The 57,671-nt window shown below is 41.2% G+C and carries 49 protein-coding genes, 3 tRNA genes, 1 other RNA gene, 1 pseudogene and 1 riboswitch (1 of these 55 running past the window's edge); of the genes and pseudogenes, 28 read left to right on the plus strand and 26 right to left on the minus strand.

What is annotated here, in order from left to right:
• Window position 1: 1 nt before the first annotated feature.
• A complete protein-coding gene (locus QYC40_RS10185) occupies window positions 2–715 on the plus strand; it encodes a HesA/MoeB/ThiF family protein (RefSeq protein WP_301990149.1) in 714 nt (237 codons plus the stop codon).
• 76 nt (window positions 716–791) lie between these two features.
• On the opposite strand, the gene QYC40_RS10190 is transcribed toward QYC40_RS10185, so the two are convergent.
• From QYC40_RS10190 to QYC40_RS10200, 3 genes are all read right to left on the minus strand, one after another.
• Entirely contained in the window at window positions 792–2,213 is a 1,422-nt protein-coding gene (locus QYC40_RS10190; protein ID WP_301990150.1) for an RtcB family protein, read from the minus strand.
• Window positions 2,214–2,273: 60 nt separating this feature from the next.
• On the minus strand, window positions 2,274–3,368 hold the full coding sequence (locus tag QYC40_RS10195; RefSeq protein ID WP_301990151.1) for a slipin family protein: 1,095 nt from the start codon (window positions 3,366–3,368) through the stop codon (window positions 2,274–2,276).
• A 354-nt stretch (window positions 3,369–3,722) separates the two neighbouring features.
• Window positions 3,723–3,784: transfer RNA gene (locus QYC40_RS10200), tRNA-Ser, on the minus strand.
• 435 nt (window positions 3,785–4,219) lie between these two features.
• Here QYC40_RS10200 and QYC40_RS10205 point away from each other — a divergent pair.
• From QYC40_RS10205 to QYC40_RS10215, 3 genes are all read left to right on the plus strand, one after another.
• Window positions 4,220–5,275, plus strand: a complete 1,056-nt coding sequence (locus QYC40_RS10205) for a YafY family protein (protein ID WP_301990153.1) — start codon at window positions 4,220–4,222, stop codon at window positions 5,273–5,275.
• A gap of 101 nt (window positions 5,276–5,376) precedes the next feature.
• The gene (locus QYC40_RS10210; protein ID WP_301990154.1) at window positions 5,377–6,063 is read left to right on the plus strand and encodes a TetR/AcrR family transcriptional regulator; all 687 of its coding nucleotides are present in this window, start codon (window positions 5,377–5,379) and stop codon (window positions 6,061–6,063) included.
• Between the two features lie 11 nt (window positions 6,064–6,074).
• Window positions 6,075–6,623 (plus strand): GNAT family N-acetyltransferase, encoded by a 549-nt coding sequence (locus QYC40_RS10215; RefSeq protein WP_301990155.1) that lies wholly within the window; start codon window positions 6,075–6,077, stop codon window positions 6,621–6,623.
• 275 nt (window positions 6,624–6,898) lie between these two features.
• Here QYC40_RS10215 and QYC40_RS10220 read toward each other — a convergent pair whose 3' ends face one another.
• Both QYC40_RS10220 and QYC40_RS10225 read right to left on the minus strand, forming a co-directional pair.
• Window positions 6,899–9,244, minus strand: a complete 2,346-nt coding sequence (locus QYC40_RS10220) for a M1 family metallopeptidase (RefSeq protein ID WP_301990156.1) — start codon at window positions 9,242–9,244, stop codon at window positions 6,899–6,901.
• A gap of 1 nt (window position 9,245) precedes the next feature.
• Window positions 9,246–9,821 (minus strand): HupE/UreJ family protein, encoded by a 576-nt coding sequence (locus QYC40_RS10225; RefSeq protein WP_301990157.1) that lies wholly within the window; start codon window positions 9,819–9,821, stop codon window positions 9,246–9,248.
• 120 nt (window positions 9,822–9,941) lie between these two features.
• On the opposite strand from QYC40_RS10225, the gene QYC40_RS10230 reads away from it, so the two are divergent.
• Entirely contained in the window at window positions 9,942–10,445 is a 504-nt protein-coding gene (locus QYC40_RS10230; protein WP_301990158.1) for a DUF6702 family protein, read from the plus strand.
• A 487-nt stretch (window positions 10,446–10,932) separates the two neighbouring features.
• On the opposite strand, the gene QYC40_RS10235 is transcribed toward QYC40_RS10230, so the two are convergent.
• A complete protein-coding gene (locus QYC40_RS10235; protein ID WP_301990159.1) occupies window positions 10,933–11,844 on the minus strand; it encodes an AraC family transcriptional regulator in 912 nt (303 codons plus the stop codon).
• Window positions 11,845–12,104: 260 nt separating this feature from the next.
• Entirely contained in the window at window positions 12,105–13,673 is a 1,569-nt protein-coding gene (gene pckA / locus QYC40_RS10240) for a phosphoenolpyruvate carboxykinase (ATP) (RefSeq protein WP_301990160.1), read from the minus strand.
• A gap of 205 nt (window positions 13,674–13,878) precedes the next feature.
• Here pckA and crcB point away from each other — a divergent pair, with 205 nt between their 5' ends.
• The 3 genes and pseudogenes from crcB (at window position 13,879) to QYC40_RS10255 (ending at window position 19,479) form a co-directional block, all read left to right on the plus strand.
• A complete protein-coding gene (gene crcB / locus QYC40_RS10245) occupies window positions 13,879–14,259 on the plus strand; it encodes a fluoride efflux transporter CrcB (protein WP_301990161.1) in 381 nt (126 codons plus the stop codon).
• A 504-nt stretch (window positions 14,260–14,763) separates the two neighbouring features.
• A pseudogene (locus tag QYC40_RS10250) lies at window positions 14,764–17,868 on the plus strand (SusC/RagA family TonB-linked outer membrane protein); the annotation flags it as partial.
• Between the two features lie 18 nt (window positions 17,869–17,886).
• Window positions 17,887–19,479, plus strand: coding sequence for a SusD/RagB family nutrient-binding outer membrane lipoprotein (locus QYC40_RS10255; RefSeq protein WP_301990162.1), 1,593 nt, complete (start codon window positions 17,887–17,889; stop codon window positions 19,477–19,479).
• Between the two features lie 73 nt (window positions 19,480–19,552).
• Here the strand turns inward: QYC40_RS10255 and QYC40_RS10260 are convergent, their stop codons facing one another.
• The 7 genes from QYC40_RS10260 to fucP form a co-directional block, all read right to left on the minus strand.
• A complete protein-coding gene (locus QYC40_RS10260; RefSeq protein WP_301990163.1) occupies window positions 19,553–20,341 on the minus strand; it encodes an SDR family oxidoreductase in 789 nt (262 codons plus the stop codon).
• A 4-nt stretch (window positions 20,342–20,345) separates the two neighbouring features.
• Entirely contained in the window at window positions 20,346–21,176 is an 831-nt protein-coding gene (locus QYC40_RS10265) for an amidohydrolase (RefSeq protein WP_301990164.1), read from the minus strand.
• A gap of 12 nt (window positions 21,177–21,188) precedes the next feature.
• Window positions 21,189–22,043, minus strand: a complete 855-nt coding sequence (locus tag QYC40_RS10270) for a fumarylacetoacetate hydrolase family protein (protein ID WP_301990165.1) — start codon at window positions 22,041–22,043, stop codon at window positions 21,189–21,191.
• Window positions 22,044–22,243: 200 nt separating this feature from the next.
• A complete protein-coding gene (locus tag QYC40_RS10275) occupies window positions 22,244–23,008 on the minus strand; it encodes an SDR family NAD(P)-dependent oxidoreductase (RefSeq protein ID WP_301990166.1) in 765 nt (254 codons plus the stop codon).
• Between the two features lie 55 nt (window positions 23,009–23,063).
• Complete coding sequence (locus QYC40_RS10280; RefSeq protein ID WP_301990167.1) at window positions 23,064–24,728, minus strand: UxaA family hydrolase; 1,665 nt, start codon at window positions 24,726–24,728, stop codon at window positions 23,064–23,066.
• A 5-nt stretch (window positions 24,729–24,733) separates the two neighbouring features.
• Window positions 24,734–25,066 (minus strand): L-rhamnose mutarotase, encoded by a 333-nt coding sequence (locus tag QYC40_RS10285; protein ID WP_301990168.1) that lies wholly within the window; start codon window positions 25,064–25,066, stop codon window positions 24,734–24,736.
• Between the two features lie 11 nt (window positions 25,067–25,077).
• Entirely contained in the window at window positions 25,078–26,328 is a 1,251-nt protein-coding gene (gene fucP / locus QYC40_RS10290; RefSeq protein WP_301990169.1) for an L-fucose:H+ symporter permease, read from the minus strand.
• A 134-nt stretch (window positions 26,329–26,462) separates the two neighbouring features.
• On the opposite strand from fucP, the gene QYC40_RS10295 reads away from it, so the two are divergent.
• Window positions 26,463–27,320: an AraC family transcriptional regulator gene (locus tag QYC40_RS10295; protein ID WP_301990170.1), complete on the plus strand. Its 858-nt coding sequence runs from the start codon at window positions 26,463–26,465 to the stop codon at window positions 27,318–27,320.
• 136 nt (window positions 27,321–27,456) lie between these two features.
• On the opposite strand, the gene guaB is transcribed toward QYC40_RS10295, so the two are convergent.
• Complete coding sequence (gene guaB / locus QYC40_RS10300) at window positions 27,457–28,932, minus strand: IMP dehydrogenase (RefSeq protein ID WP_301990171.1); 1,476 nt, start codon at window positions 28,930–28,932, stop codon at window positions 27,457–27,459.
• Between the two features lie 210 nt (window positions 28,933–29,142).
• On the opposite strand from guaB, the gene QYC40_RS10305 reads away from it, so the two are divergent.
• The 5 genes from QYC40_RS10305 (at window position 29,143) to QYC40_RS10325 (ending at window position 35,513) form a co-directional block, all read left to right on the plus strand.
• Complete coding sequence (locus QYC40_RS10305; protein WP_301990172.1) at window positions 29,143–29,610, plus strand: hypothetical protein; 468 nt, start codon at window positions 29,143–29,145, stop codon at window positions 29,608–29,610.
• A gap of 337 nt (window positions 29,611–29,947) precedes the next feature.
• Complete coding sequence (gene secDF / locus QYC40_RS10310) at window positions 29,948–32,959, plus strand: protein translocase subunit SecDF (protein WP_301990173.1); 3,012 nt, start codon at window positions 29,948–29,950, stop codon at window positions 32,957–32,959.
• Window positions 32,960–33,457: 498 nt separating this feature from the next.
• On the plus strand, window positions 33,458–34,084 hold the full coding sequence (locus QYC40_RS10315) for a peroxiredoxin (RefSeq protein ID WP_301990174.1): 627 nt from the start codon (window positions 33,458–33,460) through the stop codon (window positions 34,082–34,084).
• Window positions 34,084–35,082, plus strand: coding sequence for a type I glyceraldehyde-3-phosphate dehydrogenase (gene gap / locus QYC40_RS10320; RefSeq protein ID WP_301990175.1), 999 nt, complete (start codon window positions 34,084–34,086; stop codon window positions 35,080–35,082). Before QYC40_RS10315 ends, gap begins: the two co-directional genes overlap by 1 nt.
• A complete protein-coding gene (locus tag QYC40_RS10325; RefSeq protein ID WP_301990176.1) occupies window positions 35,079–35,513 on the plus strand; it encodes a GNAT family N-acetyltransferase in 435 nt (144 codons plus the stop codon). Before gap ends, QYC40_RS10325 begins: the two co-directional genes overlap by 4 nt.
• A 7-nt stretch (window positions 35,514–35,520) precedes the next feature.
• On the opposite strand, the gene QYC40_RS10330 is transcribed toward QYC40_RS10325, so the two are convergent.
• The 5 genes from QYC40_RS10330 to QYC40_RS10350 form a co-directional block, all read right to left on the minus strand.
• The gene (locus tag QYC40_RS10330) at window positions 35,521–36,294 is read right to left on the minus strand and encodes a TIGR02757 family protein (protein ID WP_301990177.1); all 774 of its coding nucleotides are present in this window, start codon (window positions 36,292–36,294) and stop codon (window positions 35,521–35,523) included.
• Window positions 36,295–36,336: 42 nt separating this feature from the next.
• Window positions 36,337–37,335 (minus strand): GTPase ObgE, encoded by a 999-nt coding sequence (gene obgE / locus QYC40_RS10335; protein ID WP_301990178.1) that lies wholly within the window; start codon window positions 37,333–37,335, stop codon window positions 36,337–36,339.
• Window positions 37,336–37,352: 17 nt separating this feature from the next.
• Window positions 37,353–37,922: an adenylate kinase gene (locus QYC40_RS10340; RefSeq protein ID WP_301990179.1), complete on the minus strand. Its 570-nt coding sequence runs from the start codon at window positions 37,920–37,922 to the stop codon at window positions 37,353–37,355.
• Between the two features lie 75 nt (window positions 37,923–37,997).
• A tRNA-Arg gene (locus tag QYC40_RS10345) sits at window positions 37,998–38,071 on the minus strand.
• A gap of 598 nt (window positions 38,072–38,669) precedes the next feature.
• A tRNA-Arg gene (locus QYC40_RS10350) sits at window positions 38,670–38,743 on the minus strand.
• 135 nt (window positions 38,744–38,878) lie between these two features.
• Here QYC40_RS10350 and QYC40_RS10355 point away from each other — a divergent pair.
• Window positions 38,879–39,706: an alpha/beta fold hydrolase gene (locus QYC40_RS10355; protein WP_301990180.1), complete on the plus strand. Its 828-nt coding sequence runs from the start codon at window positions 38,879–38,881 to the stop codon at window positions 39,704–39,706.
• Between the two features lie 185 nt (window positions 39,707–39,891).
• On the opposite strand, the gene QYC40_RS10360 is transcribed toward QYC40_RS10355, so the two are convergent.
• The gene (locus tag QYC40_RS10360; protein ID WP_301990181.1) at window positions 39,892–40,722 is read right to left on the minus strand and encodes a patatin-like phospholipase family protein; all 831 of its coding nucleotides are present in this window, start codon (window positions 40,720–40,722) and stop codon (window positions 39,892–39,894) included.
• Window positions 40,723–40,846: 124 nt separating this feature from the next.
• Here QYC40_RS10360 and QYC40_RS10365 point away from each other — a divergent pair, with 124 nt between their 5' ends.
• The 4 genes from QYC40_RS10365 to QYC40_RS10380 all read left to right on the plus strand — a co-directional run bounded on the left by QYC40_RS10365 (window position 40,847) and on the right by QYC40_RS10380 (window position 43,508).
• Window positions 40,847–41,452 (plus strand): TetR/AcrR family transcriptional regulator, encoded by a 606-nt coding sequence (locus QYC40_RS10365; protein ID WP_301990182.1) that lies wholly within the window; start codon window positions 40,847–40,849, stop codon window positions 41,450–41,452.
• A 35-nt stretch (window positions 41,453–41,487) separates the two neighbouring features.
• A complete protein-coding gene (locus tag QYC40_RS10370; RefSeq protein ID WP_260040661.1) occupies window positions 41,488–42,120 on the plus strand; it encodes a nitroreductase family protein in 633 nt (210 codons plus the stop codon).
• A 424-nt stretch (window positions 42,121–42,544) separates the two neighbouring features.
• Window positions 42,545–42,724, plus strand: coding sequence for a type II toxin-antitoxin system RelE/ParE family toxin (locus QYC40_RS10375; RefSeq protein ID WP_301990183.1), 180 nt, complete (start codon window positions 42,545–42,547; stop codon window positions 42,722–42,724).
• A 199-nt stretch (window positions 42,725–42,923) separates the two neighbouring features.
• Window positions 42,924–43,508 (plus strand): sugar O-acetyltransferase, encoded by a 585-nt coding sequence (locus QYC40_RS10380; RefSeq protein WP_301990184.1) that lies wholly within the window; start codon window positions 42,924–42,926, stop codon window positions 43,506–43,508.
• A 417-nt stretch (window positions 43,509–43,925) separates the two neighbouring features.
• On the opposite strand, the gene QYC40_RS10385 is transcribed toward QYC40_RS10380, so the two are convergent.
• Both QYC40_RS10385 and QYC40_RS10390 read right to left on the minus strand, forming a co-directional pair.
• Window positions 43,926–44,588 (minus strand): hypothetical protein, encoded by a 663-nt coding sequence (locus tag QYC40_RS10385; RefSeq protein WP_301990185.1) that lies wholly within the window; start codon window positions 44,586–44,588, stop codon window positions 43,926–43,928.
• A gap of 70 nt (window positions 44,589–44,658) precedes the next feature.
• Entirely contained in the window at window positions 44,659–45,267 is a 609-nt protein-coding gene (locus tag QYC40_RS10390; RefSeq protein ID WP_301990186.1) for a WbqC family protein, read from the minus strand.
• A gap of 72 nt (window positions 45,268–45,339) precedes the next feature.
• Between QYC40_RS10390 and QYC40_RS10395 the strand changes: the two genes are divergently transcribed.
• The 8 genes from QYC40_RS10395 to QYC40_RS10430 all read left to right on the plus strand — a co-directional run bounded on the left by QYC40_RS10395 (window position 45,340) and on the right by QYC40_RS10430 (window position 54,333).
• Window positions 45,340–46,206 (plus strand): lysophospholipid acyltransferase family protein, encoded by an 867-nt coding sequence (locus QYC40_RS10395; RefSeq protein WP_301990187.1) that lies wholly within the window; start codon window positions 45,340–45,342, stop codon window positions 46,204–46,206.
• Complete coding sequence (locus QYC40_RS10400; protein ID WP_301990188.1) at window positions 46,207–47,241, plus strand: glycosyltransferase family 2 protein; 1,035 nt, start codon at window positions 46,207–46,209, stop codon at window positions 47,239–47,241.
• Between the two features lie 120 nt (window positions 47,242–47,361).
• Window positions 47,362–49,380: an NAD-dependent DNA ligase LigA gene (gene ligA, locus QYC40_RS10405; RefSeq protein WP_301990189.1), complete on the plus strand. Its 2,019-nt coding sequence runs from the start codon at window positions 47,362–47,364 to the stop codon at window positions 49,378–49,380.
• A gap of 28 nt (window positions 49,381–49,408) precedes the next feature.
• Entirely contained in the window at window positions 49,409–50,287 is an 879-nt protein-coding gene (dapA, locus tag QYC40_RS10410) for a 4-hydroxy-tetrahydrodipicolinate synthase (RefSeq protein WP_301990190.1), read from the plus strand.
• 112 nt (window positions 50,288–50,399) lie between these two features.
• Window positions 50,400–50,834, plus strand: a complete 435-nt coding sequence (locus tag QYC40_RS10415) for a hypothetical protein (protein ID WP_301990191.1) — start codon at window positions 50,400–50,402, stop codon at window positions 50,832–50,834.
• Window positions 50,835–51,012: 178 nt separating this feature from the next.
• Window positions 51,013–51,126: riboswitch (SAM riboswitch) on the plus strand.
• Window positions 51,127–51,361: 235 nt separating this feature from the next.
• Complete coding sequence (locus QYC40_RS10420; RefSeq protein WP_301990192.1) at window positions 51,362–52,669, plus strand: O-acetylhomoserine aminocarboxypropyltransferase/cysteine synthase family protein; 1,308 nt, start codon at window positions 51,362–51,364, stop codon at window positions 52,667–52,669.
• Window positions 52,670–52,732: 63 nt separating this feature from the next.
• On the plus strand, window positions 52,733–53,914 hold the full coding sequence (locus tag QYC40_RS10425) for a homoserine dehydrogenase (RefSeq protein WP_301990193.1): 1,182 nt from the start codon (window positions 52,733–52,735) through the stop codon (window positions 53,912–53,914).
• Window positions 53,915–54,153: 239 nt separating this feature from the next.
• Complete coding sequence (locus tag QYC40_RS10430) at window positions 54,154–54,333, plus strand: LPXTG cell wall anchor domain-containing protein (protein ID WP_301990194.1); 180 nt, start codon at window positions 54,154–54,156, stop codon at window positions 54,331–54,333.
• A 58-nt stretch (window positions 54,334–54,391) separates the two neighbouring features.
• Here the strand turns inward: QYC40_RS10430 and QYC40_RS10435 are convergent, their stop codons facing one another.
• Both QYC40_RS10435 and rnpB read right to left on the minus strand, forming a co-directional pair.
• Complete coding sequence (locus tag QYC40_RS10435) at window positions 54,392–55,774, minus strand: sigma-54 dependent transcriptional regulator (protein WP_301990196.1); 1,383 nt, start codon at window positions 55,772–55,774, stop codon at window positions 54,392–54,394.
• A 45-nt stretch (window positions 55,775–55,819) separates the two neighbouring features.
• An RNA gene (gene rnpB / locus QYC40_RS10440) (RNase P RNA component class A) lies at window positions 55,820–56,193 on the minus strand.
• A 197-nt stretch (window positions 56,194–56,390) separates the two neighbouring features.
• Here rnpB and QYC40_RS10445 point away from each other — a divergent pair.
• Window positions 56,391–56,810, plus strand: coding sequence for a hypothetical protein (locus tag QYC40_RS10445; RefSeq protein WP_301990197.1), 420 nt, complete (start codon window positions 56,391–56,393; stop codon window positions 56,808–56,810).
• Window positions 56,811–56,898: 88 nt separating this feature from the next.
• Here QYC40_RS10445 and QYC40_RS10450 read toward each other — a convergent pair whose 3' ends face one another.
• Window positions 56,899–57,671, minus strand: the 3' portion of a protein-coding gene (locus tag QYC40_RS10450; RefSeq protein ID WP_301990198.1) for an aminoacetone oxidase family FAD-binding enzyme. The gene runs 424 nt beyond the window's last position; the window shows 773 of its 1,197 coding nt (coding positions 425–1,197); the start codon falls outside the window, past its right edge; its stop codon occupies window positions 56,899–56,901.

The following is a 57,671-nucleotide window of genomic DNA, read 5'->3' on the forward strand; positions in this document are numbered from 1 at the left end:
TATGAAAGAAAAGGACCATTTATTTGCCAGATACAGCCGACAGATCTTCATCGAGGAAGTCGGCATCGAAGGACAGCGTAAGATCATGGCTGCGAAGGTATTGGTCGTTGGCGCCGGAGGATTAGGTTCTCCGGTAATAAGTTATTTGGCCGCCGCAGGCGTCGGCCATTTAGGCATTGCCGACTTTGATCAAGTCGAATTACATAACCTAAACCGACAAACCATCCACAAAGAAAGTAGTGTCGGCGAGCTAAAAGTAGACTCCGCTGAACAGTTCGTCAAGGACTTAAATTCTACTATCAAATTGGAAAAGATTGCTATGAAAATCACGAAGGAAAACGTTGAGGAGATACTCAAGCCTTATGATATTATTATCGATGGTTCCGATAATTTCAGCACCCGCTATCTAATCAATGATACCTGCGTAGATCAACAGAAAACATTGATCTACGGAAGTATCTTTGCCTTTGAGGGACAAGTTGCTGTATTCAATTACAAGGGATCGAAAGACCTGCGCGCTATTTTTCCGGATGCTCCAGCACCCGACGAAGTCCCCAACTGTGATAAAAACGGCGTCCTCGGTCCACTCCCCGGCATAGTCGGCAGCATGATGGCCATGCTCGCCCTCAAAGTAATATGCGACCTGCCGGTCGAAACAAACCAATTAACCATTATCGACACCTGGGGCTGGAGATTCACGAACATTAGTTTCTAATAAAAACCGACAGATGAATCATCCAATAAAGAAAGGATAACCGAATCGGCTGTTCTGATGTCTAAAATCTAGCCCGCTAGTCTTCCCTCGACCCATCATCAGCCATTCTCACAATCTTTGGCGAAAAGGTCGCAACGATATCCACTAAGTCCTCTTGCGCTTCCATCACGGCATGGATATTTTTATAAGCCATAGGCGCTTCGTCCATTGATGCTCCGATCAATGTAATCCCTTGGTCGGATAACATCTTATCCAGTTCGGACTGCGACAAGGTCTTAATGGCCTGCGTACGGCTCATTAATCGTCCAGCACCGTGCGATGCAGAATTGATGGATTTCTCCTCTCCTTTTCCACGCACTAAGAACCCGGAGGTTGCCATGGAGCCTGGAATAATACCCATAACATCTTTTCCTGCTGGCGTAGCACCTTTACGGTGGACAATGACCTCTTCGCCATTTAACTGTTCCTTCCAGGCGAAGTTGTGGTGGTTCTCGACTTTTGCCAATCGCTCTGCAGCCAAGCTGTTCTTAACCTTCTCGTGGATAACTTCATGGCAAGCCGAAGCGTAATCTCCCGCAAGGTTCATCGCCAACCAGTACTCCAAACCTTCCTCAGAATTTAAATCCAAGTAAGCCAGATTCTGCGCCTCGTATGGAAGCTTGCAAATGTCTTTCGCAAGTTTCGTATAATGATTGGCAATCATGGCCCCGAGGCCGCGAGATCCAGAGTGCGTCAATAACGCAACATATGTTCCCTTCGCGATCCCTAATGCTTTATCATCTTCCGCAAACTCGAGCGTTCCGAATTCTACAAAGTGGTTACCACCACCCGATGAACCTAGTTGCGTCCAAGCCTTGTCCTTCAAATCCTTAATAAAAGGAATCTCTTCGAACAATTTATTATCTAAGACTGCATGATCCTGACGCTCATGTTTCAAGAAACCATTGCCCGCACCAAAGCGCGAATTCTTCATGATTACATCCTGAAAGAAGTCTTTCTGTGTTTCCAATGCGCTTGCAGGTAAATCGAAAATAGATAAAGCCATTCGGCATCCGATATCGACACCCACCCCATACGGAATAACTGCGTTGTTGGTCGCTAATACCCCACCGATAGGCAGCCCGTAGCCTTGATGTGCATCTGGCATTAGTGCGCCAGCCACCGTAACTGGCAACTTCATTGCCGTGTTCATCTGCTGCTTCGCTCCCAATTCAATGTTTTCAACGCCGTAAACCGCATACTCATCTCGCTCTTCTTTCAGGCGAACTAAACTCGATTCAATCTTTTCGGTGTTGATTAAAGATTCGGCCAAGGGTTTGAACACCTTGTCCTCTAAAAAGGATTCAGGATTCTCCAAAACCTCTTTAAACTTCTGCAACATTTCATCCTTCTTCAGCCCATGGCGTTTGCTATTGATTTTCAAAGCCGCCCCTAAAGCAAAGTTCTCTTTATATCCTAAAGCAATTAAATCATTGCCATTAATTCTTTTATTTTCCATTTCTCTTATTTCAATGGGTAAAGCCAGTTAGCTTTACCCAGCATTTTAAAAATACAACTTCTATTTTACGAACAATTGTTTTAACTGATCTACGATCTGTCCATTTCCAGATACCGATATCGCATTCACTTTCTCGGCAATCTTCTCTACGTATTCCATTTCTTTCAATTTGAACAACATCGCATTTTCTTCCAACAACTTCGCAGTATTCAACAAGCTACGTGTCGACGCAGTTTCCTCACGACGGGTGATGATATTGGCTTGTGCTTTTTTCTCGGCCATCAAAACCTCATTCATGATCTTACGGATTTCTCCAGGTAAGATGATGTCCTTCACACCGGCGCTCATCAAGGTTACCCCCAATTGTGCGACCTGCGCTTTCGTCGCCTCGATCACATATTCACTAATCGATCCTTTGTTTTCCATTAAGGCGTCGAGCGTCATGTTGCCAATGTACTCGCGTAATGCAAACTGCATCTCGGCATACAATAACTGATCGTAATTTTTGTTCTCCAATAGCGCCTTCATCACATCCATCACTTTGTATTGGATCGCAAAGTTGATTCTCACCTGCGCCTTATCTTTCGTTAAGATTTCCTGGCCGACTACATCCATGCTCGTTAATCGTAAATCTACTTTCGATACCTGAATAGTCGTCGTATTCTTCCAGAAAAAATAAGTGCCCGCTTTAACCTCCTTGACGAATGCCCCGTCCACAAATAATAAGCCTATTTCGGTAGGTTCAACCTTAAATTGTCGCACATAGTATGAAAATGGAACACGTTCATACAACTCACGGTTGATAGATTTTGGAATTTCTAAAGTCGAAGTATCATAGATATCGAATCGTAACGAATTCAAACCCTTCCAAAAAATATGACGACCGGCAGCTAAGACTCCTTTGAAGTTGTTGTTCACATACTGCAAAGCGATCTCATTATCTCCAACTTCCACGACTTCGACCAATTCGGTGAATGTAGGCAACTGTAATAAAACATCCAGATCATGAGTAACCTGAAACGGATTTGACATGTTGTAGATATCAGCGCGTTCGCCGAAGCCTACCCAATGTTTTCCTTCATTAAGTACTTGTACTACTGCTTTGTTCTTAACAACCAATCCTACTTCATTTTTGTTAATTGTTACTCTTTTCATCGTTTTATCATTTAATATTATACCATACATTTTATAAAGCTCTCCAGCCTTGTTCATTGCGATCTATCGGAAGAAAAGGGTCTTTTAGATGTCGCTGATTTCAAGAATTCCGATATTGCCTAAAACCCTTAGGTCAATTCAAAATGCGTTGCTTCAGTCCGATCGAAAAGATGCTTTGCTCGCAGGACAGCTCTCAATTGCTCACTTACGCTCTGAAGAGGTTAAGTTTGCCGAACAAGAAAGGAAAGCTTCAAGGATCTTTTTTTACAAGAAGATCATAACTGTTAAGAGAATCTTTTTGAAAAGTAGATTCAAACTTTGAAGGCTTTCGCCCAACTACCGTAGACACTTTCTTCAAGTGCGAGGGATTCGAACCCTCATTTTGCTGTTATTGCTCTAACCATCTGAGCTACTTCGACAAGCGAAGGCAAGCTTCGAACTTGCGACTCATAACGAGAGACATTGCTTTGACTTTTAACCAGTATATTATGTTCGACCGAACCAACACTTCCCTGCTATACAGAAACAGAAGATCAGATTAAAGAAATCTCCGCAGATGCCATATATCCGTTGGGATATATATCTTGAAAAGCTTTCTGCTTTTATTATTCAATGAACTATTTGTCGCTCCCGACATGACAAAGATGCACACAGCATTGCGCAGCCATTTTGCGCAATAAAAAAAGAAGCGAACATTTATTTAGAAAACATGATATACAACTGATAATCAGCCATAAAAAATAAAAACAAAACGGAACATTCTTCCTCAAAACTTATAAGTACGCAAATACATTGCGTAGAACTTTAAAATCCTTTATCTTTATTGAAAGCGTATTTTACCTCAAAACAGCATGTCAACAAACAAACTCGCCTTAATACGTTATAAAACGATTGATAATTGTCTACGCCAAAAGCATCGCAAATGGACGCTGGATGAACTTATAGAAAAGGTTTCCGAACAGCTTTATGAGTTGGAAGGAATTCATAATGGGGTCAGCAAACGTACGATTCAAGCCGACATACAATTGATGCGATCGAATAAGCTCGGTTACAACGCACCTATCATTGTGACCGACAGAAAGTATTACTCCTACGAAGATCCGAGCTACAGCATCAGCAACTCGCCTATTTCTGCTACAGATATGGAAAAGATGAAGGAAGTTGTGGAAGTCCTAAAACACCTGAACGGCTTCGCCTATTTTGAGGAGATGAGCGATATCATTGCACGTTTGGAAGATAATATGCTGGTCAGCTCCGGCGAACATAAGCAAGCCATACAGATGGAAAGCAACACTTTATTGAAAGGGCTCAATTGGATAAACATACTGCACAGGGCTATCCGCGAAGAGATACCTTTGCTGATTACCTATAAATCCTTCAAAACCGACACGCCATCTGATGCTGTTTATTTCCCTTACTTATTGAAGGAATATAGAAATCGCTGGTTCCTAATCTGTAGGCATAAGAAAAACAATGGCATACAGACCTTGGCTCTAGACCGTATCCATGACATCGCAGAGATGGCGAAGTCGCATTTTGAGCCCTATGAAGGCGTAGATTTTGAGCGCTACTATGCCGATACGATTGGTGTTACTAAATCGCTCAAAGACCGCGGGAACAAGGTGTTATTGCACGTTGAATCAAAGAATGCGCCTTATGTGGAGACTAAGCCTCTACATAATTCGCAACAGATATTGAATCGCTTCGATGATGGCAGCATCATTATCCGAATCGATGTTGTATTGAATTTTGAACTCGAAAGAGAGATATTGGGCTTCGGAGAATGTATGAAAGTGCTCGCTCCTCGTTACTTAGTAAATCGAATAAAAAGAAGAATAACGCAGAGTATGAATCAGTACAGCGATTCGCCATCCAAGGAGCAAAAAACAAAAGAAGAAAAACAATAGTATTATTAATAATGAGTAAATTAAGATTAAAATAATCGTGATTGGGAACCACAGGGCTTCGAAAATATTCGAGGCAGATTATTTTAGCATCACACATACCTATGCAAAAAAGTAAAATGGAGGAAAAACCAAAGAAAAAACCGAGAAAAGTGACGGCCGGACCGATCCGAGAGAAAGCCAGAACGATGGAGAAACTAATTGCGGCAGTAGGCAAAGTAATTAAGAAACACGGATATCCAGGACTTACCGTAGCTAATATCGCTAGTGAGAGTGGGCTGGACAGAAAACTGGTCTACACCTATTTTGGAAGCTTAGACAATTTGATCGAGCTGTATATTACCCGCCAAGACTACTGGAAATCTAAAGCAAACAAACAAATTGAGACACTGTTGCAAGCGGAAAACTTAAGTAAACTGGCGATGGTAAACTTATTACAAGGACAATTTGAACAGGTCCTAAATGACAAGATACTTCAACGGATCATCCATTGGGAACTGGGTGTGAAAAGCAAACCGCTCCGTAAGCTTGCGGATAGCCGCGAAGAAGTTGGCGAACTGTTATTGAACAAGTTTGAAGAAAGCTATCCCAATAAGGATATAGACCTGCGTGCGCTTCTGGCAATTCAGACCGCGGGACTATATTATCTTGCGCTCCACGCCAGCTCAAATGGCAGCACTTTTTGCGGTATCGACATCAATACCCCTGAAGGAAAAGAAAGAATCAATAGAACCATAGAAAACACATTAGATCTTTTAATAAGCACCTCCGGCAAACCGAAGGAAGACTAAAACAACAGCAGATGAAAAGAAGCATTCGCATAGACAACCATATTTCCTTGAAATTCCTAGTTAATAGCGACGTTAGAACGATTTTTAACTACATCAATACGCAACGCGATTATTTAGGCGAATGGTTACCCTTTGTACAGTTCACTCATGAAGTAAAGGATACGAAGGGTTTTGTCGACATGGCGATAGAACTTCGAAAAGCCAAGAAAGACTATGTCTATAAAATCTGCTATGACGATCGTATGATCGGACTTATCGGCACCAAAGAAACCGACTACCTGAACAAAAATACCGAGATCGGCTACTGGCTATCGGAGGATTATCAAGGGCAAGGTATTATGTCAACGGTCGTAGACAAACTTACATGCATCATTTTTGATGAGATGGGTATCGAACGGATACAGATCTGCTGCGCTGTTGGTAATGAGAAAAGTATTGCTATTCCAAAAAGATTAGGTTTTATCCAAGAAGGGATCAAGCGCAATGGCGAATGGGCCGGAAACCTGGTGTTTCGAGATCTGATTGTCTTCAGCAAACTCAAATCGGATAGCCATTCTTAAGTATAGAAATAGCAAACAGCACCTGACCTACCTGCAATATTAGACTCTCATAACCCCATACAAACCCATATCATACCCAATTCAGAAGGGGTTTGATACGGGTTTGTATTGGGTTTACATTGGGTTTGAAAGGGGATTGAGTTGTAGTAGTTAGTAGTTAGACCTATTGTTTTTGTCTTTGAACCAGGAAAAAAAGGATTTAAGGATTGGCAGGATCCTGTTAATCCTAACATCCTTCCTTTCCTGGTTCAGACAAAAACTCTAAATACTAAATACTATCTCCTCGCCTCCTTCATCGGGTTGGATTCTGTAGACTGCCCTCTTGCGCTTCTTCCGTTTTCTTTGAAGATTTCGAAGCGTGATGGCTGTGCTTGTCGCGGCCATGCGTTGTTTGCTTCATCGATATCTGCTGTTTCGCGGTATGGATCTAGGCGGATGCTAACAACGTCTTTCGCTTTGGCGAAGACTTTTGTTGCTTCCTGCTCATTATGTCGCCATATATAGGCAGAGATACGGTCAATTTCTTTGGTTCCGTCGGCGAAGTTCCATTCAATAATCAGGGGCATCACCAAACCGCCATTATTTTTAAAAGTTAATTCGTAGAAAGAGATCTTTCCATCAAAAATGTCTTTTTCTTTTTGGCTAAGGCCGCTGTAGAATTGCTGGTAATTGCTTTGATCTGCCGGACGCACGGCGAACCTGTCCCATTTGTTATAGAAATCTAATAGAGACGTATCCTTTTCAACCAAGAACGCCATATTATCTTCCATGTTGCGCTGCCTGCTGATGCTATTCAGATCTTTTTCGAAGGCTTCTTTCCTGCTTTTTTGCGCTTCTGCCGGATTTCCACCAGTCATCTTATATTGCGTTACATTCTCCAGGGAGATTTCAACCGGATCTGTGCCGAAGAACCAACCTCTCCAAAACCAGTCCAAATCTACCCCAGAGGCATCCTCCATCGTCCGGAAGAAATCCGCCGGTGTGGGATGTTTGAATGCCCAACGTTGGGAATACTGTTTAAATGCGAAATCGAATAAGTCGCGTCCCATCACGGTTTCGCGCAAGATATTTAATGCTGTTGCAGGTTTTGCGTATGCATTTGGTCCGAACTGAATGATGTTTTCCGAGTTGGTCATAATGGGCTCCAATTGATTTTTTGGAAGCTTCATATAGTCTGTAATTTTGTAGGCAGGACCACGGCGCGATGGAAAGTCTTTGTCCCATTCCTGTTCGGTTAGAAATTGTAGGAAAGTATTCAAGCCTTCATCCATCCAGGTCCATTGGCGCTCGTCGGAATTGACGATCATCGGGAAGAAGTTGTGCCCTACTTCATGGATGATCACACCGATCATCCCATATTTTACCGCTTCAGAATAAGTTCCATCCTCATCTGCGCGACCGTAATTAAAGCAGATCATCGGATATTCCATTCCATTTGCAGCCTCCACAGAAATGGCTACAGGATATGGATAAGGGATGGAATATTTTGAATAGGTTCTTAGCGTATGAGCAACCGCCTTGGTCGAATACTTTCTGTATAAAGGATATGCTTCCGGACCGTAATAGGACATCGCCATCGGTTGATTGCCTTCAATCCCATCTTTCACTTTCAAAGCATCCCAAACCAGCCTTCTCGAACTTACGAAGGCGAAGTCTCTTACATTTTTTGCTTCATATATCCAGGTTTTCTTTGCTGAGGATTTTTGTCCCATTGCTTTTTTGGCATCCTCGAGCGTCACGATTTCGATAGGTTCGTCTGATTGCTGCGCCCTCTTCCAACGGTCCATCTGTGTGGCATTCAACATCTGTGGGTAATTCTGACATACCCCCGTTGCTCCAACGACATGGTCTGCCGGAACGGTGATATGAACTTTATAGTCTCCGAATACCAAGGCAAACTCCCCTCTTCCGGTAAACTGCTTATTTTGCCAACCTTGAAAATCCGAGTACACGGCCATTCGAGGAAACCATTGCGCAATAGTGTACAGGTAGTTGCCATCCTTTTCGAAATACTCGTACCCACCACGTCCACCTTCTACCATACGATTGGAGATTTTGTAGTCCCAATCGATGTTCAGAACCATCTTTGCACCTGGTTTCAACGGAGCGGGAAGATCGATACGCATCATGGTATAATTGATAGTATATTTTAAAGGCTTGTTCGCTCCGTCGGCGACCTTACGGATGTTGACGCCGAAGCCTTTCTTTTCAGGAACCAAACCCTTCAGTCTTTCCAAGGACATGCGTTCATTTAGGCTGCTTTGATCAAAACTTTTGCTCTCTGCGTCATCGGCATGCTCATTTTCATCGAGTTGAATCCATAAGTAGTCCAATGGATCAGGAGAGTTGTTGGTATAAGTGATGGTCTCAGAACCCTTTAAGACCTGATTGACATCATCCACCTCACAATGGATTACATAATCAGCCTTTTGTTGCCAGTACATTGCTCCCGGTGCGCCCGAGGCGGTACGGAAGATATTTGGATCTGAGATCAGGGTACCGAGTTGTTCAAACTTATTTCCATGGTTAGACCCTGGATTGTTCAACGACTGTGCTACAGCCTGCTGGGAAAAGATAGCAGTTAAGCCGATTGCAAATGCAAAAACCTTGATTTTTTTCATATTATACTGGAATACGCTCTAAAGCCATAATTAGTGAAATACCGACAACTGCCGATGATAAGAAGAAACTCCAATCTCTATTCGTCACCCTAAAGATCTTCAACATCAATTCAGATAGGAGGATAACAAAGAAAACGATAATAAGTTGACCGAATTCTAAACCGATATTGAAGGACAGCAAGGGCCAAAAGATGTTTGCCTCTTTGCCTAACAGGGATTGCAAATAGTTTGAAAACCCCAATCCGTGGATAAAACCAAATGCTAAGGCCATGCTATATAACCACACTGGACTGCGCTGTTTTCGGCGTTTCGGTAGATTATAGATTGCCGTTATTAAGATAGTCACCGGAATCAGGAATTCAATCCATTCGGAATTGACATTTACTATCTTGAAGGCTGCCAGCGCCAGCGTCACGGAATGGCCGACGGTAAAAGCAGTCACCAACCACAAGATCTTCTTCCAATCTTTCAGCACATAGCTACAACAGAGCACCATGACAAAAAGTATATGGTCATATCCATTGAGGTCAAGAATATGTTGCCAACCGAGTTGGAAATAGATAGAAAATTCGCTCATGAATTAGGTTGTTGTTAATTCGTCAACACAAATTTAATATTATTTTAATTATCGCTGCAGGTCTTCGGGTTTTTCGATAATTTAGCATAAAATTGTTGCAATACTTTTAAAGCACGACCAATGATCAAGAAACCTTGGCTCCTACTTATCCTTTGCTTAATAACGATTAGTGTATTTGCCCATCCTTTTTACGTCAGTATCTCCACGGTAGACTACAGTTCGAAGAATAAACGTATTGAAATCTCCTGCCGCATCTTCTATGACGACCTGGAAGTAGCGTTGAAAAAGCAATTGAAACAGAAAATCGACGTTATTAACCCGAAAAATAAAGCTGAAGCCGACTCTGCTATATCAAAATATATACAAGCAAACTTCAACCTGATGGTCGATGGGAAAGCTAAAAAGTTAAAGTTTGTGGGCTACGAAGTAGAAGAGGATGTTGCTTGGTGCTATTTTGAAACGCCACAAAGCAATCCTATCCGCACTATTACGATTGTCAATCAACTTCTATATCAGGATTTTAAATCGCAATCCAATATTTTGCATGTCACGATCGATGGTAAACGGCAGAGTACAAAACTGGATCATCCGAAGAGGAGTGTTAAATTAGATTTTAGACAATAGACATAAGACATTAGAGCATGGAACTCTACTCATGCTTTCTGCTGTGTTAGATTTTAGACAATAGACTTTAGAACTTAGAATTCTATTAACGATGGCTACTACTGTCCCAATGCAATTCAAAATTGGCATAAAGGCAATATTATTTAAACCAATAAAAGACCGCCAAACATCTTAAATCTGATGTCTAGTGTCTAATATCTAAAAAAAGTGGCTTTTCTATTGAGGCTTAACACCTCGGGTGGGTTTGGTTTGGTTGGCTGCGACGAATCCCCAGTTTGTTACGTAGTATAAGTAGGGGTTGTTCATCATTTTTTCTTTTTTGTTACTTTTCTTTTTAATCATATTTTACCTTTCTTTTTATTGTTTGATCATAATATAACAAATTTTGAACCAATTTGCAAATCTATTTCTAAGATGGCGTTATACTGACAATCAAGCGAAGGGCTGACAGGGCGAGTATATTGAATAAATGCTTATGGAACTTCGTTTAGACCGCTTGGTCCACTTTGGCGTGCGCAATTTGCAGTTCTGCAGAGTGCTTGCTGATAAACTCTGATGGTGAGGTGTTAAGGATACTTTTGAATACGCGATTGAAATGTACCACGGTGTTAAATCCACATTGATAGGCTACTTCCGATATATTTTCGGTGGATTTGTTAATCAGCAATTGACAGGCTTTCTCGATTCTGATTTCGTTCAGGAAGGTAACATAAGTCTTCATCGTATGCTTTTTGAAATACTTGCAGAATGCTGAAGGCGTCATATGAATAAGCTTAGAAACCTCTTCGATACTGATTTCCTTGTCGTAATTAGCCAAAGAGAAACGAAGTACTTCATTGATCCGGATACCGACCTTATCATTGAATGTAGATTCTGGCAGTCCCGAATATAAGGAATGCATATCCTGCTCATGGCGAATCAGGAATTGGAAGATATCGAGGATTGAAATAATCTTCTTCATCCCCTCACCTTTTGCCAGTTCGATAAACTTGTCTTTGATTTCCAAACTGACATCTTGAGCGATCTTCTTACTGGAATCCATTTTCTTAAAGAAATCGCGCGCAGGATGCAGTTCTGATAAATCGAAAAAATGCCACAGCTTATCAAATGCGACGAATATATGGATGACATGGATATTTTCTTCCTCGGGGCCCTCTTTGATAAAGATATGCGGGTCATTCGCCTTCATGATGTAGATTTCATCATCGGAGAACGGCTGGATCAAGTTCCCGATCAGCATCGATCCACTACCTTTCAGTATGTAGGATATTTGAAACTCTTTATGTCGATGGTAATGATTATAGAAGTTGCTACGAAGATCCTCTTGCACGTAGAAGGACCCCACACCTGATGCAGGCGCAGTGAACTCAATAGGGTTCTTGGAATCGACGTTTCTCATAAATTCATCCTTATACTAGAAGGTGGTCGAATATATTAACAGCTGAAACATTAACTAATCTCATAATTTAGTTGTTCAAAAGTACCTATAATCAGGCGCAAATTTAAGTATACTTTATGGGTTAATTGCAATATTTGGATACTACATTCCTACCACAAAAAAGAATAACCTTTCCGAGAAAAGGTCATTCTTCATTAAAATTAGTTAAAAGTTAAAGAAATCATGGGTATTTGCTCGGATACTTCCCAGCATCTACCGGATTATTTTTGCTGGAATTGTTCGTAGTTTTTCTCGAACAATCCTTTAAGTTCCAGTGCTTGTTTTTCATATGCTGCAGCATCTTTCCATAATGCTACAGGATTAAGAATTTCCGCCGGTACGGCGTCACATGCTGTCGGCATATGCAATCCGAAAATCGGATGAGTGATATATTCTTGCTCCGATAATTTTCCAGCTAATGCTTCGCGAATTAAGGTTCTCGTATAACCTAATTTAATGCGATTTCCAACACCATACGGGCCAGCAACCCATCCTGTATTGACTAACCATACTTGGATGTCCGGATGTTTTTCTAATTTCTTACCCAATAGATCCGCGTACTTTGTTGGGTGCAATGGTAAGAATGCTTGTCCGAAGCAGGCTGAGAAGGTCGCTTGAGGAGTGGTTATACCAGCTTCTGTACCTGCAATTTTCGATGTATACCCGTTGATAAAGTAGTACATCGCTTGTTCAACAGTCAGTTTGGAAATTGGAGGCAATACACCAAACGCATCTGCCGCCAAAAAGAAGATATGCTTAGGTGCTGCTCCCTGACCATCAGGAACGATATTTTCGATAAACTCTAAAGGATAAGACACGCGAATATTTTCGGTGATACTCTTATCTTCATAATCAGGATTGCGAGTTCCTTTGTGGAATTTCACATTCTCTAAAAGGGAATTGAAACGAACCGCTTGATAAATCTCAGGTTCTGATTCTGCGTTTAATCCGATACATTTCGCGTAACAGCCTCCTTCGATATTGAACACTTTATCGTTCGTCCAAACATGCTCATCATCACCGATCAGCTGTCTGCGTTTATCGGATGATAAGGTTGTTTTTCCAGTGCCCGATAATCCGAAGTAAAGTGCTGTTTCACCATTCTCGCCACGGTTGGCAGAACAGTGCATAGTTAAATATTGCTTATAGGTTGGAAGCAAGTAGTTCAATACGGTGAAGATACTCTTTTTTATTTCACCCGTATAACCTGTTCCGGCAATCAGAACGATTCTCTTTGTAAAGTTAATCGCTACGAAGTTTTCATTATTAAGCCCCAACGTTGCATAATCGGCAATAGTGTACTGAGGCGCAACAAGGATCGACCAATCAGGTTGATTCTCCGCTTTTGCGTCCTTGTCGTTTATAAATAGATTGGAAGCGAAGAGATTGTGCGACGCGTTTGTTGATACCACGCGAATGGTAATTTCCTCTTTTGGGTCAGCACACGCTTTAGCATCCAGAACATAGAGTTTTTGCTGTGAAAGGTAGTTTGTTACCTGCTTCCAAAGTGTTTCAAAATGTGCTTCCGCGATTGGTTGATTTACGGCATTCCAATTCACCTTATCTTTTGTTTCTTCGTCTAGGACGATGAAACGGTCTTTTGGCGAACGTCCAGTAAATTTTCCGGTTTCAATGCATAAAGCGCCATTATCTGCTAATACGCCTTCATTGTTTAAGATAGCTTGCTCAACAAGTTCAGCTGCCTGCAGCTGGTAATGAGAAGTAGCCTGTAGATCAATCTGCAAATATTTCAAATCCGGCAGATTTGAATTCGTTTTATATTGCATCATAATAGGTATTTTTAATGCTTATTTCTTCGGTAAAGGTACAGTGTACTATTAGACCGATATTAACCGCAAATGGCAATTTGTTAACCTATATTGTCCTAAATTTTACATCCGCATAGAAAATTAAAATAAGAAGAGTAAAATACCATCAGTTAAAGCATATTTACCATATATTTATTGAGTAAATAAAAATCCCTGAACGGAAGCAATGGTTAAAGAAGTTTTTATTATTGGAATAGGCGGTGCAATAGGAAGCATCCTTCGCTATACTACAGGACAATACATCGCGAAACAATTTCCACATGCTATTCCAACGGGGACTTTATTGGTAAATGTCATTGGTTGTTTGCTGATCGGTTTCCTGATTGGATTTTTTGACAAACAGCAGTTAATTAATATGCAATGGAAACTATTGTTAATTACAGGTTTCTGCGGTGGTTTCACGACCTTTTCCACCTTTGCTGCCGAAAACTATAACCTTCTTACGAATAACCAGATTCCACAAGCCCTATTTTACATTGGTCTAAGTGTGATTCTTGGCCTCTTAGCGGTATGGGCCGGGCTATCGCTCTCAAAATTTCTAGCTTAATCAGATTCTTTGGGCGCCTCATTCTTAGATTAGCCTTTAAGGTGAATTCTATTTTGCTAGTTAATAAATCGTCAAAATCATTCTTAATTTAACATTCAATTTCTAAAGTTGTGACAAATAGTTACAAAGGAAACTTTAATTTACAAGTTTTCTATAGTTCCTTGCGCTCAGTCTTAACCCCTAATTTCCATGGATACTATATAGTTTAAATAGTTGATTTAAAGCAAATTAGAAAATCAATATTAACAAATAACTTCTATTACTTTTTAAAGTGATTTCACTCGTTCTATGGAAAGTTGAATTGAGAAATGTTAAAAAGTGTAAATCATTACTTAAAATTTCTATAGTTTTATGATAGTGATTAACCTCTAGCCCTAGAGGCTTCACTAAAAAAATTATAAAACTAAAAAACAAACAATGAAACAAAGATTACTTAGTCTTTTAGTGCTATGTACGCTTATGGTTGGAGCGGCTTATGCACAAAATCGCTAAGTAACGGGAAAAGTATCCTCATCTTCCGATGGATCACCAATCTCGGGCGCATCCGTTTCAGTAGTTGGAGGCACTGCTGGAACTCAGACAGACAATGGAGGTAACTTCAGCTTGGAAGTTCCCGCATCTGCAACTCAATTAAACGTATCCTACATTGGATACACTTCCCAACGGGTTTCTATAGGAAACCGATCAGTTATCAACATCCAATTAGTTTCCGAAGATGAAACATTAGAAGAGGTCGTTGTAACGGCATTAGGTATCTCCCGTGAGAAAAGATCTTTGGGATATGCTGCACAAGAGGTTAAAGGCGATGTCTTGACCGCAGCACGCGGTGGAAATGCGCTACAGTCATTATCTGGAAATGTGGCTGGAGCAGTAGTTTCTGCGCCTTCATCAAGCTTAGGCGGTTCCACGCGTATCGTATTGAGAGGTATCGGATCCCTAACTGGCGAGAACAAACCTTTGATTGTTGTCGATGGTATCCCGATGGATAACTCGAACTACAACACTGCGAATGCGGAAAGAGGCGCCGGAGGGCGTGACTACGGAGACGCCGGATTCGACATCAACCCTGATGATATCGAGTCGGTCAACGTCTTAAAAGGTGGTCCTGCATCGGCGTTGTATGGTGCAAGAGCGTCTAATGGTGTTGTTTTGATTAAAACGAAGAAAGCCCAAAAAGGCCGTGATGAGATTGTGGTAAACACAGGTATGGCTTTCGAAAATTTGGGTATTACGCCAAAGCTACAGAAACTTTATGGTGGTGGTCTTGGTCCTGAATTCCTTAAACAAACGATTGACGGAAAAGAATATCTATTGGTCGATTATAATGCAGATGAATCGTGGGGTGCAAAATATGAAAACCAGCAAGTCCTACATTGGGATGCTTTCGATCCTGAGGATCCTGAGAACTACATGAAAACGAGAGCATGGCAATATCCTACCAATGATTACAAAACTTTCTTTGAAACAGGTGTGGCGTATAATAATGCAATCTCATTGGCTAAATCCTATGAAAATACTTCTGCAAGACTTTCACTATCGAATGTGTCGCAATCAGGTATTGTTCCAAACACCGAGTTAAAAAGAACAACAGCTGCACTAAGTATCGACAATAAATTCTCGGATAAATTCTCTGCACGCGGTACTATCAACTACATCCGTACGAATGGATTTAATCGTCCTGAACAAGGATATGGCGATGCTTCAATCGGTCAGAAGATGTTCCAATGGGGACAAATGCAGTTAGACTACAAACGTCTTCAAAAGTACAAGACATCGGCAGGTGCTCAAAAAACATGGAACCGCTCGTCTTGGGATGATGCTACACCAAAATATTCTGATAATTATTATTGGATCATCAATGAGAATACGTCAGACGATCAACGCGATAGATTTTATGGTAATGTGGAAGTACGCTACGACTTCATGCCAGGCTTATATGTGACAGGAAATGTCTACGGCGATAATTACACTTTGAAAATTGGCGAACGTGTTGCCGTGGGCTCACAAGGAGTATCCGGATTCACTGAAAGAATCAGAGAATTTACGGAGATGAACTATGAAGGTAGATTACACTACGACAAAAAATGGGAGGATTTCTCATTCAATGCATTTATCGGTGCTAACCGTCGTAACACAACTAGATTCAACTCTAACTCCAATACAAACGGTGGACTTATCGTTCCGAACCTGTATACTACCAATAATAGTATGGATGCCGTTACGCTACAGACAACCTTGTCTAAAAAACGCGTAAACTCGGTATTCGGAAACTTCTCATTAGGATACCAAGATTTCTTATATGCTGACTTCGGATGGCGTAATGACTGGTCTTCTACATTACCAGAGAAAGATAATTCTTACTTCTACCCTTCAGTAACAGGATCTTTTGTCTTTACAAAATTTGTCGATGCAGCGTGGTTAAACTTTGGTAAGTTACGTGCTGGTTGGTCTCAAGTAGGTAATGATACGGATCCATATCGTTTGTTAGATGTATATCTAAATAACATATACGGAAACACTTCTTATCTTGAAGTTCCTTATTTCTTAAAAAGTCTTCAGAAGCTAAACCCTGATCTTCGTCCGGAGACTAAGAAGTCATATGAGTTTGGTCTTGAAACATCCATGTTTGACAGCCGGGTTAGTTTAGATTTCACCTATTACAACGAAGAAACTACCGACCTGATTATGCCAGTCACTACAGGACCGGAAACGGGATATTCGTCAAAAATATTTAACGCAGGACGTGCCGTTAACAAAGGTATAGAGGCCATGTTAACTTTAGTACCTGTTCGCAATGACAACTTCGAATGGTCAACTTCCGTAAACTTTGCTCGCAACAGAAACAAAGTCGTTGAGTTATACGAAGGCATCAAATCCCTTCCATTAGCAAATGCTCCGTTTAAGGCTTCACTTGTTGCAATGGTAGGTCAGCCATATGGTCAGATCTATGGCTCTGACTTTATTTACGACGACCAAGGCAATAAGGTAGTGGGTGCAAATGGTTTGTACCTGTCGTCAGACGCAAAGAATCTAGGTTCTATCCTTCCGGACTTCAACGCAGGTTGGAGAAACAACATTCGCTACAAAGACTTTACCTTTAGCGCGTTGATCGACATCCAAAAGGGTGGTAAATACTTCTCAGTATCAAACATGTTCGGTCATTACACAGGGGTATTGGAAGAAACTGCTGCGAATGGTGTGCGGGAGAATGACTTTGTTGCACCAGGTGTCACTGGAACCGTTAATAAAGCTCCAGACGGTTCTTACACGGTAACTGATACGAAGGAAAATACAACCAAAGTATCCGCATACAGATACTACAGAAATTACTATGGAGGTCCGACTGTACAGAATGTTTTTGATGCCGACTACATCAAATTGAGAGAAATCACGCTTGGATATAACTTACCATCCTCATTTGTTAGCAAGCTCCGTTTGAAGAATGCTACGATTTCTGGCTTCGCAAGAAACCTTGCGGCTTGGGGTTTAGCAAATAAGAACTTCGACCCGGAAATGACAACAACAGGATCTGGTAATATACAGGGTTTTGAAGGTGGTAATTTACCAGCCTCTAGAAACTTCGGCTTGAACTTGAAATTACAGTTTTAATCATTTGACTCATAGAACATGAAAAATATAAAATCTATACTATTAACTTCTGTAATTGGAATTACGTCCTTAGCGTTCAGTTCCTGTACAAAAGATTTAGCAGAAATAAATAAGAACCCCAACTCGCCGGAAATCGCACCGACAAACATGATATTCAATGGTGCGAATCGTGTATTATTTGACAATACGCGCGACGGTTGGTGGATGGCTAGAATGTCCATGCCTTGGATGCAGTATTCGGCACAGAGTAACTATGTAGAGGAAGACAAGTACGCATATCGGGATAATCAAACTACGAACGGCTGGATCTTTCTTTACCGCGTTGCAAACAACTACAAAGACTTGATCGAAAAATGTGAGGATCCGGCAACAGTAGTTCAGATGGAGCAATATGGTCCCTTGAAAAATCAAATTGCAATCTCTAGAATTATGCTTGCTTATGTTTTCGACAATTTAGTAACTCACTTTGGTGATGTTCCTTACTGGTCCTACGGACAGAAGGATAACCCAAATTTCCAAGCGCTTAATATCGATAAATACCTTACGCCTGCCTACGCAAAGCAACAGGAGATCTATGCTGACCTTCTAAAAGAATTAAAAGAAGCAGCAAATCAACTCGATGTTTCAGCAGGCGGCTTCGTTAGTGGTGATAATATCTATAAGCCCGCAGGTAATACTGCTCAATGGAAGAAATTTGCGAATTCCTTACGCTTAAGAATTGCAAACCGGATTAAGAAGGTGTATCCTGCTGCCGTCGAAGAGATGCGTGACGCGGTAGATTCCGGAGTCTTTACTTCCAATGAGGATAATGCTATCCATAAGTCTGGCGCAACAAACCTAGAAGGTAACCCGCTATGGAAAACGTTCTTTGTAGACAACCGTACCGACTTCTTTGTGAACAAAACATTTATTGATCTTCTCAAGGGAACTGTCGGTAATTTCGGAGTCGATCCAAGACTAGAGAAAATCTCAGCACCGAATGGAATTTCCTGGGCAAAATACAAAGAGGGATATGATGATAACGATACATTAAAGTATTATACAGGTATCCCGAACGGGCTTCCACAAGTAGAAAACTACTATACACAACCGGCCAACGTAAATTTCTTTTCAAGAGATATCTTGAAAGCTACGCGTGGTGAGGTGTTAATGGAATATGCTGAAGTGGCATTTATCCTTAGCGAAATGAACAATTGGTCGCACACAGATTATATCAAAGGCGTTAAAGCAAATCTAGATCGCTTGGGAGTCAGTGCTGCCGCCTCGGCGAATTATATTGCTAAGCTTCCTCCAGCAAATCAGAGGAACGTAATGACGCAAAAGTACATTGCCTTGTTCTTTAACCCGGATGAAGCATGGAACGAATACCGCAGAACAGGTTATCCAGATACAGAGATCTTATTGATGCCTGGAGAAACTGGGACTCGTCCGCAGAACAATACAACTTATGTGTTTACACCATTACAGTCTGGAAACGTCATTGCAAAGGACCTCCCAGCACGCGTGCGCTATCCTTTCACGCAACAAACCTTAAATCCGGATAACTGGAAAAAGGCCTCTACAGAATTAGGAGGTGATGAGATTGATAAGAAACTATGGTTTGCTAAATAATCAACCTCGACAATAAGAAAAGGCTGCCCTCAAACATGAGAGGGCAGCCTTTTTATTTCTACAAATAAATATTTTATTCTTTTATCAAGGCTCTATCCAAATGCACATATCCACCATCCACATGAATCAGTTGACCAGTCGTATGGCTAGAGAGATCAGACAATAAAAACACTGCTGTATTAGCAATTTCCTCCACTGTCGTCATTCTATTTCCCAAAGGTATTTTGCTCGTAATCTTCTTCAATGTTTCCTCTGGGTTATCCAAGGTCTGAATCCAGCTTTCGTACTGTGGAGTCATACTCTCGGAAACAATGATCGCATTGACGCGAAGACCATATGGCAACAATTCCACCGCCCATTCTCTCGTTAAAGCATTACGGCCACCGTTGGCTGCCGCATAGCCCGAGGTTCCGCCCTGCCCTGTTTCGGCAGTTTTTGAAGAAATATTCAAAATACTACCTTTACTTTTTATCAGTTCTGGAAGGCAATGATGAGCCATTAGATAATAATGAATCAAACTATTGTGGAGGGATTGAACGAAGCCTTCGTAATTTCCATCTAGCAAAGAAACGCCATCATTCAGACCCGCATTGTTCACTAAGCCGTCTATCCTTCCAAACTCCGTTATTACCTGTTCAACAGCCTGCTTACAGGCTTCCGGATTGGCTAACTCAGCTTCTACAGCGAAGGCTTTTCCACCGCTCGCTTCCACTTCCTCTTTTAGCGCCTCGTTATCCTTTTGCTTTCTACCCACGATAACCGGGATAGCTCCTTCCGCAGCAAGTGCTAATACAATACCCTTACCAATACCTTTTGCGCCACCCGTTACGACAACGACTTTATCCTTTAAATGTAAATCCATAGTTTTATGTGATCGAATAGAACTTCACTGCATTATCACCCCAGAAACCTTTTAACTCTGCTTCCGAGAAGTCCCGCAATTTATCCGCTACGATGTTGATACTATCTTCATAAGTTCCTGCTAGCAAACATACCGGCCAGTCAGAACCAAATAAGACCCTCTCCTTTCCAAAGCAAGCAATTACATGCTCAATATACTGGGTAAAATGATCCAAGGTCCAGTGCTTCCAATCCGCTTCTGTCGCTAATCCGGATATCTTACAATGCACATTGCTATATCCCGACAAATCTGCAATGAACTGTGCCCATTCGTCGAACTCCTGCGACTTGATCGGAGGCTTAGCTATATGATCCAACATAAAGGCTTGATCAGGATTTGCGGCAACACATTTCAGTGTACTTGCATAATGCCTCGGCCGAATTAGCAAATCATAAGTATAGTGATGCTTCGTCAATGCGGCAATCCCTCTTAAAAATTCATCCCTATGTAAGAAATCAGGATCTGATTCCCCTTCTATGATATGACGAAATCCTTTAATAATGGCATGCTGCTTGAACTGTTCAAGCTGATCTTCAACGCTCGCCGATCGTAAATCCACCCATCCTACTACCGCCTTGATCAGCTTATAAAAACCCGAAAGCTCTACCAGGAATTCCGTTTCTTTTATTGACTGATCAGCTTGTACAGCGACGACGCCGTCAATCTTATTATCCTTTAAAATCTGTCCAATATCATTCGGAAGAAAAGTACGTCGAATAGTCTCCATCTCTTCCGTAATCCAACTATCGCGAACAGGATCATAAAGCCAAAAGTGCTGATGAGCATCAATACGCATATCTTATTCGTTTTATTTAGAAAAAGCAACCACCTCTTGACGTTGAACACCAAGGTGGTCTGCACCCAATTCAATAATATCTCCAGGTTGCAAATAAATCGGTGGATTAAATCCTAAGCCAACGCCTGCAGGTGTACCTGTTGAAATTACATCACCAGGCAACAAAGTCATAAACTGTGAAACATAGGAAACCACAAAAGGCACATTGAAGATCAAGTTACTGGTGTTTCCATCCTGATAGGTCTTGCCATTGACTTTTAACCAAAGACGAACGGAATTGATATCCGGGATCTCATCAGCTGTGGTCATCACAGGTCCCATTGGCGCAAAAGTATCACAGCCTTTACCTTTATCCCATGTACCGCCACGCTCGATCTGGAACTCGCGTTCCGAAACATCATTGTGCAATACATAACCCGCTACATAATCTAACGCCTCATTTTCTTCCACATAAGAAGCTTTCTTGCCGATTACAATACCGAATTCTACCTCCCAATCCGTCTTCACAGAGTTCTTAGGAATCATCACCTGATCATTAGGACCAACTAATGCTGTCGTCGACTTCATAAAGATAATAGGCTCCGCAGGAATCGTTGCTCCTGTTTCCTCCGCATGATCTTTATAGTTCAAGCCAATACACACAATTTTTGAAGGACGAGCAAAGGGTGCCCCCAATCGAGTATCCGCTGGAATCTCAATTAGCTTACCCTCATTTGCTTTCACAAACTCCTCTAAACGAGCAAGCCCATTATCCGCAAAAAACTCCTCATTAAAATCGCCACCAAATGCAGAAACATCGTAGTTTCTATCCGCGATTTGAACCCCTATTTTCTCTTTCCCGGATTCTCCGTAACGTATTAATTTCATTTTATTTGTGGTTTAGTTTTTTTAGACATAAGATATTAGACATAAGATATTAGACTTAGACATTAGATTTTAGAAATAAGATATTAGAACTGTATTGTCTTAAGAGGAGGGAAAAAGAGAGGTTTATTATTAACTCTTTCATCTTCTATTTCCTTTTCTAACACGTCATACTCTAATATCTAATGTCTAAAATCTAAAAACTAATTATTCAATTTAATAAATCCTCCATCGATTGGATAATCATTGCCTGTAATAAAGCCTGCATCATCTGAACAAAGGAATAAAGCTAATTTAGCAATTTCTGCTGGCTTAGCCATCCTGCCGATGGGTTGCGATTTAGAAAGCTTCTCAAACATCTCCTCTTCCTGTCCCGGATAGTTCTTAGCAATAAATCCATCAACGAATGGCGTATGCACGCGCGCTGGTGAGATAGAGTTCGAACGAATATGATCGTGCAAATAATCTCTCGCCACTGAAAGGCTCATGGCATAGATTGCGCCTTTACTCATGGAGTATGCAAATCGGTCTGCAATGCCAACAACCGAAGCAATGGACGCTAAGTTCAAAATCGCACCGCCTCCATTCGCTTTCATCACAGGAATGACAGCGTATAAAGCGTTATACGCTCCTTTCACATTGACCTGGTATATGCGGTCAAAATCTGCTTCCGAGCAATGCTCCACATTGCCAACATGTGCAATACCAGCATTGTTAACCAATATATCGACCTTGCCAATATTCGCTACGGCAGCCACAACCTCTTGTTGACCGCTAACATTTACCGTATGCAACTCGCAAGCGCCTCCAGCCTGCTTAATGACGCTAGCAGTCTCCGCAGCACCATCTGGATTCAAGTCTAAAATATGAACCTTCGCCCCTTCAGCAGCAAAAAGTTCCGAAATAGCGCGACCAATACCTGACCCACCTCCTGTGATTATCGCGACTTTACCAGCTAACTTAGCCATATGATTGTACTTTATAATTTAAATTCTATCAACAAACAACTATCTATGAAGATAACTACAGTGAAACTCCGCGACGCCATGGAATAAAATCATCCTGCCCCAGGACAACAGCCTTCGCCATTTTCTCGCCGCTCGCCACCTCGATCACATAATCCAAAATGCGATGCGCAGCTTCTTGAATGGTTTCTTCTCCGTCTATGATTGTTCCGCAATTGATATCAATGATATCATTCATTTTCTCATAGATCTTCGTGTTGGAAGAAACTTTAATGACCGGAGCAATTGGATTACCTGTAGGCGTTCCTAAGCCCGTTGTAAACAACACCACATTAGCACCCGAGCCCACTTCAGCAGTGGTACTCTCCACATCATTTCCCGGCGTGCAAAGCAGATTCAACCCCGGCTCCGAAGCAAGTTCAGGATAATCCCGTACCGCAACAACGGGTGAAGTCCCTCCTTTTTTTGCCGCTCCTGCTGATTTAATTGCATCCGTAATCAATCCATCACGAATATTTCCCGGTGAGGGATTCATATAGAACCCAGAGCCATCAAATTCGGCTTTCGCATTATATGTTTTCATCAAACTCATAAAACGACTTGCTGTCTCCTCATCAACACAACGGTCACTAAGCTCCTGCTCCACTCCGCACAATTCCGGAAACTCGGATAAGATAACCGATCCGCCTAAGCTGACCAACATATCCGAAACGTAGCCTAATGCTGGATTCGCCGAAATTCCCGAAAAACCATCCGACCCACCACATTCTAAACCGATGCATAATTTTTCTAATCCCGCCGGTTGACGGCGATGCGTATTCGCTATACTCAGACCCGCAAAGGTCGCCTTGATCGCCTTCTGCATCAACTCCTGCTCCGTTCCTTCAAACTGCTGCTCAAAAATATAAAGCGGCTTATCAAACTGTGGGTCGCGTTTCTGTATCTCGTCTTTTAAAATGGAAGCTTGCGCATGTTGGCAACCCAAGCTTAAAACGGTCGCCCCTGCAACGTTAGGATGCGTAATATAGCCGGCTAACAAACCGCAAAGAGCATCCGAATCTAACCTCGTCCCACCGCAGCCCATCTCGTGGTTTAGAAACTTAATTCCATCTACATTCTCAAACAAACGACCTTTCGATTTATTCGCTTTCGCTGCACTTAAATCAACGTCCAGCAATTCATCAACCGAAGCTCCCGCTTGCAACTTTGCAATCATCACATCCACCTCATCCGCATAGTCTTTTGACTCCACTTGATAGCCTAACTTCTCTTCCAAGGCATTCTTGAGGGTCATCACGTTGCGGCTTTCACAAAACACCAATGGAATGACCAGCCAATGGTTGGCTGTGCCCACTTTTCCATTGCTACGATGAAAACCTAGAAAGGTCTTATCCTTATACATAGACACATCAGGTTTAGACCAGCTTAGATTACGCTTGCCCATCCTAAAATCATCCGATGCATGGCGCAGATTGTCAACATTGATTAGCGCTCCTGTCGCTAAATCATAGTTCACCTTGCCTACCAAGACGCCATACATATATACCTCGTCATCCTTGTGCATCTCAGAAATGGTAAATTTATGCTTCGCCGCCACTGCCTCGATCAACGAGAACTGCCTCCCTTCAAAATCAACCGCATAGCCCGCCGGCAAGTCGCGCAATGCCACCAAAACATTATCTTTTGGATGAATCTGCAAATACGCCAATTTCTTCTTTTCCATTTCTTTTATAATTCAAATATTTGATCCATAATAACCCATTTCTCGCCTGGTTTAGCGCCCGGAATGGCTTGTTGATATTTCCACATCAACCCTTCCCACAGTTGAACCGCAGGATTCGCCGCATCCATAGCGTCCTTACGCGCAAAATCGAAGGTCTCATCAACCTCCATAATCATAAACAAGCGGTTCCCAAAGCGATAGATATCCATCACCGTAATTCCTGCATCAGTGATCGACTTCTTAATCTCAGCAGACACTGTTTTATGATGCTGTTCATATTCAGCAATCATCTTCGGATCATCCACGAGATCCAATGCAAGCGCATATCGTTTAAACATAGTATTCAATATTAATGTGCAGCAGCAGTACTAACCGCCGCTGTTTTATTTTTATAGGCAAATAATGCAACCACTAAAAAACAGATAACGACTACGAAGTAGCCATATTGCATATTTCCTGTTGCATCCGAAACATAACCTAGCAGTGGTGGCAACAAAGCCCCTCCAACGATAGACATAATAATTAAACTGGAAGCCGATTTAGTATCCGACCCTATACCCGTTACACCGATAGCAAATATCGTAGGGAACATTATAGACATAAAGAAAGCGATTGCAATCATAGCATACAAAGTCAATGCTCCGGAAGCAAAAATCGCTACACAGGTGAGCAAGGTCGCAATGATCGCATAGATAAACAATAGCCTAGAAGGTGCGATGCTGCGCATCAGGAATGTACCTATAAATCGCCCCAACATAAAAACCAAACCTGCGATGCCAGCATAATACTTCGCATCCTGCGCGGAGATGCCCGACACTTCGACCGCAAATACGATCAAAAAACTTAAAACGCAAACTTGAGCCCCCACATAGAAAAACTGTGCTAAAACCGCCCAGGATACATTCTTATGGCGAAAAGCTTTTACAAAGCTCGACTTTTCCTCGTCTGCTTCTTTCGCTTCCGGAAGCTTGATCAACATAAATATAATCGCTGCAGCCAAGATAATACAGCCTAGAATAACATAAGGTCCTTTCACGACTGCCGTCTCTGCCTGAATATAGCTCAGACGTTCCGCATCGCTCAATGCCGCTACCTGATCTGCATTCAAGGGATCCTCAGCAAGGATAAACTGTCCGCCAACAATAGGGGCCACAAAAGCAGCAAGACCATTGAATGACTGCGCAAAATTAAGTCGTTGGGTAGCCGTGTTCGGGTCGCCCAAAACCGTCATATAGGGATTTGCCGCCGTTTCCAATATGGTAATTCCACAGGCGACAATAAATAATGCCGACAGGAAGAATATATAGCTCATCGTATTTGCGGCAGGAACAAAGAGGAAACAGCCGACTGCAAACAATAATAGTCCGATTAAAATCCCCACCTTATATCCATATTTTTTCATGATGATACCCGCAGGAATACCCATAACCAAATAGGCGATAAAAACCGCCGAATCTACTAAGGAAGCCTGCAAATGACTAAGACTAAAAGCGCTCCTTAAATGGGCGATCAAAATAGGATCTAGATTATGAATGAACCCCCAAAAGAAAAATAAAGAGGTGATTAGGATGATCGCAACGGTATTATTTGTCTTACTCATACGCCGGTTTATATTGGAAACCCTAATTACGGTATTTATTCCAAACAATGGATAAATCATTTTACCAAATTTATAAGCGATTTTATCTCGAATAGGCTTGCATATTTGATTTTCATTGAATAAATTAGTTAATTATGATTATCAAACATTTTGCTCTACCAAAAGAACCTAATCAGAGCTTTCAAATTCGACGCGATTATACACCTAAGCATCAACTGATTTGGCATTATCATGAAGAATTAGAGTTAATCCATGTTATTAAAGGCGTGGGGACTTTATTTATAGGCGACTGTATAAAATCTTTTCAGGCAGGAGATACCGTGCTGATCGGTTCACAGATTCCACATTATTGGATGTTCGAGAATAGTGCTTGCGAAACCGATCAGGCAGCTACGATTGACTGCATCGTGCTTCATTTCAACAAAGATATTGGAATCCCCAATCTACTCCATGCTCCTGAACTAGGCGGCATAAAGCAATTAATCAACCGGAGCAACCGCGGTCTCTATGTTTCCAATAAAAACCCCAACCGCATACCTTTCCTCATCGAAAAAACATTAAACAGCTCAGGGCTCAGTAAACTGACCTCCATGCTAGAACTATTAGATCATTTCGCTCAGCAAAATGCCGAAAACTTAACCAGCGAAAACTACTCCATCCTCAATATATCCGATGATCAAGGAAGGATGAATAGCCTCATGGAGCATATCCGCGATAATTATAAACAACGCATCAAACTCGAAGAGCTCGCCTCCATCGCAGGCTTAACCGAAAATTCCTTTTGTCGATACTTCAAACAAAAGACCGGAAAAACGCCCGTGCAATTCATAACCGAGCTCCGTATCAGTCATGCCTGCACACAGCTCAGAAATTCCAACCTCAGCCTCAAAGAAATCTGCTACGATAGCGGCTTCAATAACTTCGTCAGCTTCCACAAGAATTTCAAAACCATCACGAAGGTGACACCGACGCAGTATCGGGTTAGTAGTTAGTATTTAGATATTAGACAATAGATATGAGATTTTAGAGTGTTCCGTAAATTAAAAATCCCCTTGCTCTTTCGAACAAGGGGATTTTTTTACCCCATACGATGTCTAACATCTAATGTCTATTATCTAATATCTAAATCTAGCCTCTACTATTATAATTAGGAGCTTCTTTAGTAATCTGAATATTGTGAGGATGCGATTCCCGAAGACCTGCTCCGGTGATTCTTACGAATCTTGCACCTTGTAGTTGCTCAATTGTTGCTGCTCCGCAGTAACCCATTGATGCGCGCAATCCGCCGATGTACTGGTAAACTACCTCAGCTAATGTTCCTTTATATGGTACACGACCAACGATTCCTTCTGGAACTAATTTTTTGATATCGTCTTCGACATCTTGGAAGTAACGGTCTTTCGATCCTTTTTCCATTGCTTCGATCGATCCCATTCCGCGGTAAGATTTGAATTTTCTTCCTTCTAATAAGATTGTCTCACCTGGTGCTTCCTCTACCCCTGCAAATAATGAACCCGCCATGATTGTATCAGCCCCCGCAGCGATCGCTTTCGCTATATCTCCTGTTTGCTTAATACCTCCATCAGCAATTAAAGGAACCCCAGTACCTTTTAATGCTTTAGCAACTTCATAAACAGCATATAATTGAGGAACACCCACTCCCGCAATTATACGAGTCGTACAGATTGAACCCGGACCGATACCTACTTTCACCGCATCTGCACCCGCATCTGCTAACATCTTCGCTGCATCGCCAGTAGCAATATTACCAACGATAACCTGCAATTCAGGGTATTTCGCTTTTACTTCTTTTAATTTGTTGATAACGCCTAACGAATGTCCGTGCGCCGTATCAATGGTAATCACATCAACGCCCGCTTTTACTAAAGCATCAACGCGCTCAACTGTATCGTGCGTAACACCAACGGCAGCACCAACCAATAAACGACCGTGCTCATCTTTTGCCGCATTTGGGTAATGCTTATATTTTTGTATGTCCTTGAAAGTGATCAATCCTTTCAATACTCCGTTTGAATCAACAACAGGAAGCTTTTCGATTTTATGGTTTTGTAAAATCTCTTCTGCTTTAATCAGGTCTGTACCTTCAGGCGCAATAACTAAATTTGTTTTAGTCATTAATTCGCTAATCGGTCTAGCCATATCTTTTTGGAAACGAAGATCTCTGTTCGTTACGATACCAACCAATCTATTCTCTTGATTGATTACCGGGATACCACCAATTTTATGCTCGCTCATAATTTGGAAAGCATCACCCACCGTTGCGTTCTCTAACAAGGTAACAGGATCTTGGATCATTCCGCTTTCCGAACGCTTCACTTTGCGAACCTCAGCAGCTTGCTCTGCGATCGACATGTTTTTATGTAACATACCTATTCCTCCCGCTTGCGCGATTGCAATAGCAAGGTCGGCACCGGTTACAGTGTCCATCGCAGCAGACACTAAAGGAATATTTAATTTTATTTTTTTAGTCAGGAAGGTACTTGTATCAACGTCACGAGGTAAAATCTCTGAATAAGCAGGGATCAATAACACGTCGTCGTAAGTAAGGCCTTCGGATACGAATTTTTGTGGATCTAATTGCATAGCAAATATTATGGGGGTTATCTATTTGCAGGGCAAAATTACGAAAAGTTATGGAATTTTAAAACAAAGTTTCACTAATTACATAAAATCGACAATCGAAATAGTTGTGCTTTGCGGTAATAAATTTCAAAAAAACCTTTAACATAATTTAACTTTGGCAAGCTAATTGCATTGATGATGAAAAAATAAAGTTTATTTAACATTTAATTTATGAAAAAGACCTTACTATCCTTAGCAGCTGCAGCAGCGTTAGCTTTTGGTGCAAATGAAGCACAAGCTCAGACTCCTTATAAAACCGCAATCGGTTTAGGTATTGACTTAGGTGATGGCCCATCTTTATTCGGTCCACAAATTAAACATTCATTCGGTGGTGCAAATGCTGGTCAAGCACAAGTATTATTCGGAGATCACTTCACAGTAATTGGTGTTGACTATTCTTACAACAGACCATTCGGTGGTACTAATGGATTAGGTTGGTACGTAGGTGTAGGTCCTCAAATCGCTTTCGCGAACGATGACTCTGCATTCGCTATCCGTCCTGCTGCTGGTTTAGAATACAAAATTCCTGCTGCTCCCCTAGCTTTACACTTCGACTGGAAACCTTGGTGGAACCTTTCTGACAATTCTCACTTCGAAGCTGGTCGTTTCAGCTTAGGATTTAAATTTACTTTAAGATAATCTCTGAAGTAAAGAAGATAATAAAAGGGCGATTTCGATGAAATCGCCCTTTTTCTATTTAGAAAAGGGAGGAAAGTTCGTCTTGAACCAGGAAATAGGTTGACCACAAAAAGAAGAAAAAAGCAGGCCGATTAGTAACATTTCAATGACCCAAAAGACAGGTTTGTCTACCCTGTCAAATACCCCCTCGTACTAAGCCTTTTGCATAACAAAATTTTCGACATTAAGTTTGCTAATTTGTTTCGTTTCTCTAATTTTTTTATACCTTTGCGAATCTTGGTAAAATATTATTAAGCTTAAAAAACAGAACTAAATCATAACTTATTACGAATAGACAATGCAGAGTAAAGGGCTGATTAAATTTTTGGTTGTAGTGGTTTCCTTAGCGTGCCTCTACTCCCTATCATTTACTTTTGTAACACGGAAAGTAGAAAATGACGCTGCGGAATACGCTAAAGGAGACATGGCTAAAGAGAAAGCCTACCTTGATTCCATGGCTGGTGAAGAGGTGTATAACCTGGGAATTGCGAAATTCACTTATCGGGAAGCAAAAGCGAATGAACTCGCTCTTGGTTTGGACTTAAAAGGCGGTATGAACGTTACAATGGAAATCGCATTGAACGAACTGATCGCTAACTTAGCCAACAATCCGAAAGATGCTAACTTCAACAAAGCATTAGAAAATGCTGTTGCTAAATCGAAAACAACGAACACTTCGTTAATCGACTTATTCATCAACGAATACAAAGCAACTGGTGCAGGAACGCCAATCGCAAGCTTCTTCGCAACAAAAGATAACTCATCAGTAATCAAAGCAAGCAGCTCAGAAGGCGAATTGAAAAGCTTCCTAAATGCTGAAGCGGACAATGCAATCCAAAACTCATACAAAGTACTTCGTACGCGTATCGACAAATTCGGTGTTGCTTCTCCTAACATTCAAATTCAGCAAGGTACTAACCGTATCTTAATTGAACTTCCAGGTGTAAGCGATCAAGAACGCGTTCGCAAGCTATTACAAGGTTCTGCAAAATTAGAATTCTACGAAACTTACAATAATGTACAGATCTATCCTTTACTGGAGAACATCAATGGTACATTAGCGACTTCTTTAAAAGGCGAAAAACCAGCTGTTGCTGCCGATACTACGGTTAAAGCTGTTGCTGACACAACGGTTAAAGAAGAAAACTTATTAGCAAACTTAAATGCTAACAAAGCGGATTCAGCGAAGGATACAACCAATGCAGTTGCTAACGCAACAGCATTAGCGAACAACCCGTTATTCGCAATTTTATCTCCATCTTTCTACCAAGCACCTAACGGTCAAACGCAATTGATCCCAGGTTCTACTGTGGGGTATGCAAACTTGAAAGATACTGCGAAAGTAAACCAATACTTAGCTCGTCCGGAGATCAAATCGATCATTCCAGCAGATTTAAAATTATTATGGGCTGTTAAGCCAGAGACAAATACGCCGAACATCCTTGCATTACACGCGATCAAAACGACTGGTGCTGATCACAAAGCGGTAATGACGGGTGATGTAATTACAGATGCACGTCCGGGTTCTGATCCTCAAACGAACAAACCGATCGTATCAATGGATATGAATGCTGACGGTGCTCGTCAATGGAGACGTGTAACGGCACAGGCAGCACAAAACAAAGATGCGATTGCTATTGTATTGGACAATGTTGTTTATTCTGCACCAACAGTTAACGACGAGATTCCAGGCGGTAGCTCAACAATTTCAGGAAACTTTACTTTTGAAGATACAAAAGACTTATCTAACGTATTGAAAGCAGGTCGTCTACCGACTACAGCGAAGATCGTAGAAGAGGCTGTTGTAGGTCCTTCATTAGGTCAAGTTGCTATCGATTCAGGTGTTAACTCATCAGTTATCGGTATCATCGTGGTAATGATCTTTATGATCGCATACTACAACCGTGCTGGTATCGCTGCGAACATCGCGGTATTGTTCAACGTATTTTTCTTAATGGGTGTATTAGCATCTTTAAATGCGGTATTGACTTTACCGGGTATTGCGGGTATCGTATTGACGATGGGTACAGCGGTGGATGCCAACGTACTGATCTACGAACGTATGCGTGAGGAATTAAGCTTGGGCAAATCAATGCGCCAAGTGGTATCCGATGGTTACAAACATGCTTTACCTTCTATCTTAGACTCGCAGATTACGACGTTCTTAGTGGGTGTGATCTTATTCTTTACAGGATCAGGACCAATCCAAGGTTTCGCAACGACGTTGATGATCGGTATTATCACTTCCTTGTTCACTGCAATCTTCATCACTCGTTTGATTTTCGAATACATGTTGAGCAAAGAAATGAAGATTACAGTTTCATTCCCATGGTCTAACCATACGATGAAGAATGCAAACTACAAGTTCATCGAGAAAAGAAAATTATTCTATGCGATCTCTTTAATCGCTGTGGTAATAAGTTTTGCAGCTATCTTAACCAAAGGATTCTCTTACGGAGTTGACTTCCAAGGTGGCCGTACTTATACCGTTAAATTTGACCAACCGGTCGCAGCAGAGCATGTTCGTGAGAACTTAGATAACGTATTTGGTACAACGACAGAGGTGAAGACTTTTGGTAGTGAGAACCAATTACGTGTGACTACTTCTTACCATATTCAAGAAACTAGCGACGAGGCTGATCAAGAGGTATTAGGAAAACTAAACGAAGGATTAAGCAAAGTTCAAGGAAAATATGAGATTCTTTCTCAACAAAAAGTAGGTCCTACAATCGCTTCTGATATCCGCGATCGTGCAATCTATGCAGCGGTATTATCAATCATCGTGATTGCAGCTTATATCTTAATCCGTTTCCGTAAATGGCAATATTCTGCTGGTGCAGCGATTGCAACGGTACACGATGCGATCATCTTGTTAGGTTTATTCTCTATCCTGGATGGTCTAGTGCCTTTCTCATTGGATATCGACCAGCACTTCGTAGCTGCGATTCTAACGGTATTGGGTTACTCGGTGAACGATACGGTGGTTGTATTCGACCGTCTACGTGAGTACTTAGGCAAACCAAATGCTCACCATGAGAAAATGGATACAACAATCAATAAAGCTATCAACTCTACATTAAGCCGTACAGTGATTACCTCTTTAACAGTAATCTTCGTATTAGCAGTATTGTTCGTATTCGGTGGTGAAGTTATCCGTGGTTTCTCATTCGCTATCTTAATTGGTATCGTTGTAGCAACCTACTCTTCAATCTTCTTAGCAGCTCCTGCGATCTACGACTTGAGCGCTGGAAAACACCTTGCTGATTCAGCAAAACCAGAAGAAAAGAAACAAGCAAAGGTTATTGCATAATCTAGTTAATATAAACAAAACAGCCCGGAAGCGAACGCTTCCGGGCTGTTTTGTTTTGTAGTACTTAGTAGTTAGTATTTAGTATAAAGACCTATGGCGACCAATTCCCTCCCCTTTTGTAGGATATAGCAAATAGCCTGTCAATCCTTCAAAATAGTACTTAGTACATAGTACTTAGTATAAAGACCTATGGCGTAATATCCTGCAAACCCTTAAATCCTTTCTTTCCTGGTTCAAGACATTTTTCTTTCTAAACCAAAGGCAAATCCTTATATCCTTCCTTTCCTGGTTCAAGACAATTTCTTTCTAAACGAAAGGTCCAAAGAATATACAAATTACAATACCATTCCTATCTATGCTCCATTCCTCCACTCTCCCACTTGATTGTCACGCATAGGTCAGGATAGGGTCTAAATACTAACTACTAAATACTAAATACTTCCTAATACCTTACAAGCCCCTACTTTTTTAGTAGTTTTACATCTCACAAAATCAGATATGAAAACAAAGTTCTTAATTCCTATCCTTGCGATCTCGCTAAGCACAGTTGCTTGTAATAACAATACTTCCTCGAATACGGAACAAACGACCGATGAGCATGCGGGACATGATCATAGCGCTACGGGCCGCGAAGGCCATAACCATGCGCAATCAACCACGCCTAGTGAAGCTCCTCCAATTGAGGTTCCTGCGGTTAAAGCTCCTGTCGTTAGCATCCCTGATTTCAACTTTTATAAGGTTAAGTCGGGCATCGCATTTAGCAAGGCAGATATCCCCGCTGGAAAGAACACTGTGTTTGTGCTATTTGATCCTTCATGTGGGCACTGTCAGCATGAAACAAGTGCTTTAGCGAAGAATTATGAGAAGATTAAGAATATCAATGTCTACTATGTTTCGATGAACGATCCTGCGCTAATGGCTAGCTTCTTCACTTCTTTCGGGAAGGAATTAGAGGGCAAACCAAACGTGGAGATGTTGTACGATAGAAATCAGGACTTTATCCAGAAGTTCCACATTCCGAGCAAATTCCCAGCAAACTATGTATATGGTCCTGACGGCGCATTAAAAACATACTGGGAAGGCGAAAAACCAATTGAGGACGTTATTGCATCATTTACAAAATAATGAAAATTGCCATTAATGGATTTGGCCGCATTGGCCGCCATACCTTACGGAATTTATTGAACCGTAATCTTTCCGATATCGAAGTCGTTGCGATCAATGACTTAGCAGATACAAAGACATTGGCGCATCTGTTTAAATACGATTCTGTTCATGGTCCTTTGCACCGCGAAGTGAAACACGATGACCAGCATCTGTATGTTGATGGAAAGATTATACAGGTTTATAATGCGAAATCTCCAAAAGACCTTCCGTGGGCAGAATTAGGAATAGACCTCGTTGTAGAATCTACCGGTCATTTCGTAAAAAAAGAATTAGCTGAGCAGCATATCCACGCTGGAGCAAAACAGGTTATCATCTCTGCACCTTCACCCGATAAAGAAGTGCCGACGGTGGTATTGGGAATCAATGATGAAGATTTCGATTGGTCGACTCCGGTATTCTCAAATGCTTCATGTACGACCAACAACGTGGCACCACTGATTAAGATTCTTGATGATAACTGGCAGATTCAGGATGGATACATCACCACGGTACACTCTATGACCGGCGATCAAAACCTCCACGATGCTCCGCATCGTGACCTTCGTCGCTCGAGAGCTGCTTCGGCATCCATTATCCCAACGACTACCGGAGCCGCAAAGGCAATCACCAATGTCTTTAAACATTTGGAAGGTAAGTTGGGAGGCGCAGGTATTCGTGTACCGGTATTAAACGGTTCACTTACGGACTTTACCTGTACCTTAGCCAAACAAACAACAGTTGAAGAGATCAATCAGAAGTTTAAAGAAGCAGCGGATAATGGTCTCAAGAATGTATTGTATTACACGGAAGATCCTATCGTTTCGGTAGATATCATAAACAATCCATACTCCTGTGTCTTCGACTCTCAATTAACGAGTATCGTAGGCGGATTGGTCAAGGTTGTGGGCTGGTATGACAACGAGTTCGGATACTCCAACAGACTGGTTGATTTATTAGAAATAGTCGCTAAGAAATGATTCGATTCATCTCCCTACAAGATACACTAGCTTTGCGCAGTCTCGTACTGCGCAACGGCTTGCCTGAGCAAGAATGCATTAATCCGCAGGATCTTCTTCCAGAAACGTTCCATTTGGGTTATTTCAATGAGGATAATGAATTAGTTTGTGTATTAACCTGTCAGAAAGAAAACCATCCTAAGCTTCCTCATGAAGCTTATCGATTACGTGGGATGGCAACACATCCGGATGCACGTCGCAAAGGCTATGCAAAAGAACTGATGCTTGCAGCAATCGATCATCTAAAAGAACAATTGCATATCCCCTACTTTTGGTTCAACGCTCGTAAAGTTGCATACCCTTTCTATGAAAGTCTAGGATTCGAATATATGTCTGATGAGTTCGATATACCGGGCATTGGCCCACACAAGGAGATGTTTAAGCTTCTCTAAGCGATTATTACATCTCACCCACTACACCAATACCAAATAAAGCAAAATCGTATTTTACGGGGTCTAAAGGGTCTAGTTCCCGTAAATTCTCCGTGAGCTCAACGGCAGTCTTCCAATTGACCTTATCGCTCTGGATTAAATTAAACTTTCGAGCCACGCGCTCCACGTGGACATCACATGGACATATCAGATCGCTAGGTTGCAGCCGATTCCAAATACCAAAGTCTACCCCCGCATTATCCTTGCGCACCATCCATCGCAAGAACATATTCAATCGCTTACAACTCGACTTCTGCAATGGAGAACTGATATGTTTTCTCGTGCGCGTAGGATAGTCAGGTAAGGAAAAGAAATAAGTACGGAAACTATTTAAGGCCTGTTCCACTCGGTTGACTCCGGTGATGAACGGTTCTTGCAAAAAAGCATCTTCGAAGGAGGGGAAACGCTGATAATGCTGCTTAAAGAAAGAGACAAAGTAAAGTAAGTCTGTATCATTAAAGGTACGATGCTTGAAGCCCAACAATTGCTTCAGATCCTCTTCCTGATGATTGATGATAAAATCAAAAGGCGCATTATCCATCCTCGCTGCCAACTCTACACACTTATTGATAATGGTCTTACGTTGCCCCCAGGCCAGAATACTGGCAAAGAAACCCATGATTTCAATATCTCGTTTTAAAGTAAAACGGTGTGGGATACTAATAGGGTCGGCAGGTATAAAATTAGGTGTATTGAATTCTTCAACCTTTTTATCTAAGAAATCCTTAAGCGATAAATCCATAATGACAAAATACAAAAAAAGCAACCGAAGTTGCTTTTTATATTATTTGTTAATCTCTTTCCAGATTAAATCTTTCAATTGTTGAATATTTTTACCGGTGACTGAAGAGATAAACACATGCGGAATACCTTTCGGCACTTGCAATTCCATTTCCTTCTCCAGCTCATCATCTAGCATATCCGATTTCGTGATGGCCAGCAATTTCGGTTTGTCTAATAACTCAGGATTATATGCAGTCAGTTCGTTCAAAAGGATATCATATTCTTCCTCAATTGTCCTATCCGTATCTGCTGGAACCATAAACAATAGAACGGAGTTACGTTCGATATGGCGTAAGAAACGATGTCCTAAGCCTTTCCCTTCGGAAGCTCCTTCGATAATTCCTGGGATATCCGCCATCACGAACGATTTATTATCGCGATAACTAACGATGCCTAGGTTAGGAACAAGCGTCGTAAAGGGATAATCAGCAATCTCAGGCTTTGCAGCCGAAACAACGGATAATAAAGTAGACTTCCCAGCATTCGGAAATCCTACTAAACCTACATCGGCTAATACTTTCAGCTCAAGGATTACCCACTCTTCCTTACCCGGCATACCAGGTTGTGCGAAACGAGGAGTTTGTTGGGTGGAAGATTTAAAATGCCAGTTACCAAGACCCCCGCGACCACCGGCCGTCAAGATTTTGGTCTCGCCATCTTCTGTAATCTCGAATAAGACTTCGCCAGTTTCGGCATTCTTAGCTACCGTTCCAAGCGGCACTTCCAAGATCTCATCTTTACCTGTCGCACCAGAACGAAGGGCACTGCCACCGGGCTCACCACTTTCGGCAATAATATGTTTGCGGAATTTTAAATGTAAAAGCGTCCAGTGTTGTGTAGACCCTTTTAAAATAATATGACCACCACGGCCACCGTCGCCCCCATCAGGTCCACCTTTGGCCGTAAATTTATCACGGTGTAAGTGAGCTGATCCTGCACCTCCATGTCCAGAGCGGCAGCAAACCTTAACATAATCAACGAAATTTGACCCCTGCGCCATTAATCCTCCTAATACTATTAATAACGATCGATAACCGTTGTTAGGTTGTTGAAGATTTCCTCAATATCCCCGATGCCATTCACCTTAGTCAATTTCCCTTGACCCTCGTAATACGGCAATACATGGATAGTCTTTCCGAAATATTCTTCGATACGTTTTTTCAATTTATCAGCAGCATCGTCTGCACGTCCAGATATTTCCTGGCGCTTAGCAATACGCTGTGTAAGTTCTGTTTCATCAACATCCAATGCAACTACCCCGGAAATTGATGTATTATTAGACTCTAAGAAAGCATCTAAAGCTTCAGCCTGCGCCACAGTACGTGGGAAACCGTCGAAAATAAAGCCCTTCGCTTCTGGGTGTTGTTTGATTTCCTCTTCTAACATCGCGATGGTGATAGAATCAGGAACCAAATTACCATCGGCAATGATCTGGCTTACTTGTTTTCCTAAATCTGTCTGATCTTTGATATGTCCACGAAAAATATCACCTGTAGAGATATGGTGTAATCCATATTTTTCGATCAATTTAGCAGATTGAGTGCCTTTTCCTGCTCCTGGAGGTCCGAATAATACAAGGTTTAGCATATTGTGTTGTTATTTTTATTTTTCAAGATAAAAAATAAAAGCCTAATTCCTCTTAAGAATTAGGCTTTCTTTCAGTGCGCTCAAAGGGAGTCGAACCCCTAACCTCCTGATCCGTAGTCAGGTGCTCTATCCAATTAAGCTATGAGCGCGGCAACCATTACTTCACGACTTATTGCCTTTTCTGTTTTGGTGATGCAAATATACGGAAATTATCTGCTGAGCAAAACTTTTTTTAACATTTCTAGCTAACTCCGTTGTATTGAGCAAAATAAAAAATAGTAGTTAGTAGTTAGTACTTAGTACTTAGACCCTGAAGTGCCGGATATAGCAAATAGGTGCTTTGGATCAATGGAACACAGGATAATCTGAACAAAGAATGGAGAAATAGTAGTTAGTACTTAGTAGTTAGTATTTAGTACTTAGACCCTGAAGTGCCGGATATAGCAAATAGGTGCTTTGGAATATAGCAAATAAGTGCTTTGGTTTAATGGAACACAGGATAATGTGAACAAAGAATTTAGAGATAGTACTTAGTAGTTTGTATTTAGTATAAAGCCCCTGAAGTGCCGGATATAGAAAATAAGTGCATTGTATTAAAATAAAGGAGGATTATTTGAATCAAGAATGAATGACTGCATGGAAGGCTATGATGGACTAAGATCTAAACTCTCATAGCTAAGGTCTAGCCGTTGTAGGTCTAACTACTAACTACTAACTACTAAATACTGACTACTAAAAAGGAAATTGTGCGCTCAAAGGGAGTCGAACCCCTAACCTCCTGATCCGTAGTCAGGTGCTCTATCCAATTAAGCTATGAGCGCTTTTGAGGGTGGATATCCCCCTGTGATGGGGCAAATATCGGGACTTTTTTAAATTTTCCAAATCCTTTTTTTCTTTTTTCATGCATTTCAAAACTATATTTACTACATATTGTTGATTTTAATATATTTACATTTATGGCTGAACGTATCATTAAGAGCAATAAAATTAGAATAGGCGATCTTAGCATTGCTTATCACATCAAGAAAGCGACAGAAACACCCGAGAAAACTATCATCTTCCTACATGGTTTTCCTTTCAATAAGAACATGTGGCGCGATCAATTGGAGAGCTTAGAAGACAATATAACGGGTATCGCCGTAGACATTCGTGGACATGGAAACAGCACCAAAGGACATGGCTTCTTTTCCATTGATGTTTTTGCGAAAGACTTGGGCGTGTTGATGCGCAAGCTTGATATTGAAGAAGCGGTGCTTTGTGGTATTTCCATGGGCGGTTATATAGCGCTTCGTGCCTATCAATTGTTCCCGGAAAAAATTTCCGGATTGATTCTTTGTGATACCCATAGCAAAGCGGATGATAATGCTGGCAAGCAAAAGCGATTCGATGCTGTACAGGCCGTATTGCAACATGGACGCCGCCCCTATGCCATCGGATTTGTAGGGAATGTCTTTTCGGCGCGTTCTGTAGAAGATAAACCTGAAGCGGTTGAGCTGATTAAAAGCAGTATTCGCAGAAATAGCATCTCCTCCATATGCGCAACCTTACTTGCGCTAGCTGCTAGAACAGATACAACCGATGTTTTAAACGAAATTAAAGTGCCTACGCTTATTATCCGAGGCAAAGAAGATAAAATCACTCCGGCAGAATTGATGGAGGAACTACACAAGAAAATTAAAGGATCGACCTATATAGAGTTTGAACACTGCGGACACTTACCAAACTTGGAGGATACCGAAAAGTTCAATTTGCACATGAATACATTTATGCAGGAAAAGGTATAAGTGACGCATGCCGCCGGGGATGCCCTTGGCCCTTTACGAGAGGGACTCAACGTACTGGCATCCAAGATCCAAATTTGAATACTGCAGGTATATGAAATTCTAAAAAGCTAACGTTATGGAGCCCTTTGAAAAAAAGGGCTTTCCATTTAGTAGCTTATCAATTTAAACACCCTCCTCCGAACAACCTACTTCGCTTCCAATAGTACTTTCTTTCTGTACGCCGAATCGGGCACCACTTTGTTGGTAAGCATTTTACCATGTTCGATTAATTGGGTTGCTTTGTCATAATCCCATAAGCCCGCAATATTATGAGGAATATTAATCACATAATCTGGCTTATAAAGTTCAATTGAGAGCGCAGCGAGCTTACGGCGCATCACAAAATATGCTTCCTGCAACATTCCGATCGAGTTTACCGGTTTATCAAAGGCTATCGGACCATAGCGTGGGTTAGGCTTGCCGTCTAAGTTTACTGCGACCACAATATTGCGGCGCTTGCGCTTCACAAAGTTGATTGGCAAAGGATTGACCACTCCGCCGTCGACCAAGCTGATATCATCAGAAAGCACACTCGTAAAGACCGCGGGGATAGCAATGGAAGCACGGATCGCTTTGTAAACCGAGCCCTTCTCAAAGACTACCTCCTTCTCATTCTTAATATCAGTCGCGATTGCGCGGAACGGAATATCCATATCCTCAATATTTTTATCCGGAAAGATATCCTTCAAGGATTCGAACACCCGCTCACCCTTTAAAAGTCCGAATCGAGGGTTTGTAAAATCCAACAACTTAAAGATCATCGAGCGGTTGATCGACATCATCCAATCTTCCAACTGCTGCAGCCGCCCCTCCACATAAGCTGCCCCAATCAAGGCACCAATGGAGCATCCAACCACCTCATCGATTTCGTAACCCTTCTCTTCTAAACTTCGAATGACCCCAATCTGTACCAACCCTCTGGCACCCCCACTTCCCAACACCAAGGATACTTTACGCTTACTTTTAAGAATGTTCATAGCTAAAGTTAAACCTAATTTTCCTGATTGTAAAATGTCATCTTTTTGTCGTTTTCAATATTCAATTTTCATATTTTAATTAGCGATGTTACTTTTGCTAACACTGTTAACAAAACAAAGATAAATGAGCTTATCCGAAAGAAAGCTAAGGCAACAACAAGAGGTGAAAAACCAAATCATCGCATCCTCACGGGAGATCGTGAACATGGAAGGATGGGCGGCGCTTTCCATCCGCAAGATCGCCGACGCCATCGAATATTCGGTACCCGTAGTTTACAAACATTTTGAAAGCAAGGAAGCACTCACCGCCTTTTTTGTAGCAGAAGGATTTGCGGCGTTGAAAAAGGAAATCGAAGCTTGCGTAGTACCGACGGATCCAATCGAAAAAAGAGTACAACAGGTTGCCGAAGGCTATTGGCATTTTGCTTCCAAAAATCCAAAAGACTATGAGTTGATGTTCGGCGTAGGCTTGCCTACTTGCGAAATGCATCAACAAGTTCCTGCAATCGCGGAATTAGCAAATTACCTTCGCCAATTTATTGACGAGCTGATCGAGAGCAGCGGCAAGAAAGATCTGAATACCTGCGTCAAATATCGCAGCTTTTGGTCTATCCTACACGGCGTGGTTGCTATCGAATTACTCACGATAAACAAGTTTGATTCAGTATGCCCATCCGAAGTGTTAGCAGACAGTATTCGAGCATTCACGCAATACATACAAAAGAATTAATATACAGCTTACAATAATTATAATTTTAAAAACAAATGAGTTTAATACAAGACTTACAATGGAGATATGCCACCAAGAAAATGAATGGTCAGGCAGTAGAACAAGCAAAGGTCGATCAAATCATAGAGGCAGCGCGTCTAGCGCCAACCTCTTCCGGTCTTCATCCATTCAAAATAATCGAAGTAAGTAATCCTGAACTAAAAGCTAAAATTCAGCCTATCGCATTCGGACAGTCGCAAATTGTTGATGCTTCGCATCTTTTGATTTTCGCTGCATACGATGAATACACGAAAGAACGTGTAGACGCGCCTTTCCTACAGCAACAAGTGGAGCGTGGTTTACCTGAAGGATTCGCAGACGATTATAAAAACGGATTATTCGCTCGCTTTCAAACACAAACGAAAGATGCACATTTTGATCATGCAGCGCGTCAAGCTTATATAGGCTTCGGAATTGCTATTGCTGCAGCGGCAGAATTACGTGTAGACGCAACGCCAATGGAAGGCTTTATCAATGAACAGTTGGACGAACTTCTAGGACTCGACAAACTAGGCCTGAAATCCGTTACAATTTTAGCATTGGGATACCGCGACGAGCAGAATGACTGGTTGGTTAATCTTAAGAAAGTAAGGGTTAACAAAGAAGAGTTCGTTATCAACTTAAACTAATCCAACAACGGAAATTAGTAAACTATAATACAAAAACATATTTTAAAGCAGCTGTCTGAAAAGGCAGCTGCTTTTATATTTTCTAAGCTTGTCTGTTTTCTATGGGCTACAAGAACCGACATCATTATTAGCGTTTCTAAGCAAATTTGAAAGTTAAATATTAATGCTCCATATTTTGTTCTACCATTCCTCGAAACTCGTTCGACATAAAGCCCTTTCAAACCCAATGTAAACCCAATACATAACCCTTTCATAAGCGCTTCCAATTGGGTATGAAAGGGGTTTGAAAAAGCTTTAAATTGGGAGCGTCGGGTGCGAGGTTGAATAAGTTCTTATTTTGCTGTTCTTCTCTTCGATAGTTGCCCTATTTTAAGTAAACTTATTGAAATATTAATTGACCTGAAAATTCGTAAACTGTATATTTATGATGTCCAGTGCAATAGACGATTTTCCAGAACCAATCGTTAAGCAATACCGGGTTCATGCATTGAAAAAGCCTCCTTATCAGGGTTTCTGGTCTATGGACGTAAGTGGAAACTTTAGAATGATCTTTCGATTAGAAAATGGAGATGCATATGATCTACATTATTTAGACACCCACTAAACGCTGTAAAACATTAAAATAGAAGGCATATGAGACAAAATCCAATGCCTTAAATTTCGGCTTGGGTTTGCTCTTTAAAGACCTTTAGGAACTTCCATTCCTCTTGCTATCTTGGTCAAAAGCATGAAAGTTTTGTTAAGAATGTTAGGGCAGAATGCACATTTTTGTATCTTTCCAATTCAGAAATTATCATCTTAAAATGAAATCAGCAAAGGAAAAAATGATCGCTGGGGAGCTTTTCTTGGACATGGGCGGCGAGCTATTTCAAGAACGCCAACAAGCAAAAAAAATGCTTCATGAGTTCAACCAGATGGATCCTACAAAGGTTAAAGCGCGCAACCAAATCATCAAAAAACTTTTCGGCAAAACATCGAATCGTTTTTTTATTGAACCTCCCTTCCGCTGCGATTATGGATATAACATAGAAATAGGCGATAACTTCTATGCAAATTATAACTTAGTTATTCTAGACGGTGCCAAGGTCATTATTGGCGACAATGTGATGATCGCACCGAATGTAAGCCTATTCACGGCCTCACATCCTATTGATCCTATACAGCGAACTGAGGGTTGGGAGTTCTCCAAACCGATTACAATAGGCCATCAAGTATGGATCGGCGGAAATACAGTTATTAATCCTGGCGTTAGTATAGGCGATAATTCGGTTATTGGATCCGGGTCTGTGGTAACGAAAGATATACCTGCCAATGTGGTTGCTGTGGGCAATCCCTGTCGGGTCATTCGGCACATCGAAGCCACAACAGAAAACATAAAAAATACCTGAGGCGGGGAACCCCAGGTATTACCAAACCAATTATTAACCTAAATTATGAAATTATGAATTTACTATCTAAACGACAGTTGAGATAGTTTAGTATGTAAACTGTGTATATTTTACACTTTTTTTCTGAGCGTGTCTGTTTTCAATATCCATCAAGAACTTCCATCCCTGTTGGCGTTTCTTTGGGACCATAAAAGTTTTTCGCTGCACATTCTTTCATTTTTTAACGATAGGCTAAAATCGCGACGAAAACCGTTATAAAAAACAAAATACCCAAGGCGGGGAACCTCGGGTATTTACCAAACCAATTATTAACCTAAATATTTTTTCTTCTATTCTTTATTATAACGAAGTCAATATTAGATTATTGTATCTTTATTAAAAATTTTACTATTTATTTTTTCCTGCTTTCAGAAAACCTTAGTTGGTCGTTTTCTGGATAACGTCTACCACCTTGTTTTTCAAGCTTGTGATATCCGATTTCAAACCTACCATCAAAGTCATCACGTTAACTGGATTTCCTTGAATCTCTCGGAAATTATGCATATAACCAAGTTCTGTTCCTAAGAAAAAGCCTTTGAATTTATAGTCTGCGCCAATTCCGATTTTGGCGGCTGGCGAAATACTGTATTTGTAATGTAATTCTACAAGTTCATTATTTCCCGCATCCTGCGCCCTCGGCTCGATATTCAGTGCGCCAGCGGGTCCGATATAGGCATAGGTGTTTAAACGATTCCATTGCCGACGAATACCACCGGCCAATGAAAGCACGTACATCGAGGCGCGCGCGTTCTCCACAACACGATTATATTTTGAGTCGGCAAACAACTGATCATACTTGAAATTCATCAGATATAAGGTGGGCTGCAGGTAATATTTTGGATTTTTCAAAGAAATATCCAGCCCCATACTTCCTGTAAAAAGCTTTGTCGAAAGGGCTTGTTTGGTTTTCCCCAATGGCAATGCAATACCCGTACCGCCGAAGTAGTAAACTTTGTTATAGTGTAAGGTATCCGCACCTTTTTGCGCGAACGCGCTAAATGACACCCAGCAAAAAATTGCCAGTAAAACTAATTTCCTCATTAAAAATTGTTGGTTTATTGAACAACAATAATCGGATACGATTTGTTTTATCAGGGAATGAAATTAGTTCTTATAAGAAGTTTTTCGATTGTGGCCCTTGACTGAAAAGTAGATCGATGATACTTAAATTCGGGATAAATCCGTTCTTTTCCTCAAACAACTGATAGTAAGGTTTCGGGTTGCTCATCGGCGAAGGTTGTCGCGGATGTATCGCCTTTCTATAGTCTATTCCTTGCTCTACGTCTGTATAACTTTCGGAGAAGCTGATTTCTCTATTCATTTTCAGCAATTTGAGAATCAGTTTAATCTGCTCGCTGTTGTAATCCAGCAATAGCTCATACTCTTTTTCATAGAACGTTCTAAAATCATCCTCATAGAATTCGAAATATGCCGAGCTACGGTATGCAGTTTGTATACTTAGCCAGTGTAGGCGTTGCCAAGGATGATCATAATTGATCTTCACATCTTTCATTCTAACGCGTTCCTTTCTACCGTGCACAATCGGCACGATCAAATCTAAAACACCATTGGCAGTTCCGATTTGCGTTCTGGTACGGAAGGTTTGTTTCGGATAATTCTCAAACTGCTCTATCACAAGCGGTTGCTCGTTTTGTTTTATCGCGTGGAAGTAAGAAACATTCGGCAAATAGCAAGCCGGCATTAAAAGTCCTGATGACATAAGTAAATAAACAACAAAATGTCCGCAAAAATAGCTTTATTTGGGGATATTTGCATAGTACTTATCAATGCGATGAAAGAAAAACTAGTATCGGGATTACTTTATCTAATTTCATTATTACCATTTTGGTTGTTATATTTGATTTCAGATGTACTTTTTGTGCTAATTTTTCATGTGATTGGCTATCGGAAACATGTGGTTTTTGAGAATTTACGAAATGCCTTTCCTGAGAAGTCCGACGCAGAGATCAAACAGATTGCACGAGATTTTTATCGATATTTCCCAGACCTTTTGGTTGAGATTGTCAAGTTAGCGAGCATATCAGCTAAAGCTGTTCGCGAACGGATTGAGCTTTTGAATCCGGAGGAGGTGTATCGGCATATTCATGCTGGCAAATCGGTCATTGGCGTAACAGCGCATTATGGCAATTGGGAGATGGGAATACATAGTCTCTCGCTGATGATGGATACGCCCGAGCTAATCATCTACAAACCATTAAATAATAAAGTATTCAACGAAGTCTATAACCGCATCAGAACCAGGTTTGGAGCGACAATGGTGCCCATGAAGCAGATTTTGAGGCACATGATAAAGTTGAAAAATGTACCACATATCAGTATGTTTGTGGCAGATCAGACTCCTGTTTATCAGGAATCTGATTATTTCATGGAGTTTCTAAATCAGGAAACCTTAGTTTATACCGGTACCGAGCGTATCGCCCGGATGACAAAGAATCCTGTTGTATTCTGTGAAATCAGAAGAAAGAAAAAAAGAGGATACTACTATTGTAAGTTTACCACATTAGTAGAGAATCCTGATGAGTATCCAGAGCATGAGATTACCCATATCCATAATCGGTTTACGGAGCAGATTATTCGCGAGGAGCCTGCTTATTGGTTATGGTCTCATCGTCGATGGAAAAGAAAAAGAAGGAGTTAAATGACTAATAATCCAAAAGTAGCAGTTGTCATATTAAACTGGAACGGTCGATTTTTCTTGGAGAAATTCCTTCCTTCCGTGTTTAACAGCACCTATCAAAATATTGAATTTGTTATTGGCGATAATGGTTCGTCCGATGACTCTATTGCCTATGTTGAAGAGAATTACCCAAAGTTTACTATTCTCAAGAATGATGAGAATTTAGGATTTGCGGGTGGATATAATGAAATACTAAAACGTGTTCAAGCGGACTACTATATTCTACTGAACTCGGATGTGGAAGTTTCCCAAAATTGGATAGAACCCGTTATTGCGCAAATGGAAAAAGACCCTTTATTGGCGGCGGTTCAACCTAAAATACAATCGTACCATCAGAAAGGCTATTTTGAACATGCCGGTGCGGCGGGTGGCTACATAGATTACTTTGGCTTTCCATTTTGCCGAGGCCGTATTTTCGATCAATTGGAAAAAGACGAGGGACAATACGACGATGAGAAAGAAGTATTTTGGGCGACAGGCGCGGCGTTGTTCATAAAATCGGCAGCCTGGAAAGAAGTCGGAGGTTTTGACCCTGATTTCTTTGCGCATATGGAAGAGATCGATCTCTGCTGGCGGTTGAAAAAACTAGGATATAAGATTGGATACTGCCCTGACTCATTGGTATATCATGTTGGTGGCGGAACTCTGAACACCAGCAACCCGCAGAAAACATATTTAAACTTCCGCAATAATCTTCAAATGCTACAGAAGAACCTCCCGGTTGGTCAAGGTATTTGGAAAATCTTTCTTCGTTTTTGGCTAGATTTTGCGGCCTTATTGAAATTCTTGATGGAACGAAAACCGAAGGACGCCTGGGCTGTTAGCCGTGCGCATCAATATTTCTTCAAAAACTTCATTAAAAACGCAAAAAAACGAAAAACTTATTCGAACAAAGAGAACAAAGTTGGACAATACAAAAACTCCATCGTATGGGATTTTTACGTGAATAATATCCATAAATTCTCCCAACTAAAAGACAATAATTTCCATCATTAGCCGTTCTGCTGAACAATGTTTTTTACTGGTTTATCTTTTATTGCTCTATAGTTTGCCGATTTAATTAAATAGTTGTTTTAAATTGTTTTAGGCCTAGAATATTTTGTATTTTCGTGGTCTATGTCAGCAGATATCCAGTCAAAAATTGAGCAGCTCACCCAGGAATTAAACGAGTATAATTACCAGTACTATGTATTAGCACAATCGTTGATTTCTGACTATGATTTTGATCAGAAACTCAAAGAATTAGAATCTTTAGAGGCTCAATACCCTCAATATCGTGATCCCAACTCTCCTACCCTCAAGGTCGGTGGAGATATTACGCAAAAGTTCAAGACCGTAAAGCATAAATGGCCGATGATGTCATTGGGCAACACGTACAACGAACAAGAGTTAAAAGATTTTGACAACCGCGTAAGGAAGGTGATTGGCGATCAGTTTCAATATGTATGCGAGCTTAAATTCGACGGATTATCTATTTCGCTGACCTACGAAAATGGCAAGCTGGTCAAAGCCGTAACGCGTGGTGATGGAACCCAAGGTGATGAAGTGACCAACAACGTACGCACCATTCGCAGTATTCCGCACCAATTAAAAAAGGGGAACTATCCAGATAACTTTGAAATCAGAGGCGAGATTTTCATGCATAAGTCGGCGTTTCTTCGTCTGAACAAGGAGCGCGAAGAAAATGGCGATCAGACCTATGCTAACCCAAGAAACTTTGCTTCAGGCACCATAAAGCTACAGGATTCCGCAGAGGTTGCTAAGCGACCATTAGACTGCTTCCTCTATTTTCTGTATGCTGACAATAGAAATAAACTATTCGACAGCCACTGGCAGAGTATTGAAGCTGTAAAAGATTGGGGGTTCCATGTTTGTGAGCACACGAAACTATGCAACAATATTGATGAGGTACTAGATTTTATCCATTATTGGGATGAAGCCCGACATAAGCTATCCTATGAGATTGATGGGATTGTTATTAAAGTAAATGATTATGCGCAGCAGGAAGATCTTGGCTTTACAGCAAAGTCTCCACGTTGGGCAATCTCTTATAAATTTAAAGCAGAGCGTGTTGAAACCATCTTGAAGAGCATTAGTTATCAGGTTGGAAGAACAGGCGCTGTGACGCCAGTTGCTAATTTGCAACCGGTACTTTTAGCGGGAACTACCGTAAAGCGGGCTTCTCTGCACAATGCTAACGAAATTGCACGTTTGGATCTGCACGAAGGCGATACGGTATTTGTAGAAAAAGGTGGTGAAATTATCCCAAAGATTATTTCTGCGAATGTCGAGAAACGTCCTGCAGGGGCTGTTGCTATTGTCTACCCGACGCATTGCCCGGAATGTGGAAGCGAGCTGATCCGTCAGGAAGGCGAGGCTGTACATTATTGTCCGAATGAGGATGGTTGCAGACCGCAAATTGTTGGAAAGCTTCAGCATTTTATCGGTCGCAAGATGATGGATGTGCAAGGTCTTGGTGATGAAACCATCGAAACCTTCTTCCGCTTAGGATTGGTCTCTAAAATTTCCGATCTCTATGCATTGAAAGACCATCAGGATAAGTTGGTAGGTTTAGAACGTTTTGGTCAAAAGTCTATCGACAACATGCTAGCCGGTTTGGAGGCATCGAAACAAAAGCCATTTGAGAAAGTGTTATTTGGCTTGGGGATCCGTCATATCGGTGAGACGGTTGCGAAGAAATTAGCACAGCATTTTAAGAATATTGATGCAATCGCAGCTGCTTCTGCACAAGAGATAGAATCTGTTCCGGATATCGGTTTCCGTATTGCGGAAAGTATACATTTTTACCTGAACCAGCCTGAGCATTGGGAAGAGATTGAGAAGTTGAAAGCGGCGGGTCTGCAATTTGAAATAGAAGAGAAGGAAATAGTGCTTGCGGGCGACGGTCTTTCTGGTCAGACTTTCTTGATATCAGGTGTATTCGCCGATTACTCTCGAGAAGAACTTACGGCATTGATAGAATCGCATGGCGGGAAAATGTTAAGCGGAATATCTGCAAAACTAAATTACCTGGTTGCAGGGGATAAAATGGGGCCATCGAAATTGGCAAAAGCTGAGAAGCTGGGCGTTCCGATTATTTCGGAAGGCGAGCTGTTGGCAATGATTAACAAATAGAATACATAAATTAAATAATTATATACGAATGAATGAGCTTCAAGGAGCAGGCGTAGCGATCGTTACACCTTTTAATGCAGACGGATCTGTTGATTATGAGACCCTAGGTAGGCTGATTGACTACCAAATTCATGGGGGAATTGATTACATCGTTTCTTTGGGAACAACTGGCGAAACTGCCACGTTGTCGAAGGAGGAACGAAAGCAGGTTTGGGCATTTACTTCGAAGCATGTAGATAAGCGTATTCCGTTGGTGGCCGGCATTGGCGGTAACAACACCATGGAAATTGCAGAGCAAGTGAAGACTTTCGAAGTTTTGGATTATATCGCCATTCTTTCAGTATCTCCTTACTACAATAAGCCAACGCAAGAAGGAATTTATCAGCACTATAAAGCTATTGCTGAGGTTTCTCCGCTTCCGATTATCTTATATAATGTACCAGGAAGAACAGGCAGCAATATGACTGCTGCAACAACTGTGAGGTTGGCAAATGATTTTAAGAACATTGTCGCCATCAAAGAGGCATCAGGTAGCTTTGCGCAGTTCAGCGAGATTCTTCGCGATAAGCCGGCGGACTTCATGTTGATTTCCGGTGATGACCCTGCTACCCTGCCGATGATCGCTTTGGGTGCTGTAGGTATTATCTCAGTTGTTGGAAATGCTTATCCGAACAAGGTTTCTGCATTAGCTCACCTATGTTTAGAAGGTAATTTTGAGCAAGCAAGAATCATACATTCGGATCTTCTGCGCATTACCGACCTATGTTTTATCGAAGGAAATCCTGCAGGTGTAAAATACATCCTGAAACAGAAAGGTTATGGTGATGACATCGTTCGATTACCGTTGGTACCTGTTGGAAAACAGACACAAGAAGGCATAGATCTGGAGATCAAAAAACTTTCCTAGTATTTGTTTCTTAATCATTTGCAGAGATACAGCTACTAATGGATTTCTTTTCGCGTAAAGTTTTTATTTTAGGTATCTTTTTTGCGGATTGCAGACAAATAAATAACATAACATGGAAACCACAACAAACCAACAGCCTAAGAAAGGCGGATCAATGATCGGCAAGTTCATCAGCTGGACACTATTAATCGTTGTCCTAATCGTTGCAGGTTGGGTCTATTGGAATTACTACAATGTTTTTGGTGAGGGTGTAAAATCCGGCGTCTTGAACTATGCCGTGAAGAAAGGCAATATCTTTAAAACGTACGAAGGAAAACTGATTCAAGAGGGTTTTGGCGCAACGAAAACCGGCACAGGATTAACGAGCAATCAGTTTGAGTTTTCCGTAGAGAACGATTCAATATACCGTATTTTAGAAGTAAATAGTGGAAAGGTATTCGATCTTCACTATAAGGAATACCGTGGTGTGTTACCATGGCGAGGAAATACAGTCTACGTGGTAGACCAAATTATCCAAATGCGCGATTTAAAATCCGGTTCTTATTAAGCTGAGGCTATTATCAGATTGATATTTTTGCAAGCTTCTGAGTTCGATATTTTCAATACTTATCGCATTCAGAAGCTTGTTTATTAAAAAAACATTGCATAATTGATTTTAGCGATGTATATTTGCGCAGTGCCAAGCAATTGGTACCTAATCAAAACCCATCATTACGATTGGTCTTGATTTATAAAGAAGTGGCGAGAGACTGGCTCAAAGACCCACTGGCAACCTTCAATAACGATTGAAAAGGTGCCAATTCCTGTCCAAAGCAATTAAGCTGAGGAGCATATAAATGACAAAAGACTATGACTTCAACATTTACAAATTCTTTTATTGGATTTTCTAGCGGCAAACCTGCTAGCAATTCTTCCCTTACTATCTTTTTCGTCGTGAACACCTGTTCACGAATGCGCTAGTCGTCGGTATTCCCAGATTCCTTGGATAAGGAATTCTTATATCTTTACATGACGACCAAAGCTTAGCGACAAAAGAACATAATTCATTATTTATCATTTTAAAAAATTACAACAATGGCTGATATTAAGAACTTAAAATTTGAAACATTACAGGTACATGCAGGACAAGAAGTAGACCCTACTACTGGATCTAGAGCATTGCCAATCTACCAAACATCGTCTTATGTATTTGAGAATGCAGAGCACGGTGCTAATCTATTCGCATTAAAACAATTCGGAAATATCTATACCCGCATCATGAACCCGACAACGGATGTGTTTGAAAAACGCATCGCTGCATTAGAGGGAGGTGTTGCCGCAGTTGCTGTAGCTTCGGGACAAGCTGCACAGTTCATCGCTTTAACCAACATTTTAGAGGCTGGTGATAACTTTGTATCGGGTGCAAACCTCTACGGTGGTACATACAACCAGTTTAAAGTTTCTTTCAAACGCTTAGGCATCGAAGCTCGCTTTGCAGAAGATACCGACGCTGATAAAATTGAGGCTTTAATCGACGATAAAACGAAAGCTATCTACGTAGAAACGATCGGTAATCCGAGCTATAACATCCCGGATTTCGACCGCATCGCTGCTGTTGCGAAAAAACATGACCTTCCATTGATCGTTGACAATACATTCGGTGCTGGTGGATATTTGTTTAAGCCATTGGAGCATGGAGCGAACGTAGTTGTTGAATCCGCTACAAAATGGATCGGTGGCCATGGTACGAGTATCGGCGGTGTGATCATCGATGGTGGTAACTACAACTGGGGCAATGGAAAATTCAAGCAATTCTCTGAACCATCCGAAGGATATCATGGATTAGTGTTCTCAGATGTATTTGGTGAGAATGGTCCTTTTGGAAATATACAATTTGCTATTAGAGCGCGCGTGGAAGGCTTAAGAGACTTCGGCCCTGCCCTATCTCCATTCAACTCTTTCCTATTGGTACAAGGCTTAGAAACCCTATCCCTACGCGTACAACGCCATGTGGATAATACTTTGGAGATTGCACAATGGTTAGATGCTCATCCACAAGTGGAGAAAGTAAGCTATCCTGGATTGAAGAACCATCCGTATCATCAGAATGCGCAGAAGTATTTGAAGAATGGATACGGAGCAGTGTTGTCATTCACTGTTAAGGGCGGCGTGGAGAAAGCGAACGACTTTATCGATGCTTTGCAATTGATCAGCCACTTAGCGAATGTTGGGGATGCAAAGACTTTGATTATCCACCCTGCTGCAACTACGCATCAGCAGTTGAGCGCTGAAGATCAAGCGAAAGCCGGCGTTCTTCCAGGACAGCTAAGACTATCTGTAGGTATTGAGCACATCGACGATATCAAAGCAGATTTAGAGCAAGCTTTTGAGAAAATCAAATAGGTATCAGCATCAATAGATCGCAGATTAAATTAAAAAACGAAAAAAGAACACTAAAAGAATACCATGAGTAAAAAACTTGTTATCGGGATGTTTGGTTTCGGCGTTGTCGGCCAAGGATTATACGATATTATCAAGACGAAGGATTTAAATCTAGAGATTAAGAAATTTGTTATCAAAAATCCTGATAAGAAAAGAAGCCTTCCAGCTGAACTATTCACTACCGATGCAAACGCTATATTAGAAGATCCGGAAATCAATACCGTTGTCGAGTTAATCGACGATGCTGATGCGGCATTTGAGATCACGAAGCGTGCCTTATCTACTGGCAAGAACGTTGTGTCAGCAAACAAGAAAATGATTGCTACGCATTTAGAAGAGCTTGTTGAGATTCAACATCAGTATGGTACTTCGCTATTATATGAAGGTGCGGTTTGCGGAAGTATTCCGATCATCCGTAATCTGGAGGAATATTATGACAACGAATTATTGCACTCGGTGAGCGGTATTTTCAATGGATCATCAAATTATATTCTTTCTAAAATATTCAACGAAGATCAAAGCTACGATGTTGCTTTAAAGAAAGCACAGGATTTAGGTTTTGCAGAGACCGACCCTACCTTGGATGTGGGAGGCTTTGATCCTAAGTTTAAGTTAGCGATTGTTGCTTCGCATGCTTATGGTCTTTATATCAACCCGGACGAAATCCTTAACTTAGGTATCGACACCCTAGGCGATGCGGATATTCGTTACGCACGTGAGAAAGATTATAAGATTAAGCTGATTCCACTAGCTAAAGAAGTTGATAATCATCAAGTCGTTCTCTATGTCCTACCGAAGTTCATCAAAAAGAGCAATATCCTGTACAACGTAGAAAATGAGTATAACGGCGTATTGGTGAAAGCAGCCTTTGCCGATGAGCAATTTTTCTTAGGAAAAGGTGCTGGCGGCCACCCAACAGGCTCTGCTGTATTATCGGATATCACGGCGTTACGCTATGATTACCGCTACGAATACAAAAAACATTTGGATGCACAGCAAGTTGAGTATACAAAAGACTACAAAATATCCGTATATTTCAGATATGATGATGAAGATGTCTTAGAAAACATCAATTTCATCAATATTTCTGAACGTTTTTACAGTGAAAATCACAAATATGTGATTGGAACAATAAATATTCAGGAAATAATCGATAAAAGAGCCGTGATTCACCAGAAAGGAAATTTCATAGCCGAAATAATCTAAAATTGAAAAGGAGAAAGCGCAATAATTATTGCGCTTTTTTTTCTGCAAGTATCTGTTTCCAGAGGCCATCAAGAACTTTCATCCCTGTTGGTTTTCCAAAGAAAACATGAACGTTTTTATGTCATCACAAAGGCATTATGCGCTTAAAGGAAGAACATTTCTTAAATTCAAGAAAAACGACATGGTTTTTGCTTATTATATTTATTATATTTAGAAATAAACTTTAAATCTTGAGTATTATGAGAAAATGGAATGTGTTGGCTTTGTTGAACTTGGCGACTTTAAGCCTCTTTGCGCAGGATACGACCTCGCAGGTGGCAACCTCGTCTAACTCAACATTTGTCGTGATCGGTGTGGTTTTATTAGTGGTCGTGATCTTTATGCTCTACCGAAAACAAAAGAGAAAATTCAACGACTAAGAAATATAAGTTAACGACAAAGGCCTCGCAATGCGAGGCCTTTGCCGTTATATACTGTCTAATCTCTTTTGAGACCAAACTTCTCAATCTTACTATATAAGTGACTGCGTTGAATATCCAAATCGTCCGCTGTCTTAGAAACATTCCAATTGTTCTTCTCCAATTTATACTTAATGAATTCGCATTCGGAGAAATCTTTAAAATCTTGGAAAGAAGTGAACTGTTCGAAATCAAAACCTTCCTTCGCATCTGAAGAACCATTAGATTTCTGTGTTTGCGACACACCCTCTGGATTAGCAAACATACGAACGTCATTCTCGGTAATCTTCTTATCACAAAGAATAATAAGGCGCTCGATCATATTGCGAAGCTCGCGGATATTACCTGTCCATGGCAGAGCTTGCAAAGCTTTCATCCCATCCGGGGTAATTGTCTTCACCGGCATGCTATATTCAGCACAGATTTCCTCGCAAAACGCCGTTGCTAACGTTGGGATATCGTCTTTACGCTCAGTTAGTGAAGGTACGTGAATTAGGATCACACTTAAGCGATGGTACAAGTCCATACGGAAGTTGCCATCTTCAATTTCCTGAAGTAGATTCTTATTGGTCGCCGCAATAACACGCACGTTGACATCAATTTCCTTCTCACCTCCCACACGCGTAATCTTATTTTCTTGCAAGGCACGCAATACTTTCGCTTGTGCAGAAAGGCTCATATCACCGATCTCATCCAAGAATAGTGTTCCGCCATTCGCCTGCTCGAACTTACCGATACGCTGCTTAACCGCCGACGTAAATGATCCTTTCTCGTGTCCAAATAGTTCCGATTCGATCAATTCTGAAGGAATAGCCGCACAGTTAACCTCGATTAGAGGAGACGCCGCACGCATGGACTTCTCGTGCAACCAACGCGCAACAAGTTCCTTACCAGCACCGTTGGCACCCGTAATCAAAACTCTAGCTTCCGTAGGAGCGACTTTGTCAATAGTATCTTTAATCAAGCTGATGCCTGAAGAACTACCTAAGATCTCTTTTGTTTTTGAAAACTTACGCTTCAACACCTTAGTTTCCTTGACTAAGGAACCTTTCTCCAGCGCATTTCGAACGGTTATTAAGAGACGATTAAGGTCTAAAGGTTTTTCAAGGAAATCGAAGGCACCTTTACGAGCTGCTTCCACAGCAGTTTCGATCGTTCCATGACCAGAAACCATAATAAACGGAACATCGGAGAACTCCTTCGCAGTGCTCAACACTTCCATTCCATCCATCTTGTTCATTTTGATATCGCAAAGAACAAGATCAATTTTTTCCTTTTTTAATATTTTAAGTCCATCTTCTCCGTTGTCGACATCCAACACTTTATAATCTTCATATTCTAAGATATCACGTAAGGAACTACGTATCGGACGTTCATCATCGATGATTAAAACTGTGGTCATATTATCACTTTCAAGTTTATCGGTAAAAATTAAACATTAACTAAAATAGAAGCAAACTTTATAAGCCGGGTTCTGTATCCATTGCTGGACTTCTATCATTTATCTAGGCTTGCATTTACACGCAAGCTCAATCAACCTACCCATTACGAGTACCCGAAGGTAGAAAACGAGCAGCCTTCTAATCTCGCAACCTATTTGGTCTTTCAACACACGAGGTTTACCGTAATGCATGTCACCATACAATACCGTGAGCTCTTACCTCACGTTTTCACCCTTACCCCTTACGAGGCGGTATATTTTCTGTGGCACTTGCTGTCTATTGTGAAATAGCCTTCCCGTTAGGAAGCGTGTTGCTCTTTGTTGCCCGGACTTTCCTCTTTCCTGCTTTAATGCAGAACAGCGATAGAACCAGTTTGCTTCAATATGCAAAAGTAGGAAAAATATGCATATAAAGGTCTATTTCAATTTTTATGAAAACAATACGCTGTAAGAAATTTAATTAAAAAATAATTCTCTAAAATGTAGCGGTATGATTACAAATGTCGTATTACTACAAAACATTAGTCGACAATTGTTTTATTTAATTATTAGTATTTCAACTTATCGTTATCATTTTATGAAAAAACTATTATCATTCACAAGCGGCTTAACCATCGCCGCTTTAGCAGCCCTGGTATTCATGTCGTCATGTGAGGACAAGAATAAGAAAACCCCAACTCCAAAGCCGAAATACCCGATGGAGGCCAACATTTCCTACAAAGTCTTATCGATTGGCACAGAAGCTAAGTTGACTAGTGTGCATTATTTAGGTGAGAAAGCAGAGGTAGAACAGAAGAATTATAAGATCGGCACTGAAATCAAAGCAAAAAGAAAGATTGCTAAAAAGGGAGAGAAAATTCACATCCGTGCTAAAGTAGATAAGCCTGCGACGGTTAAATTGGAACTTAAAGTGAACAATAATGCGGCTATCACCAAAGACTTCGTAATCAAAGATGCAACGAAGGATGAAGCAAAACTAGAATATACCTTTAATTAAACAACGTTATTTGAGCAAACTCTAAAACATCTTATGACCCTGAGAATAGCTGTACTTCGGTGCAGCTATTTTTTTATGGAATTAAAGACTAGAGATCTTGCGCAATAGCATAGCCTGCTGCCCATGCCCATTGAAAATTATAACCCCCTAGCCACCCCGTAATATCTACAGCCTCGCCTCCGAAATATAAGCCAGCAACCTTCTTCGCCTCCAGCGTCTTGGCATACAGCTCATCCGTAGAAACACCACCGCGCATTACCTCGGCCTTATCATAACCCTTGTCGCCGGCAGGTTTTACTTTAAACTTGTGAATAGTATCCACAATCAATTTTGCGTCCGCTTTTCCTAACGAGGCTATCTTCACATCAATTGGCAGGTATTTCCCTAGAGCCTCTACCATTTTCTTGCTGAAATAATCGTTGAGCAACTGTCCAACGGTTCGCTTTCCTCCAAAATTACGCTCCTCTTTAATAAGTGCATCAAGGCTGAACTTCGGCAGAAGATCAATAGTAAACTGACTTCCCGGCTTCCAATAAGATGAAATCTGTAGGATTGCAGGACCACTCAATCCCCAATGCGTAAATAGGATATTTTCTTCGAAGCTGATTGCTTCATTGTAAACCCTCGCAAAGACCGAGTTTCCCGCCAAGGAGGCATACCATTCCGCATCTTTTCCAGTGATGGTTAAGGGCACCAATGCGGGCGCTGTCGCGACAACCGCTAAACCGAATTGCTTAGCAACACGAAGTGCGAAATCTGAAGCACCCAATTTAGCAACCGGAAGACCTCCGGAAGCCATCACTAATTTTTTAGCACTAATCGTCTGGCTCTTCCCCTCTTTAACGATCTGCAATTCAAAAC

Origin of the sequence: Sphingobacterium sp. BN32 (assembly GCF_030503615.1) — a bacterium.
Classification (GTDB): domain Bacteria; phylum Bacteroidota; class Bacteroidia; order Sphingobacteriales; family Sphingobacteriaceae; genus Sphingobacterium.

Excerpts from the sequence above, each read along its gene's own strand:
- QYC40_RS10185 (WP_301990149.1), top strand. The coding sequence starts at position 2 with ATGAAAGAAAAGGACCATTTATTTGCCAGATACAGCCGACAGATCTTC.
- QYC40_RS10190 (WP_301990150.1), bottom strand. The coding sequence starts at position 2,213 with ATGGAAAATAAAAGAATTAATGGCAATGATTTAATTGCTTTAGGATAT.
- QYC40_RS10195 (WP_301990151.1), bottom strand. The coding sequence starts at position 3,368 with ATGAAAAGAGTAACAATTAACAAAAATGAAGTAGGATTGGTTGTTAAG.
- QYC40_RS10205 (WP_301990153.1), top strand. The coding sequence starts at position 4,220 with ATGTCAACAAACAAACTCGCCTTAATACGTTATAAAACGATTGATAAT.
- QYC40_RS10210 (WP_301990154.1), top strand. The coding sequence starts at position 5,377 with ATGCAAAAAAGTAAAATGGAGGAAAAACCAAAGAAAAAACCGAGAAAA.
- QYC40_RS10215 (WP_301990155.1), top strand. The coding sequence starts at position 6,075 with ATGAAAAGAAGCATTCGCATAGACAACCATATTTCCTTGAAATTCCTA.
- QYC40_RS10220 (WP_301990156.1), bottom strand. The coding sequence starts at position 9,244 with ATGAAAAAAATCAAGGTTTTTGCATTTGCAATCGGCTTAACTGCTATC.
- QYC40_RS10225 (WP_301990157.1), bottom strand. The coding sequence starts at position 9,821 with ATGAGCGAATTTTCTATCTATTTCCAACTCGGTTGGCAACATATTCTT.
- QYC40_RS10230 (WP_301990158.1), top strand. The coding sequence starts at position 9,942 with ATGATCAAGAAACCTTGGCTCCTACTTATCCTTTGCTTAATAACGATT.
- QYC40_RS10235 (WP_301990159.1), bottom strand. The coding sequence starts at position 11,844 with ATGAGAAACGTCGATTCCAAGAACCCTATTGAGTTCACTGCGCCTGCA.
- pckA (WP_301990160.1), bottom strand. The coding sequence starts at position 13,673 with ATGATGCAATATAAAACGAATTCAAATCTGCCGGATTTGAAATATTTG.
- crcB (WP_301990161.1), top strand. The coding sequence starts at position 13,879 with ATGGTTAAAGAAGTTTTTATTATTGGAATAGGCGGTGCAATAGGAAGC.
- QYC40_RS10255 (WP_301990162.1), top strand. The coding sequence starts at position 17,887 with ATGAAAAATATAAAATCTATACTATTAACTTCTGTAATTGGAATTACG.
- QYC40_RS10260 (WP_301990163.1), bottom strand. The coding sequence starts at position 20,341 with ATGGATTTACATTTAAAGGATAAAGTCGTTGTCGTAACGGGTGGCGCA.
- QYC40_RS10265 (WP_301990164.1), bottom strand. The coding sequence starts at position 21,176 with ATGCGTATTGATGCTCATCAGCACTTTTGGCTTTATGATCCTGTTCGC.
- QYC40_RS10270 (WP_301990165.1), bottom strand. The coding sequence starts at position 22,043 with ATGAAATTAATACGTTACGGAGAATCCGGGAAAGAGAAAATAGGGGTT.
- QYC40_RS10275 (WP_301990166.1), bottom strand. The coding sequence starts at position 23,008 with ATGGCTAAGTTAGCTGGTAAAGTCGCGATAATCACAGGAGGTGGGTCA.
- QYC40_RS10280 (WP_301990167.1), bottom strand. The coding sequence starts at position 24,728 with ATGGAAAAGAAGAAATTGGCGTATTTGCAGATTCATCCAAAAGATAAT.
- QYC40_RS10285 (WP_301990168.1), bottom strand. The coding sequence starts at position 25,066 with ATGTTTAAACGATATGCGCTTGCATTGGATCTCGTGGATGATCCGAAG.
- fucP (WP_301990169.1), bottom strand. The coding sequence starts at position 26,328 with ATGAGTAAGACAAATAATACCGTTGCGATCATCCTAATCACCTCTTTA.
- QYC40_RS10295 (WP_301990170.1), top strand. The coding sequence starts at position 26,463 with ATGATTATCAAACATTTTGCTCTACCAAAAGAACCTAATCAGAGCTTT.
- guaB (WP_301990171.1), bottom strand. The coding sequence starts at position 28,932 with ATGCAATTAGATCCACAAAAATTCGTATCCGAAGGCCTTACTTACGAC.
- QYC40_RS10305 (WP_301990172.1), top strand. The coding sequence starts at position 29,143 with ATGAAAAAGACCTTACTATCCTTAGCAGCTGCAGCAGCGTTAGCTTTT.
- secDF (WP_301990173.1), top strand. The coding sequence starts at position 29,948 with ATGCAGAGTAAAGGGCTGATTAAATTTTTGGTTGTAGTGGTTTCCTTA.
- QYC40_RS10315 (WP_301990174.1), top strand. The coding sequence starts at position 33,458 with ATGAAAACAAAGTTCTTAATTCCTATCCTTGCGATCTCGCTAAGCACA.
- gap (WP_301990175.1), top strand. The coding sequence starts at position 34,084 with ATGAAAATTGCCATTAATGGATTTGGCCGCATTGGCCGCCATACCTTA.
- QYC40_RS10325 (WP_301990176.1), top strand. The coding sequence starts at position 35,079 with ATGATTCGATTCATCTCCCTACAAGATACACTAGCTTTGCGCAGTCTC.
- QYC40_RS10330 (WP_301990177.1), bottom strand. The coding sequence starts at position 36,294 with ATGGATTTATCGCTTAAGGATTTCTTAGATAAAAAGGTTGAAGAATTC.
- obgE (WP_301990178.1), bottom strand. The coding sequence starts at position 37,335 with ATGGCGCAGGGGTCAAATTTCGTTGATTATGTTAAGGTTTGCTGCCGC.
- QYC40_RS10340 (WP_301990179.1), bottom strand. The coding sequence starts at position 37,922 with ATGCTAAACCTTGTATTATTCGGACCTCCAGGAGCAGGAAAAGGCACT.
- QYC40_RS10355 (WP_301990180.1), top strand. The coding sequence starts at position 38,879 with ATGGCTGAACGTATCATTAAGAGCAATAAAATTAGAATAGGCGATCTT.
- QYC40_RS10360 (WP_301990181.1), bottom strand. The coding sequence starts at position 40,722 with ATGAACATTCTTAAAAGTAAGCGTAAAGTATCCTTGGTGTTGGGAAGT.
- QYC40_RS10365 (WP_301990182.1), top strand. The coding sequence starts at position 40,847 with ATGAGCTTATCCGAAAGAAAGCTAAGGCAACAACAAGAGGTGAAAAAC.
- QYC40_RS10370 (WP_260040661.1), top strand. The coding sequence starts at position 41,488 with ATGAGTTTAATACAAGACTTACAATGGAGATATGCCACCAAGAAAATG.
- QYC40_RS10375 (WP_301990183.1), top strand. The coding sequence starts at position 42,545 with ATGATGTCCAGTGCAATAGACGATTTTCCAGAACCAATCGTTAAGCAA.
- QYC40_RS10380 (WP_301990184.1), top strand. The coding sequence starts at position 42,924 with ATGAAATCAGCAAAGGAAAAAATGATCGCTGGGGAGCTTTTCTTGGAC.
- QYC40_RS10385 (WP_301990185.1), bottom strand. The coding sequence starts at position 44,588 with ATGAGGAAATTAGTTTTACTGGCAATTTTTTGCTGGGTGTCATTTAGC.
- QYC40_RS10390 (WP_301990186.1), bottom strand. The coding sequence starts at position 45,267 with ATGTCATCAGGACTTTTAATGCCGGCTTGCTATTTGCCGAATGTTTCT.
- QYC40_RS10395 (WP_301990187.1), top strand. The coding sequence starts at position 45,340 with ATGAAAGAAAAACTAGTATCGGGATTACTTTATCTAATTTCATTATTA.
- QYC40_RS10400 (WP_301990188.1), top strand. The coding sequence starts at position 46,207 with ATGACTAATAATCCAAAAGTAGCAGTTGTCATATTAAACTGGAACGGT.
- ligA (WP_301990189.1), top strand. The coding sequence starts at position 47,362 with ATGTCAGCAGATATCCAGTCAAAAATTGAGCAGCTCACCCAGGAATTA.
- dapA (WP_301990190.1), top strand. The coding sequence starts at position 49,409 with ATGAATGAGCTTCAAGGAGCAGGCGTAGCGATCGTTACACCTTTTAAT.
- QYC40_RS10415 (WP_301990191.1), top strand. The coding sequence starts at position 50,400 with ATGGAAACCACAACAAACCAACAGCCTAAGAAAGGCGGATCAATGATC.
- QYC40_RS10420 (WP_301990192.1), top strand. The coding sequence starts at position 51,362 with ATGGCTGATATTAAGAACTTAAAATTTGAAACATTACAGGTACATGCA.
- QYC40_RS10425 (WP_301990193.1), top strand. The coding sequence starts at position 52,733 with ATGAGTAAAAAACTTGTTATCGGGATGTTTGGTTTCGGCGTTGTCGGC.
- QYC40_RS10430 (WP_301990194.1), top strand. The coding sequence starts at position 54,154 with ATGAGAAAATGGAATGTGTTGGCTTTGTTGAACTTGGCGACTTTAAGC.
- QYC40_RS10435 (WP_301990196.1), bottom strand. The coding sequence starts at position 55,774 with ATGACCACAGTTTTAATCATCGATGATGAACGTCCGATACGTAGTTCC.
- QYC40_RS10445 (WP_301990197.1), top strand. The coding sequence starts at position 56,391 with ATGAAAAAACTATTATCATTCACAAGCGGCTTAACCATCGCCGCTTTA.